This is a genomic window from Mesorhizobium sp. M1C.F.Ca.ET.210.01.1.1 (assembly GCF_004791585.1).
In the GTDB taxonomy this organism is placed as follows: Bacteria; Pseudomonadota; Alphaproteobacteria; order Rhizobiales; family Rhizobiaceae; genus Mesorhizobium.
In genome coordinates, this window is the sequence record NZ_SRUU01000040.1 from 1 (window position 1) to 43,983 (window position 43,983).

At 64.1% G+C, this 43,983-nt stretch carries 45 protein-coding genes and 2 pseudogenes; 13 read left to right on the forward strand and 34 right to left on the reverse strand.

What is annotated here, in order from left to right; all coding sequences use genetic code 11:
- Positions 1–118, forward strand: a pseudogene (locus EN853_RS29375) (IS630 family transposase); the annotation flags it as partial.
- Between the two features lie 50 nt (positions 119–168).
- Here the strand turns inward: EN853_RS29375 and EN853_RS29380 are convergent.
- The 3 genes from EN853_RS29380 to EN853_RS29390 form a co-directional block, all read right to left on the reverse strand.
- Complete coding sequence (locus tag EN853_RS29380; RefSeq protein WP_167524647.1) at positions 169–516, reverse strand: hypothetical protein; 348 nt, start codon at positions 514–516, stop codon at positions 169–171.
- 158 nt (positions 517–674) lie between these two features.
- The gene (locus tag EN853_RS29385) at positions 675–2,024 is read right to left on the reverse strand and encodes a sigma-54 dependent transcriptional regulator (protein WP_127862579.1); all 1,350 of its coding nucleotides are present in this window, start codon (positions 2,022–2,024) and stop codon (positions 675–677) included.
- The gene (locus EN853_RS29390) at positions 2,021–3,886 is read right to left on the reverse strand and encodes an ATP-binding protein (protein WP_127862578.1); all 1,866 of its coding nucleotides are present in this window, start codon (positions 3,884–3,886) and stop codon (positions 2,021–2,023) included. The genes EN853_RS29385 and EN853_RS29390 overlap by 4 nt, the downstream gene beginning before the upstream one ends.
- 235 nt (positions 3,887–4,121) lie before the next feature.
- Between EN853_RS29390 and EN853_RS29395 the strand changes: the two genes are divergently transcribed.
- Both EN853_RS29395 and EN853_RS29400 read left to right on the forward strand, forming a co-directional pair.
- Positions 4,122–5,459 (forward strand): dicarboxylate/amino acid:cation symporter, encoded by a 1,338-nt coding sequence (locus EN853_RS29395; RefSeq protein WP_127862577.1) that lies wholly within the window; start codon positions 4,122–4,124, stop codon positions 5,457–5,459.
- A gap of 178 nt (positions 5,460–5,637) precedes the next feature.
- On the forward strand, positions 5,638–6,219 hold the full coding sequence (locus tag EN853_RS29400) for a histidine phosphatase family protein (protein WP_127862576.1): 582 nt from the start codon (positions 5,638–5,640) through the stop codon (positions 6,217–6,219).
- A gap of 11 nt (positions 6,220–6,230) precedes the next feature.
- Here EN853_RS29400 and EN853_RS29405 read toward each other — a convergent pair whose 3' ends face one another.
- The 11 genes from EN853_RS29405 to EN853_RS29465 form a co-directional block, all read right to left on the reverse strand.
- On the reverse strand, positions 6,231–6,983 hold the full coding sequence (locus tag EN853_RS29405) for a pseudouridine synthase (RefSeq protein WP_127862575.1): 753 nt from the start codon (positions 6,981–6,983) through the stop codon (positions 6,231–6,233).
- A gap of 438 nt (positions 6,984–7,421) precedes the next feature.
- Positions 7,422–7,892: a hypothetical protein gene (locus tag EN853_RS29415; RefSeq protein WP_245517227.1), complete on the reverse strand. Its 471-nt coding sequence runs from the start codon at positions 7,890–7,892 to the stop codon at positions 7,422–7,424.
- Between the two features lie 128 nt (positions 7,893–8,020).
- Entirely contained in the window at positions 8,021–8,461 is a 441-nt protein-coding gene (locus tag EN853_RS29420; protein ID WP_127862574.1) for a hypothetical protein, read from the reverse strand.
- Between the two features lie 511 nt (positions 8,462–8,972).
- Positions 8,973–10,052 (reverse strand): ABC transporter ATP-binding protein, encoded by a 1,080-nt coding sequence (locus tag EN853_RS29430; protein WP_127862572.1) that lies wholly within the window; start codon positions 10,050–10,052, stop codon positions 8,973–8,975.
- Positions 10,049–10,849 carry an ABC transporter permease gene (locus tag EN853_RS29435; RefSeq protein ID WP_127862571.1) on the reverse strand — a complete coding sequence of 267 codons (801 nt, stop codon included), beginning with the start codon at positions 10,847–10,849 and terminating at the stop codon, positions 10,049–10,051. Before EN853_RS29435 ends, EN853_RS29430 begins: the two co-directional genes overlap by 4 nt.
- Position 10,850: 1 nt before the next feature.
- Positions 10,851–11,699 carry an ABC transporter permease gene (locus tag EN853_RS29440; RefSeq protein ID WP_127862570.1) on the reverse strand — a complete coding sequence of 283 codons (849 nt, stop codon included), beginning with the start codon at positions 11,697–11,699 and terminating at the stop codon, positions 10,851–10,853.
- 64 nt (positions 11,700–11,763) lie between these two features.
- Positions 11,764–12,768, reverse strand: coding sequence for an ABC transporter substrate-binding protein (locus tag EN853_RS29445; protein WP_127862569.1), 1,005 nt, complete (start codon positions 12,766–12,768; stop codon positions 11,764–11,766).
- A 66-nt stretch (positions 12,769–12,834) separates the two neighbouring features.
- Positions 12,835–14,307: an aldehyde dehydrogenase gene (locus tag EN853_RS29450; RefSeq protein ID WP_127862568.1), complete on the reverse strand. Its 1,473-nt coding sequence runs from the start codon at positions 14,305–14,307 to the stop codon at positions 12,835–12,837.
- A gap of 10 nt (positions 14,308–14,317) precedes the next feature.
- Positions 14,318–15,355: an LLM class flavin-dependent oxidoreductase gene (locus EN853_RS29455; protein ID WP_127862567.1), complete on the reverse strand. Its 1,038-nt coding sequence runs from the start codon at positions 15,353–15,355 to the stop codon at positions 14,318–14,320.
- The gene (locus tag EN853_RS29460; RefSeq protein ID WP_127862566.1) at positions 15,352–17,157 is read right to left on the reverse strand and encodes an alpha/beta fold hydrolase; all 1,806 of its coding nucleotides are present in this window, start codon (positions 17,155–17,157) and stop codon (positions 15,352–15,354) included. The genes EN853_RS29455 and EN853_RS29460 overlap by 4 nt, the downstream gene beginning before the upstream one ends.
- A complete protein-coding gene (locus EN853_RS29465) occupies positions 17,150–17,737 on the reverse strand; it encodes an amino acid synthesis family protein (RefSeq protein WP_127862565.1) in 588 nt (195 codons plus the stop codon). Before EN853_RS29465 ends, EN853_RS29460 begins: the two co-directional genes overlap by 8 nt.
- A gap of 127 nt (positions 17,738–17,864) precedes the next feature.
- On the opposite strand from EN853_RS29465, the gene EN853_RS29470 reads away from it, so the two are divergent.
- The 3 genes from EN853_RS29470 to EN853_RS29480 all read left to right on the forward strand — a co-directional run bounded on the left by EN853_RS29470 (position 17,865) and on the right by EN853_RS29480 (position 20,129).
- Complete coding sequence (locus tag EN853_RS29470) at positions 17,865–18,542, forward strand: GntR family transcriptional regulator (RefSeq protein WP_127862564.1); 678 nt, start codon at positions 17,865–17,867, stop codon at positions 18,540–18,542.
- Between the two features lie 217 nt (positions 18,543–18,759).
- The gene (locus tag EN853_RS35160) at positions 18,760–18,888 is read left to right on the forward strand and encodes a hypothetical protein (protein ID WP_281039876.1); all 129 of its coding nucleotides are present in this window, start codon (positions 18,760–18,762) and stop codon (positions 18,886–18,888) included.
- Positions 18,885–20,129, forward strand: a complete 1,245-nt coding sequence (locus tag EN853_RS29480; protein WP_127862563.1) for an MFS transporter — start codon at positions 18,885–18,887, stop codon at positions 20,127–20,129. The genes EN853_RS35160 and EN853_RS29480 overlap by 4 nt, the downstream gene beginning before the upstream one ends.
- A 140-nt stretch (positions 20,130–20,269) precedes the next feature.
- Here the strand turns inward: EN853_RS29480 and EN853_RS29485 are convergent, their stop codons facing one another.
- The 3 genes from EN853_RS29485 to EN853_RS29495 all read right to left on the reverse strand — a co-directional run bounded on the left by EN853_RS29485 (position 20,270) and on the right by EN853_RS29495 (position 23,921).
- A complete protein-coding gene (locus tag EN853_RS29485; RefSeq protein WP_167524649.1) occupies positions 20,270–22,351 on the reverse strand; it encodes a mechanosensitive ion channel family protein in 2,082 nt (693 codons plus the stop codon).
- Positions 22,352–22,373: 22 nt separating this feature from the next.
- The gene (locus tag EN853_RS29490) at positions 22,374–22,643 is read right to left on the reverse strand and encodes a hypothetical protein (protein ID WP_127862582.1); all 270 of its coding nucleotides are present in this window, start codon (positions 22,641–22,643) and stop codon (positions 22,374–22,376) included.
- A 303-nt stretch (positions 22,644–22,946) separates the two neighbouring features.
- Complete coding sequence (locus EN853_RS29495) at positions 22,947–23,921, reverse strand: helix-turn-helix domain-containing protein (RefSeq protein ID WP_127862562.1); 975 nt, start codon at positions 23,919–23,921, stop codon at positions 22,947–22,949.
- Between the two features lie 229 nt (positions 23,922–24,150).
- On the opposite strand from EN853_RS29495, the gene EN853_RS29500 reads away from it, so the two are divergent.
- The 4 genes from EN853_RS29500 to EN853_RS29515 all read left to right on the forward strand — a co-directional run bounded on the left by EN853_RS29500 (position 24,151) and on the right by EN853_RS29515 (position 28,607).
- The gene (locus EN853_RS29500) at positions 24,151–24,936 is read left to right on the forward strand and encodes a hypothetical protein (RefSeq protein ID WP_127862561.1); all 786 of its coding nucleotides are present in this window, start codon (positions 24,151–24,153) and stop codon (positions 24,934–24,936) included.
- 203 nt (positions 24,937–25,139) lie between these two features.
- Positions 25,140–25,328: a hypothetical protein gene (locus tag EN853_RS29505; RefSeq protein WP_127862560.1), complete on the forward strand. Its 189-nt coding sequence runs from the start codon at positions 25,140–25,142 to the stop codon at positions 25,326–25,328.
- A 508-nt stretch (positions 25,329–25,836) separates the two neighbouring features.
- Positions 25,837–27,342: an arylsulfatase gene (locus EN853_RS29510; RefSeq protein ID WP_127862559.1), complete on the forward strand. Its 1,506-nt coding sequence runs from the start codon at positions 25,837–25,839 to the stop codon at positions 27,340–27,342.
- 356 nt (positions 27,343–27,698) lie between these two features.
- A complete protein-coding gene (locus EN853_RS29515; RefSeq protein WP_127862581.1) occupies positions 27,699–28,607 on the forward strand; it encodes a formylglycine-generating enzyme family protein in 909 nt (302 codons plus the stop codon).
- A 444-nt stretch (positions 28,608–29,051) separates the two neighbouring features.
- Here EN853_RS29515 and EN853_RS29520 read toward each other — a convergent pair whose 3' ends face one another.
- From EN853_RS29520 to EN853_RS29560, 9 genes are all read right to left on the reverse strand, one after another.
- Positions 29,052–30,035, reverse strand: coding sequence for a beta-ketoacyl-ACP synthase III (locus EN853_RS29520; protein WP_127862558.1), 984 nt, complete (start codon positions 30,033–30,035; stop codon positions 29,052–29,054).
- On the reverse strand, positions 30,032–31,297 hold the full coding sequence (locus EN853_RS29525) for an adenosylmethionine--8-amino-7-oxononanoate transaminase (protein WP_127862557.1): 1,266 nt from the start codon (positions 31,295–31,297) through the stop codon (positions 30,032–30,034). The genes EN853_RS29520 and EN853_RS29525 overlap by 4 nt, the downstream gene beginning before the upstream one ends.
- On the reverse strand, positions 31,294–31,932 hold the full coding sequence (gene bioD, locus EN853_RS29530; protein ID WP_127862556.1) for a dethiobiotin synthase: 639 nt from the start codon (positions 31,930–31,932) through the stop codon (positions 31,294–31,296). Before bioD ends, EN853_RS29525 begins: the two co-directional genes overlap by 4 nt.
- On the reverse strand, positions 31,929–33,083 hold the full coding sequence (locus tag EN853_RS29535; RefSeq protein WP_127862555.1) for an 8-amino-7-oxononanoate synthase: 1,155 nt from the start codon (positions 33,081–33,083) through the stop codon (positions 31,929–31,931). The genes bioD and EN853_RS29535 overlap by 4 nt, the downstream gene beginning before the upstream one ends.
- Positions 33,080–34,078: a biotin synthase BioB gene (gene bioB, locus EN853_RS29540; protein ID WP_127862554.1), complete on the reverse strand. Its 999-nt coding sequence runs from the start codon at positions 34,076–34,078 to the stop codon at positions 33,080–33,082. Before bioB ends, EN853_RS29535 begins: the two co-directional genes overlap by 4 nt.
- Positions 34,079–34,220: 142 nt before the next feature.
- Positions 34,221–35,069: a carboxylating nicotinate-nucleotide diphosphorylase gene (nadC, locus tag EN853_RS29545; protein ID WP_127862553.1), complete on the reverse strand. Its 849-nt coding sequence runs from the start codon at positions 35,067–35,069 to the stop codon at positions 34,221–34,223.
- 2 nt (positions 35,070–35,071) lie between these two features.
- Positions 35,072–36,622: an L-aspartate oxidase gene (locus tag EN853_RS29550; protein WP_127862552.1), complete on the reverse strand. Its 1,551-nt coding sequence runs from the start codon at positions 36,620–36,622 to the stop codon at positions 35,072–35,074.
- Positions 36,619–37,593, reverse strand: coding sequence for a quinolinate synthase NadA (nadA, locus tag EN853_RS29555; protein WP_127862551.1), 975 nt, complete (start codon positions 37,591–37,593; stop codon positions 36,619–36,621). Before nadA ends, EN853_RS29550 begins: the two co-directional genes overlap by 4 nt.
- 66 nt (positions 37,594–37,659) lie before the next feature.
- A complete protein-coding gene (locus EN853_RS29560) occupies positions 37,660–38,628 on the reverse strand; it encodes a hypothetical protein (protein ID WP_127862550.1) in 969 nt (322 codons plus the stop codon).
- Positions 38,629–39,121: 493 nt separating this feature from the next.
- On the opposite strand from EN853_RS29560, the gene EN853_RS29565 reads away from it, so the two are divergent.
- Complete coding sequence (locus EN853_RS29565; protein ID WP_127862549.1) at positions 39,122–39,433, forward strand: hypothetical protein; 312 nt, start codon at positions 39,122–39,124, stop codon at positions 39,431–39,433.
- 134 nt (positions 39,434–39,567) lie between these two features.
- On the opposite strand, the gene EN853_RS29570 is transcribed toward EN853_RS29565, so the two are convergent.
- Positions 39,568–39,777, reverse strand: coding sequence for a hypothetical protein (locus EN853_RS29570; RefSeq protein ID WP_127862548.1), 210 nt, complete (start codon positions 39,775–39,777; stop codon positions 39,568–39,570).
- Positions 39,778–40,034: 257 nt separating this feature from the next.
- Positions 40,035–40,370 (reverse strand): hypothetical protein, encoded by a 336-nt coding sequence (locus EN853_RS29575; protein ID WP_127862547.1) that lies wholly within the window; start codon positions 40,368–40,370, stop codon positions 40,035–40,037.
- Between the two features lie 221 nt (positions 40,371–40,591).
- Here EN853_RS29575 and EN853_RS29580 point away from each other — a divergent pair, with 221 nt between their 5' ends.
- Positions 40,592–40,873: a hypothetical protein gene (locus tag EN853_RS29580; RefSeq protein ID WP_127862546.1), complete on the forward strand. Its 282-nt coding sequence runs from the start codon at positions 40,592–40,594 to the stop codon at positions 40,871–40,873.
- Between the two features lie 40 nt (positions 40,874–40,913).
- On the opposite strand, the gene EN853_RS29585 is transcribed toward EN853_RS29580, so the two are convergent.
- The 6 genes from EN853_RS29585 to EN853_RS29605 form a co-directional block, all read right to left on the reverse strand.
- Positions 40,914–41,186 (reverse strand): hypothetical protein, encoded by a 273-nt coding sequence (locus tag EN853_RS29585; protein ID WP_127862580.1) that lies wholly within the window; start codon positions 41,184–41,186, stop codon positions 40,914–40,916.
- A gap of 395 nt (positions 41,187–41,581) precedes the next feature.
- The gene (locus EN853_RS35165; RefSeq protein ID WP_281061516.1) at positions 41,582–41,713 is read right to left on the reverse strand and encodes a hypothetical protein; all 132 of its coding nucleotides are present in this window, start codon (positions 41,711–41,713) and stop codon (positions 41,582–41,584) included.
- A gap of 156 nt (positions 41,714–41,869) precedes the next feature.
- The gene (locus EN853_RS34200; RefSeq protein WP_189343921.1) at positions 41,870–42,049 is read right to left on the reverse strand and encodes a hypothetical protein; all 180 of its coding nucleotides are present in this window, start codon (positions 42,047–42,049) and stop codon (positions 41,870–41,872) included.
- A 131-nt stretch (positions 42,050–42,180) separates the two neighbouring features.
- On the reverse strand, positions 42,181–42,462 hold the full coding sequence (locus EN853_RS29595) for a hypothetical protein (RefSeq protein WP_127862545.1): 282 nt from the start codon (positions 42,460–42,462) through the stop codon (positions 42,181–42,183).
- 124 nt (positions 42,463–42,586) lie between these two features.
- Entirely contained in the window at positions 42,587–42,997 is a 411-nt protein-coding gene (locus EN853_RS29600) for a recombinase family protein (protein ID WP_245517228.1), read from the reverse strand.
- On the reverse strand, positions 42,987–43,184 hold the full coding sequence (locus EN853_RS29605; protein WP_127862544.1) for a hypothetical protein: 198 nt from the start codon (positions 43,182–43,184) through the stop codon (positions 42,987–42,989). The genes EN853_RS29600 and EN853_RS29605 overlap by 11 nt, the downstream gene beginning before the upstream one ends.
- Before the next feature lie 337 nt (positions 43,185–43,521).
- On the opposite strand from EN853_RS29605, the pseudogene EN853_RS29610 reads away from it, so the two are divergent.
- Positions 43,522–43,914, forward strand: a pseudogene (locus tag EN853_RS29610) (hypothetical protein); the annotation flags it as partial.
- Positions 43,915–43,983: the final 69 nt, after the last annotated feature.

Genomic DNA, 43,983 nt, shown 5'->3' on the forward strand with positions numbered 1-43,983 from the left:
CCAGAAGCGAACCATCGACGACACCTGGCGACACATCGGACACCTCGTCGCCACCATAGAACCCGACGAATGCTCAAACTACTTCAACAACGCCGGATACGCTTCCGTCAAAACCTGAAGCGCTCTAAAGCAATTCCAGGAAAGGTGCGAGCGGCTTTCCGTCCGGAATTACGCGACCAGAGTGATGGTGGACGCGATCAGCAGCACGGCGGCGATGCCGACGAACAGGGCATAGATGCGCGGCCGGTCGAGCAGCAGCGCATTGCCCGAAATCCAGGCGGCAGTGGCGCCGCCGAGCGCGAACAGGAAGCCGTTGCGGTGGCCGAAGGTCATCGAGGCGGCCATCAGGCCGCCGATGATCAGCGCCCCGAACACGATGATGACGGCAACGGCGTATTTCTCGAAATCGTTGCCGGCGCCCATTGCCGGCCCCATCGCATTCAGATTCGGCAGGTCGTCCGGATCGAAGGGGTTGGCCGAGCCGTATTCGTCTTGACCGAGGGATTCGCGCATCATTCGTTCTCCGCTGAGCGGCAACAAACCATCAACGCTTGCCAAGTGCAACCGGCAACGCCGTCGCGCCGATGCGTTCGCCGCCCGGCTGGTGCCGACGTGCCACGGTTTCCCGGTCGGTCACAACGGTTTGGGGGCGCATGGGGTTCCACAGGCTTGATCTATCTGGAAAAATCGCTGCGCACGATGCCGTGCCGCTGCAGCTTGTCGTAGAAGGTCTTGCGCGGGATGCCGAGCGCTTCGATGGTGCGGCGGACGTCGCCGTCGTTGCGACCAAGTGTCTCGCGGATGATATCGGCCTCGTAGCGTTCCAACCGTTCCGGCAAGGGCATGGAGGCATCCGAATCGGCCAGCTGAGGGGACGGGCTGCCGCCAGTCTCCTCCAATCCGAGCACGAAGCGCTCGGCGAAATGGGCGAGCTCGCGGACATTGCCGGGCCAGTCGTGTTCCCTCAGATGGCGCTGGACCGCGGCCGGCGCCGCGGGCACCGGGCGATGGAAGCGGGATGCGGCGCGCTCTGCGAAATAACCGAAAAGCAACGGCACGTCGTCGCGGCGTTCGCGCAGCGGCGGGATAGAGAGCGTCACCACGTTGAGCCGATAGTAGAGGTCCTCGCGGAAGGCGCCGCGCTGGCTCGCGTCGCCAAGATCGACCTTGGCGGCGGCGACGACGCGCAGGTCGACCGGCCGAACCTCGTTGGTGCCGAGCGGCGTCACCTCGCGCATCTCCAGAACGCGCAGCATCTGCACCTGCGTCGCGGCCGGCATGCTTTCGATCTCGTCGAGAAACAGTGTGCCGCCGCTTGAATGCTCGATGCGGCCGACGCGCCTCTTCTGCGCGCCGGTGAAGGCGCCGGCCTCATGGCCGAACAATTCGCTTTCGATGACCGTCTCCGGCAGCGTGCCGCAATTGAGCGCGACGAAATTGCCCGTGGCGCGGCGGCTCCAGCGGTGCAGCAGGCTCGCCACCACCTCCTTGCCGGAACCGGTCTCGCCGGTCACCAGCACGTCGACATCGGTGTCGGCGATCTGTCTCAGCGTGCGGCGCAGCCGCTCCATGGCCGGCGTCTGGCCGATCAGCGGCAGGCCCTCCTGCGCCTGCTCGGCCGCTTCGCGCAGGGCGCGGTTCTCCATCACCAGGCGGCGCTTCTCCGCCGCGCGCCACACACTTTGCGCCAGCCGGTCGGCGGCGAAGGGCTTGGTGATGAAATCATAGGCGCCATCCTTGATCGCCTTGACGGCCATCGCGATGTCGCCATGCCCGGTGACGAGGATGACGGGGATGTCCGGGTCGAGGTCGACCACGCGATCGAAGAGCTGCAGCCCGTCCATCTCGGGCATGCGGATGTCCGACACCACGACGCCGGCAAAGCCGGCATCGAGGCCGGCAAGCGCCTCGCTTGCCGAGGAAAAGGCAGAGACGGAAAAGCCGGCGAGCTCCAGCGTCTGTTTTGTCGCCCTTAGCAGGTCGCCGTCGTCATCGATGAGGATGACGGCATTGCCGTTCGTCATGTCGGGCCTGCCGTCGAGAGATGGATGGTGAAGCGGCTGCCGCTCTCGCTGCTCGCCACCTCGATGCGGCCGCCATAGTCGGCGACGATGTCCTTGGAGATGACAAGCCCAAGCCCGAGCCCCCTTTCCTTCGACGTGTTGAATGGCGTGAACAGCGATTTCAGGATCGCCGGCGGGATGCCCGGCCCGTTGTCGGACACGATCAAGGCAACACCGCCGGCGGTTTCGCAGGCGGACACCTCGACCCGCGCATCGTCGCGGCCTTCCAGCGCTTCGAGCGCGTTCTGGAACAGGTTGATCAGCACCTGTTCCAGTCGCAGCCGGTTGCCCATGACCTTGAGCGACGGCCGCGGCAGCGTGATCGCCAGCGCCTCCAGCCGGCCGGCAAAGCGGCTCCTGAGCAGCACGACCGCGCCCTCGATGACGCCGCGCAGTTCGACCGGCTCGGCCGCCGTGCGGCCCTTGCGGGCGAAAGCTTTCAGCTCTTCGGTGATGGAGCCGATGCGCTCCGTCAGCGCGGCAATGGCGCCGAGGTTTTCCTCGGCCGGCGCCGTCTGCTTGCGCTCCAGGAAGACGCGTGCGTTGTCGGCATAGGCGCGGATGGTCGCCACCGGCTGGTTGATCTCATGCGCGACGCCGGCGGCGACCTGGCCGAGGGTCGCAAGGCGGTTCGCCTGCACCAGTTCCTGCTGCATCACCTGCAGCCGGGCCTCGGTGCTGCGGTGATCGGCGATCTCGGCCTGCAGCCGGTCGCGCGCGAGGCTGAGGTCCTGGGTCCGCTCGACGACGCGGCGTTCCAGCTCGGCGCGCGCCGCCTGCTCGGCGGCGATCCGCATCTGGGCGGACTGCCGGCGCCACAAAAGATAGGCGGCCAGAGCGAGGAGCGGAACGAGGACGCCGAGCGCCAGAAGCCGCATCTCGCGCTGCGCGGCGGCAATCGGCGCTTCCGCCGGCACGAGATAGTCGAGCCGCCAGGGCGTCGAAGGCACGGCCGTCGACAGCCGTAGATATTCCGCGTCGCTGCCGCCTGGAGTGATGGCGTGGACAAGCGCGACATCGGCGCTGAGCGCTTGTGGCTTGGTGATCGGCAAGGGCACCAGCGGCGCTTCGCCGAACTGCTGGCTGGCGCGGATGCCGGCCAGCACCGGAGCGGCCAGCGGCGCCGTCGTCATGAAGCGCCAGGAAGGCACGCTGGTGATCAGCACCACGCCATGGTCGTCGCTGACATAGGCCGGGCGGTTGGCCTCGTGCCAGTCGGCCTCGAGCTGGTCGAACTCCATCTTGACCACGACCACGCCGAGCGGTCCCGAGGCGCCGTCGACGCGGCGCGAAATGTAAAGGCCGGGGCGCTTGCTGACACTGCCGAGCGCGAAATACTCGGCCGTGCCGGACTGCATGGCGCCGGAGAAATAGGCGCGGAAGCTGTAGTCGCTGCCGACGAAGCTCACCGGCTCGCGCCAGTTGCTGGAGGCGATGGCGAAGCCGTCGGTGCCGGTGACGTAGAGCACCGAGGCCTTGGTGCCCGACACCAGCCCTTCCAGCTTGCGGTTGAGAACATCGATCGCGGCAGGGCTGCGCTGCGTCAGGGCGTCGTTTACCTGCTGATCCTCGGACAGGAGCAGCGGCAGCGCGCGCGGATTCTCCAGCACCGCGCGCAGCAGAGCGACTTTGAGGTTGGCGTCGGTGCGGCCTTGCGCGGCCAGCGCCTCGACCTCGGTCGAGCGGGCATAGAGCCCGGCGCCATAGAGCGCCGCCGCGACGATCGCGAGCGCCACCGCCGCAAACAGCAGCCACGCGCGCCGCGCCCGCCCGGCAAGCAGCTCGGGCGTCGGGGACAAGGCAGCAGCGGGGCGTTGCAGCATGCCGCATTTGTGCATGATTTCGCACAAAGCACAAATCAACCTATGCGGATCGTCGCACGGCGCGTTCAACAATACGGGTCGAGGGGCCGAAAAAATCCAGCAGAATCAATGAGCGGAGCTTCCAAGCGGAATCTGGCACGCGTGTTGCAAATGCATCCGCAGCAGCCGCGGGGCTGCGGAGGTCAACTGCCCCAGGGAGGTCGAGCGTCTCGATCGGGGCTGAACGGAGGACATCATGCAGACAGCAATCGCTGCCGCGGATCCGCGCGGCAAGGTTCCGTTTTACCGGCATCTCTACGTGCAGGTTCTGGTGGCGATCGCCGCCGGCATCCTGCTCGGTCATTTCTATCCCGACTTGGGCGCCTCGCTGAAACCGCTCGGCGATGCCTTCATCAAGCTGGTGAAGATGGTCATCGCTCCGGTGATCTTCCTCACCGTTGCGACTGGCATCGCCGGCGTTTCCGACCTGCACAAGGTCGGCCGCGTCGCCGGCAAGGCGATGATCTATTTCCTCGTCTTCTCGACGTTGGCGCTCGTTGTCGGCCTCGTCGTCTCCAACGTGGTCCAGCCGGGCGCCGGCATGCACATCAATCCGGCGACGCTCGACGCCACCAAGGTGTCGACCTTCACCGAGAAGGCGCATGACACCACCATCGTCGGCTTCCTGATGAACATCATCCCCGACACCATCACTGGCGCCTTCGCCCAGGGCGATATCCTGCAGGTGCTTTTCTTCTCGGTGCTGTTCGGCGTGGCGCTGGCGCTCGTCGGTGAGCGCGGCCGCCCGGTCGTCGACTTCCTGCAGGCGCTGACCGCGCCGATCTTCCGCCTCGTCGCCATCCTGATGAAGGCCGCCCCCATCGGCGCTTTCGGCGCCATGGCCTTCACCGTCGGCAAATACGGCATCGGCGCGATCGCCAACCTCGCCATCCTGATCGGCACGTTCTACCTGACGTCGCTGCTTTTCGTGCTGGTCGTGCTGGGCGCGGTCGCATGGTACAACGGCTTCTCCATCCTGGCGCTGATCCGCTACATCAAGGAAGAGCTGCTGTTGGTGCTCGGCACCTCGTCGTCGGAAGCAGCACTTCCCGGCCTGATGGCCAAGATGGAGCGCGCCGGCTGCAACCGTTCGGTGGTCGGCCTGGTCATTCCGACCGGCTATTCCTTCAACCTCGACGGCACCAACATCTACATGACGCTCGCCGCGCTTTTCATCGCCCAGGCGACCGACACGCCGCTCACCTTCGGCGACCAGATCCTGCTCCTGCTCGTCGCCATGCTGAGCTCCAAGGGCGCCGCCGGCATCACCGGCGCCGGCTTCATCACTTTGGCCGCCACGCTCTCGGTCGTGCCCTCGGTCCCGGTCGCCGGCATGGCGCTGATCCTCGGCGTCGACCGCTTCATGTCGGAATGCCGGGCACTGACCAACTTCGTCGGCAACGCTGTGGCGACCATCGTCGTGGCGCGCTGGGAAGGTGAGCTCGACCAGAAGCAGTTCGCAGCCGCCATGGCCGGCCAGTTGCCGGAAGAGGCAGACCTGTCGCTGTCGGAAGGTCTCCAACCAGCGGAGTGATCAAACAATTCCGGGAAACCGCCCAGCGGTTTTGGCCCGGAATTGAGCGAACAAAAAGAAGGCATCCTCCCAAGCTATGCAGGCCGCGGCTCGCCCGTGGCCTGTTCTTTTTGCCGGCCGCCGCATAGGCTGCGCGCGCCGGATTCCCGGCTGAACAGTCAACCGTGAGGGGCGGTCCATGAGCAGCGCGTTTCCCGAAATCTACCTCGTCCGCCATGGCGAGACGGAGTGGAGCGCGTCGGGCAAGCACACCGGCCGCACCGACATTCCGCTGACCGCGAAGGGGGAAGAAGCCGCGCGCGGCGTGGCGGAACGTCTCCAGGGCCTGACCTTCCAGGCTGTCTGGTCGAGCCCGTCCCAGCGCGCCGTCGACACCTGCCGGCTTGCCGGCTTCGGCGAGCGCGCCGTGAAGAAGGCCGACCTGCAGGAATGGGACTATGGCGCCTATGAAGGCGTGACGACCAAGGAGATCCTTGCCGGGCGCCCGGACTGGCAGCTTTTTCGCGACGGGTGTCCGAATGGCGAGACGGCAGCCGATGTCGGCGCCAGGGCAGATGCTGCCATAGCCGAGCTGCGCACCGTTGCCGGCAATATGCTGATCTTTTCAAGCGCGCATTTCCTGCGCGTATTTGCAGCGCGCTGGGTCGGACTGCCGCCGGCAGGCGGAGCGTATCTCGTGCTGGATACGGCGAGCCTCAGCATTCTCGGCTACGAGCACGACCTGACGGAGCCGGTCATTCGCCGCTGGAACCAGAAGTAGTCTGGCTCTCGCTATCGCTCGGTAAGATTGGCCAGCTCTTCGGCCGTGAGATGCCGCGCCTTGCCCTTGGCGAGATCGCCGAGCTGGAGCGAGCCGATCGCTACCCGCACCAGCCTTAGCACCTCGATGTCGAAAGCGCCGAGCAGGCGGCGGATCTGGCGGTTGCGCCCTTCGTCGAGCACGATCTCCAGCCATGCCGTGCGTCCGCCGCTGCGCAAGGGCTTGATCGAGCTTGCCGTCAGCAATTCACCATCGACGGCAACACCCTGGCGAAATTGCTCCAGCATCGCCTCGTCGGGAACGGAAGCGATCTGCACATGATAGGTCTTGGCGACATGCGAGGCCGGGTCGAGCAGGCCATTCGCCCAGCGCGTGTCGTTGGTCATCAAGAGCAGGCCTTCGCTCGCCTTGTCGAGGCGGCCGACCGGCGACACGAAGGGCAGGTCGAGATCGGCAAGGCAGTCGTAGACGGTGCCGCGGCCCTCTGGATCGTCACGCGTGGTGACCAATCCACGCGGCTTGTTGAGCATCAGATAGACCTTGCGCTCGGCGACGATGTGCTCGCCGTCGACGGTGATGCGTTCGCGGCCAAGATCGACACGCAGTGATGGATCGCGCGCAACCTTGCCCGCCACACGCACGCGCCCTTCGGCCACCAGCAGCTCGGCCTGCTTGCGCGAGCATAGCCCGAGCTTTGACAGCGCCCTGGCAAGGCTGACCTTCGCTGCGACGGGTCGTCGAACATTGTCGGGTGGGCGTGCCAAGGATTCCGCTTTCGAACTCAACTGCGAACGGATGCCACGTCGGGCGGCATCGCCGCAACCGTTCGATCACTGGCAGGGATCTTGGCCGCTCTTGCCGAGGAGAGTTCTCAGGCGAGCCTTCAAACTCCGTAGCGACACGCTTCGCCTGAGGTAGAGTTTGCGGATGCGCCGCCGCACGCGACGGACTGCTTGCCTGAGCGCGTCGTCCGCGTTTCGCGTTCCATGCCCGATGCGTATCGGCGGGCCGAGCTAGAGCCTGGACATCCGCGCCGAGAGCCTGAAGACGGCTGGCCGGTGCTCTGCATGACCGACGGCGGGGCCGTGATCGGCACCGCGGTCGATGCCGTTCGCGCGCAGGCCTTTTGTCTTTCGGGCACCAATGGCGGCTGGGGTTCATCGCGCCATGGCTAAAGCCGGGGCCGATCGGTCGCCGCGAAGTCACTGGTCCGGCGGCGCGCTCAACCGCCGGTAAGAGATGCCGTCGAAGGTTGCCGTCAGGAAGCTCTTGACCGACATCCTGCGCTTGCGCCCGTCGCTGCAGGCATAGACCGGCCAGCCGGCTTCGCTGCATTCGCTGGCCGTGCAGATATGGGTAAGGCAGTTGCCGGCGGTCAGCCGGAAGCCGCCCTTTCCGGCGAAGCCCTGCAGCAGGCTGCCGTCCGCCGAGCGCCACGTACGCTGGCGGAATTCCGGCCGCAAGGCGAGGGGTTCGATGGGGACGGCGAGGTTGCCTGTGCCAGTACGCGCCATCAACTGAAGACGGTAGCGGGCCATTCCGGTCGCATAGGCGGTCACGAGATCGGATTCACCCAAATAGGCAGCCGCCAGCTCGGAACGATCCAGGAGACGGGCCAGCCGCTCGCCAGCTCCTGTTGGCCCGACCAGGGCAGCAAGGGCGACAAAGGCCAAACAAGCGCGCACCATTTCGATTTCCAGCAGCCATGTATCTCAGGCCTGCCAGCGCCCCCGGCCGCCTTCCATACCATCCCGCCAATCGGTGCGCGGTGCAAGCTGCTGCTGGAGGTAACCGGAACGGATCACCCGGCGGGAGCCGGCGGCAGCTCGAACAGGGTGGCTCCGTTCTCCCGACCTTGATCGACATAGCCGATAACCCGGAACCATCTTGCGACGTCCGGTCCATGCAGCCAGCTGCGTGAATGTACGGGAAGGTTGCCGGCGAGCGCCTGGATATGGCGGATATGACGTTTGCAGAAGCGCACGGTTGCCGCACTGAAGAAATCCTCCTGTGCGGCAAACAGCGTGTCGGCGGCGTCGCCATGCTCATGCCAGGCGATGATGGCGACGGTCTTGTCGCCCTGGACCAGCGCATGCGCCCGGCCTTCCTTCAGGTTCATCATCAGATTGTCGTAGGCGGCCTTGCTGTCCTTGCCGGACGCCAGGTACTCGTCCGACATTCGCTTGGACAGGCCGTGGAAAACATCCTCGAGGTCCCCGACGGTCGCTGCGCGTGCTCTCATTTCTCCTCCTGACAGCCCGGCAGGTAGTTTGCCCTATCGATGGAGGATCACCAAGCAAATGAAATCCGCCATCGGCCCGATGCGCGCAAATGCATTTTCATCGCCGAGTGCCGCCTGCGATTTGAAGGGCGGGCCGAGATAGCGCGGATGGACCTGGGCGAAGAGATTGCGGCTATTACTCGCTCGAGCGAAGGAGAGGTGGAGGCCTTCGCCGAAAAGATGCGGCGGCGAAACCGCGGCCGAGCAAGGCCAACCGATCGATGCCGCGGAGCGTGGCGCACCGCCGTCGCCCCAATTCGGATCGCGCGGAAATTCCTGACCCTTCGCGATCGATCACGACCTCGCCGCCGGTATACGGCTCAAGCGGCCTTCATCGCACTACAGATTTCTTCGACCAGCATGGCGGCCGAAACCGAACCGGGGTCCGGATGACCGAGCGAGCGTTCGCCGAGACGCGCGGTTTTCTGCATGGCGCAAAGCGATCACTGGTCGGGATGACCAGACCCGGATTTCAGGCGGGAAACAGGAATGCCTGAGCGGGATCGAAGAAGATCCGCCGGCTCGCAGCGGCATCGGCGCCCGCCGGTTCGGCTGCATCCGAGGACGGCCTGACGTCGATCTCGTCGCCCGACCCGGTGCGGGCCACGACGCGCCGGCGGTCGCCGAAGAAGGCCGTATCGACGATCTCGACGGCGAGGGACGCGTTCCCCGACACGGGGGTCAGGCGGAACGCTTCCGGCCGCACCATCAATCTGGCCGTCTGGCCGCGGCTGAGCGCATGTGTCGCTTTCACGCCCTTGACGATCGAGCCGTCGGCCAGCCGCACCGTGGCCGCGCCGCTCTCGGTCTCCAGATGCTCCGCCGGCAGGAAGTTGGAATTGCCGATGAAGCCGGCGACGAACTCGCTCGCGGGCCTGAGATAGAGGTCCTCGCCGGTGCCGATCTGCTCGATGCGCCCTTCCTTGAACAGAGCGATCCGGTCGGAAAGATGCAGCGCCTCCTCCTGGTCGTGCGTGACGTAGAGGATGGTCACGCCCGTCTCGCGGTGGATGCGACGGATCTCGGCCTGGATTTCCTGGCGCAGCTTCTTGTCGAGCGCCGACAGCGGCTCGTCCATCAGAAGGATCGGCGGATCGTAGGCGAGCGCGCGGGCAAGCGCGACGCGCTGCTGCTGGCCGCCCGACAGCGCGCCCGGATAACGGTCGGCGAATTTTTCGAGGCGCACCAGCGCCAGCATGTCGGCGACCTTGCGCTTCACCTCGCCGTCCGGCCGGCGGCGCACACGCAGCGGAAACGCGACGTTCTCGGCGACGCTCAGATGCGGGAACAGCGTATAGCGCTGGAAGACCATGCCGATGTTGCGTTTGTGCGAAGGCACGGCAAGCAGCGACTTGTCTTCGAGCAGCACGTCGCCCGAGGTCGGGTCTTGGAAACCGGCGATGGCGTAGAGCGTCGTCGACTTGCCGGAGCCGGACGGCCCGAGAAAGGTGAGGAATTCGCCCTTGGGCACGTCGATGGTGACGTCGTGGACGGCGACGAAAGCACCGAACGTCTTTCTCACCGCGCGAATGGAAAGGAATGGCCGGGTCATCTGGAAGATCTTCTGCGAAGGAGTGCGGTCACGATCATCAGGCACAGTGTAAGGCCGACGAGCAGGCTGGAGGCGGCGGCGACGACCGGGCTGAGGTCGGCGCGCAGGCTGCCCCAGATTTTCACCGGCAAGGTCTGCAGGGTCGGGCTCGCCATGAAGATTGCTACCACCACCTCGTCCCAGGAGGCGAGGAAGGAAAAGATCGCCGCCGAGAAGATGCCGATGCGGATCGAGGGCAGGGTGATCCTGAGCCTTGCCTGCAGCGGGCTGGCGCCGCAGACGATCGCCGCATCCTCGATGGATTTGTCAAAGCCTTCGAGCGCGGTGGCGATCGGGATGATGGCGAAGGGCAGCGCCAGGATGGTGTGGGCGATGACGAAGCCGATCGTGGTGCCGGCGAGCCCGATGCGCAGGAAGAAGGCATAGACGGCGATGGCGAAGACCACGACCGGCAATACCATCGGCGTGAGCAGCAGCCCGCGCAGCAACTGCCGCCCGGGAAATTCGCCCCTGACCAGGCTGAAGGATGCAAGCAGGCCGACCAGCACCGAGAGGATGGCGGCCATCGCGGCGATCTTCGCGCTGGTCAATGCCGCGTTGATCCAGGCCGGGTCGGCCAGCAGTTCCTGATACCATTTGAGCGTCCAGCCGGTCGGCGGGAAGGCCAGCCACCGCGACGAGCCGAATGACAGCAGGATGATGAAGACCACCGGCAGCAAAAGGAAGGCGGCGACCAGCGCGGTGAAGGCTGCGAGCACCGCGCGCAGCCAGCCGAGCCGGTCGTAGTCGAGGAGCATCTCAAAGCCCTCCCGCGAGGCGCCTGGCGCCGACCATGCGCAACTGGAGCGCATAGAGAGCCATGGTGACGATGAGCAGGACGAAGGCGGCGGCGCTTCCCAGCCCCCAGTTGAGCAGCGACTGCACCGTCTGGGCGATCATTTCGGCCAGCATCATGTTGGAGGTGCCGCCGAGCAGCGCGGGCGTCACGAAATAGCCGAGCGACATGACGAAGACCATCAGCCCGCCGGCGGCGATGCCGGGAAGCGACAGCGGCAGCAGGATGCGGCCGAACGCCTGGAACGGGCTTGCGCCGCAAAGGGCTGCCGCGCGCAGCGTCATCGGGTCGATCGCGCGCAGCGCGCCGATCAGCGGCAGGATCATGAAGGGCAGCATGATGTAGACCATGCCGATGGTGACGCCGGCCAGGTTGTTGATGAGCGGCAGCGGCTCATGGATGATGCCGAGGCCCATCAGCGTCCTGTTGATCACCCCGGTGCGCTGCAGCAGCACCATCCAGGCATAGGTGCGGGTGAGAAGGTTGGTCCACATCGACAGGATGATGATGCCGAAGACGATCGAGCCGAGCGCCGGCGGCATGATGGCCAGCATCCAGGCGACCGGAAAGGCCACGACGATGGTGACGGCAGTGACGACGGCGGCGACCAGGAAGGTGTTGAGGAACACCCGCACATAAGTGCCGCTGCCGAACAGCGCGGCGTAGTTCTGCAGGCCGGGCTCGGGATCGGTGACGCTGCGCAGCAACAGCGCCACCACCGGGACGACGAAGAACAGGCCGACCAGGGTGAGGGCCGGCAAAGCGCCGCCGCTGCCGGCCATCGAGCCGCGTCTGAGGGGAGTTCCTTGCATCAAGCGGGGTCCCGTTGTACCGACAGGGCGCGGCTTTCCGCGCCCCGCCGGTATCAAGTGGCGGCTACTTGGTCTGCCAGGCGTACCAGCGCGTGGCGATCTCGTCGCGATGCTCGGCCCAGTAGTTCATGTCGAGATTGATCTGGCCGTCGACATGCGCGTCGGGCAGGCCTTTCACCACGTCGGCGGGCATCTCGGCCTTGGCCTTGGTGTTGATCGGCGCGTAGCCGCTCGCCTCGGCGAATTTCGCCTGGCCGGTCGGGCTGGTGGCGGCAGCGAGGAACTTCATCGCGCCGTCCTTGTTCTTGGCGCCCTTCGGAACCACGAGAACGTCGGCGGCGGTGAGGTTCTGGTTCCACGAGACGCCGACATCGGCGCCGTCCTTCTCCAGCGCGAAGACACGGCCGTTCCACAGCTGGCCGAAGGCGGCTTCGCCCGACGCAATGAGCTGCTGCGACTCCGCGCCGCCGCCCCACCAGACGATGTCCGACTTGATCGTGTCGAGCTTCTTGAAGGCGCGGTCGAGGTCGAGCGGATAGAGCTTGTCGGCGGGCACGCCGTCGGCGAGCAGCGCGATCTCGATCACGCCCGGAGCCGACCATTTATAGAAGGTGCGTTTGCCGGGAAACTTCTTGGTGTCGAACATATCGGCCCAGCTCGTCGGCTCGCCCGAGACGGCGCCCTTGTTCCAGGCGAGAACGAAGGAATAGTAGAAGCTGCCGACGGCATGTTCGTTGCTGAAGCGCGGATCGAGACCGCCCTTTGGCACGGCGGCGAAGTCGATCGGTTCGAGCAGCCCGTCCTTGGCGGCCTTGATGGCGAAATCCATCTCGACGTCGACGACATCCCAGGTGACGTTCTTGGCATCGACCATGGCCTTGAGCTTGCCGTAGTCGGTCGGGCCGTCCTGCAGCACCTTGATGCCGGAGCTCGCCGTGAACGGCTCCGCCCAGGACTTGGTCTGCGCTTCCTGCGTGGTGCCGCCCCAGCTGGTGAACACCATTTCGTCGGCCTTGGCGGCTGTCGCCGCCAGCAACCCGGCGAGGACGCCGACTAAGATCAGTTTCATGTCATTCTCCTCTGATTTCTCTGTTCCGTTTCTTGTTCTTGTCAGTGCACCCTGGTCATGCCGTTCTCAGCGCATGACGAAGGGATCGGGGATCGGCTCGTCCGAGGTCTTGATCCAGACGGATTTCGAGCGCGTGTAGTCTCTGATGGCATCGAGCCCACCCTCGCGGCCGAGGCCCGACAGGCCGTAGCCGCCGAAGGGCACGAGCGGCGACACGGCGCGATAGGTGTTGACCCAAACGACGCCGGCATGGATGTCGCGCGCCATGCGGTGCGCCTTGCCGAGATTTGAGGTGAAGACGCCGGAGGCAAGGCCGAAGGGCGTGTCGTTGGCGAGGGTCAGCGCTTCGGCCTCGGTGCCGAAGGAAAGCACGCTGAGCACCGGCCCGAACAGTTCCTCGCGCACGCAGGGCAGGTTGCTGGCGCCGGCGTCGATGATGGTCGGGGCATAGTAGAAGCCGGTGCCGGTACCGGGACGCATGCCGCCAGTGACCAGTACGCCGCCGGCAGCGATACTTTCGGCAACGATGGTTTCGATGCGGTCGCGCTGGCGCAGCGTGGCTAAAGGCCCCATCTCGGTCGCCGGGTCCTGCGGATCGCCGATGCGGATCGCTTCGGCCTTGCGCTTCAGCCGGCCGAGGAACTCATCCTTGACCGAACGCTCGATGAGCAGCCTTGATCCGGCGACGCAGCTCTGTCCGGTCGCGGCAAAGATGCCGGCGACGACCGCATTGGCGGCGCTGTCGAGGTCGGCGTCGGCGAAGACGACGACCGGGCTTTTGCCGCCGAGCTCGAGCGTCGTGTAGGCGAGGTTTTCCGCCGTGTTCCTGACGATGGCGCGCGCCGTCGACGGGCCGCCGGTGAAGGCGACACGGGCGACCAGCGGGTGGCTGGTCATGCGCCGTCCGCACTCCTGGCCGAAGCCGGTAAGGATGTTGACAGCGCCGGGTGGGAAACCGGCTTGGCTAACCAACTCGGCAAAGGCAAGCAGCGGCGCCGGTCCGTCCTCGGAGGCCTTCAATACGACCGTGCAGCCTGCCGCAAGCGCCGGGCCGAGCTTGACGGCCGAGAGGAAGAGCTGCGAGTTCCATGGTACGATCGCCGCAACCACGCCGATCGGCTCGCGGCGGATGGTGACGTCGAGATCCGCCTTGTCGATCGGCACATGCGCGCCTTCATGCTTGTCGGCGAGCCCGCCATAGTAGCGGTAATAGTCGCCGACATAGGCGATCTGGGCGCGAGTCTCGCGGATGATCTTGCCGGTGTCGCGCGTCTCCAGTTCGGCCAGCCGGCCGGCATTGGCGGCCACGAGGTCGCCGAGCCTGACCAGCAGTTTTCCGCGCGCGGTCGCCGTCATCGACGCCCAAGGTCCGGAGCGTAGCGCGCGATGCGCGGCCGCGACGGCGCGGTCGACGTCGACTTCGCTCGCCGCCGGCATCGTCGCCCACGGCGCGCCGGTCGACGGATCGACGCTGTCGAAAGTAGCGGACGGCTCGTCGAAGCGGCCGTCGATGAAGTTCCTGAAGAGAGCGTCGGTCATGGGCTCGCGATCAGAGGAAGGCCGGCATCACCCGGTCGATGAACAGTTGCAGCGATTTCTTCTTGCGCTCGTGCGAAAGGCCGCTGTCGATCCAGATCGAATACTGATCGTAGCCGAGCGCCTCATAGGCTTTCAGCCGCGCGATCACTTCGTCCGCTTCGCCGATCACCAGGTTCTGACGCATATTGTCCGGCGCATATTGCGGCATGGCCGCGATCTCGTCGGCGGTCAGCGGTTCCAATATGCCTTGATGCACCGGCTTCTTGTTCTGGAACCAGGCGCCGAACTGGCAATAGAAGCTCGACAGGTCTTGGCAGAGGCGGTTCGTATCGCCCGTGTCTTCGGCCACGAAGGTGTGCATCAAGAGCATGATCTCCGGTCGTGCAACATCCGGATGGGCGGCGCAGGCGGTGTTGAAGCGCTGCATCAGGCTTGCCACTTCTTCGTCGCCGGACGCCAGCGGCGTCACCTGCACCTTGCATCTGTTGGCGACGGCAAAGTCGTGCGAGTTCGGGTCGCGCGCCGCCACCCAGATCGGCGGGTACGGCTTCTGCAACGGCTTCGGCGAGGAGGTGGTGGAAGGGAACTGCCAGAATTCGCCGGAGAACTCGAAATCGCCGTCCCAGAGGCCGCGGATTGCCGGGATGATCTCGCGCATGCGCTGGCCGGCCCCCCAGGCGTCGAGCCCGGGAAAGACGCGCTGGTATTCATAACTGTAGGCGCCACGCGCTATGCCGATGTCCAGCCTGCCGCCGGTGATGACGTCGGCCATCGCCGCCTCGCCGGCAAGCTTGATCGGGTGCCAGAAGGGCGCGATCACGGTTCCGGTGCCGAGACGAATGCGGCTGGTCTTGGCCGCCAAATAGGCGATGTTGATGAACGGATTGGGCGAGATGGTGAATTCCATCCCGTGATGCTCGCCGATCCAGGCGGTCTCGAAGCCTGCCTCTTCCGCCAGGAGGACCAGCTCTTCCAGCTCGCTCAGCAGCTCCGAATGCGGCTTGGCGAGGTCGAAGCGTTCCATATGCACGAAGAGCGAGAACTTCATCCCTGGTCACCTGTGTTGAGCGAAGCGGCATCGGAGCGGGCCAGCGGCCTCACTTCGCCTTCGACCTCGTTGCCGACATAGACGCCGAACGCATCCTCAGTGCATTCGCGCACATAGCGCGCCAGCATCGAACGGATCGCCGGATCGGCAATCTTCAACCCGTCGATCGCGTCGATGTCGATGAGGCGGATGCCACGATCGCTGGAGGCCGGCACGTCGAAGGTGCCGCGATAATAGACATGCGTGCGCGAGGCGTTGCCCGCATCGTCCCAGACGGCGAAAAGAAAGCCGAGCTGGGCCTCGATGGACTTTGCGGCCAGAAGCCCGTTGAGGCTGTTGCCGTCGCTTGCCGAGCCCAGTCCCCGGCCGCGCGGCAATTCGAGGAAGCCGTCCGTCGTTTCCAGGAACAGGATGCGGCCGCCATTTTCGAGAATGGCGCCGACATCGGTGCCGGGCTGGGCGGCGGCCAGCGCCTCTTGGCTGAGGCCAGGCGTGATGTAGGCGCCGCGGCAATAGCCGAGCGGCTGCGCGGAATTGTGCTGGAAGTCGCGGACGCGGCCGATGAGGATCGAATGATCGCCGGCCTCGACCAGGCGCTCCATATCGCAGTCGAAGCAGGCGACCGAGCCATCCAGAATGGGGCTGCCGGTTCGTCCCGGCTGCCAGTCGACCGAGGCGAATTTGTCCGGCGCCTTCGAGGCGAAGATGCCGGAGGCCGATTTCTGGCTCTCGTTGAGCACGTTGATGGCGAAGCTCTTCGATGTCGCGAACACCGGATGTCCCAGCGCCTTGTGGGCGATGCACACCAGCACCAGCGGCGGATCGAGCGACACCGAGGTGAAGGAGTTGGCGGTGAAGCCGCGCGGCTCGCCCTCCGGCCCGATCGTGGTGACGATGGTGACGCCGGTCAGGAAGGAGCCGAGCGCGCGGCGGAACTCGCCGCTGTCGAACCCGGCGTCCGCTGCCGCTCCATTGGTCTGCCCGGCCGTTTCGCCCTCCGCGAGGAAGTCGGCGATGTGGCGCGTGGTCAGATCGGGCGCCGCCACCGCCATCATGTGCCGCTCGCCTGCAAGCACGGTGCAGCGGCCCTGCGGCGCCAGCCGTGCCATCGCGGCCGACATTGCCGGCGAGGAATTCCTGTCATCCGAGCCGGTGATGAACAGGGCGGGCATGGCCAGCGTTTGCAGACGATCGGCGTGATCGCCATCGGCGCGGGCGAACAGGCGATAGGTGCGGGCGTAGCCCTCGGGGTCGACCTTGCTCAACGCGGCTGCTGTCTTTGCGGCGGCTGCCATGAGTCCGGCCGGAACCGGATCGCCGAACCAGCGCGCGATGGTCTGCGCGGCGCCCGCCGCGTCGCCGCGGCCGGTGAGGGCGGCGGCGCGCTCGCGGACGGCTTCGGCCAGTTCGGGCGGCCGGCGGAAGACGGCGTTCAGCGACACGATGCGGCTGACGCGCTCCGGAGCTTGCAGAGCGAGTTCCTGCGCGACCAGCGCCCCCATCGAATGGCCCACGACAGACACCTTGGCGAGGCCGAGATGGTCGAGCAGCCGGATCGCCTGCCTGGCGTAGTCGGCGAGTTCCGCAGCTTCCGGCGGCAGCGGCGAGCGGCCGTGGCCGAGCATGTCGATGGCGATGACGTCGAAGCGGTCGGCCATGCGCTCGATCTGCGGCTGCCAGATCGCCGCGTTCATGCCGACGCCGTGAATGAACAGCACAGGCGCGCCCGATCCGGCACGGACGAAGCTGGTGCCGTCGGGCGCGGCACCTTCAATCCACTCGGGTGCGACGGCGTCAGCCATGCAGATCCCCGAGCTCCTTGAGGTCCTGGTAGCGGTCGCCGATGCGGTGATGCGGTCGTCCGCCGATCGAAGCGCCGAGCGCCACGATCAGTTCGTCCGGCGCCGGCGCATCGCCGATCTGGAAATGCACTGTCAGGTAATGCGAACGCCGCCCCTCGTCGTTCTTGTCCATCAGCGGGATCATGATCGGCGTGTTCGGCCCGCCACGCAAATTGGTGAAGGCGAGATAGGTCTTGGCGCCGACGGCGCGGCGATAATGGTTGCCGAAATGCAGCGTGTGGATCAGCGCCGAGGCGTGCTCGATCTCGCCCGAGGTGCCGCATATGGCGGCCTTGCCGTAGCCTTCGATCGCCTCGCCCGAACCGGCGGCGGCGATGATCTCGCGCGTCAGCATTTCTCCCAGCACTGGCGCACAGGCGCGGATTTCGGGCGAGAGGTCCTCGGTGAAGCCGCGTCCCGCCCAAGGGTTCGTCAGCACCGCGGCGACGCCGATCAGGCGCAGCGGGCGGGGGGCCGCCTTGCCGCCTTCGATCAGCGTGTTCTCCGTGTAGGTGACGATCTTGCGAATGGCTGGCTGCATGAAATCCTCTGTCGGGCGACGCTGCGAATTCCTATGTCGTCTTATGGTATACCATACTATGGAGCGCCGAGTACCTTGTCAACTCGCTATGGAATCTGTTTTCGTGGCGGACCCAGGGAGGCAGCACATGCAGGACGATTCGCTTCGCATCGATCGCAGCGCCAAGACATTGAGAACATTGGCGTTGGAGCGCATGCGCGAAGCCATCATGGACTTCCATTTCCAGCCCGGTGAAAGGCTGGTCGAGCGGCCGCTTTGCGACCAGCTCGGCGTCAGCCGTTCGGTTGTGCGCGAGGTTTTGCGGCAACTGGAGGCGGAAGGTCTGGTGCAGATGATCCCCGGACATGGGCCGGCCGTGGCCAAGCCGGATCTCGGCCGGACCGACGAAATCTACGAGCTCCGGGCCTTGCTCGAGGGGATCGCGGCGCGCGCCTGCGCGCTATCGGCGACCGACGCGCAGCTGGCCGTCCTTGAAGGGGCGCTTGAAAATCTGTTCGCGGCCTGGGCGTCCGGCAAGCCGCCGGCGGTAATGCGGGCGACGACCGGGTTCTACGAAGCGCTGTTCGAGGCCGCGGACAAGCGCGTCGCCTGGGAGATCGTCAGCGGGCTGAACGTGCGTATCAACCAACTGCGTTCGATGACGATCGCCTCGGCAAACCGTCGTGAGCCGGCGATCGCCGAGATGAACGCGATCATGGACGCGATCCGGGCGCGCAGGCCGGAGGAAGCGGAAGCCGCGGCGCGGCGACACGTCGAATCCGCCTGGAAGATCGCGCGGGACAAACTGCGCCTTGACCCTCGCTAGCCATCCGACACTGCCAAAAAATCGGATCTCGCCACCGGGTAGTGGGTCAGCCGCGCGTTACGTCGGCAATGGCCGCTGGTGTTACTGACAAGCTTTGGGAAATTGATGATATTGTCGCGCTGATCGAGGCTAAAGAGGCAGAGAAGCCTCTGGTTCGCGGCCCCTGCGAAAAGTCCTGATCAAGGCGGTTGGCGTTGATGAGGAGATCACGGGGCGGGTGGAGGTCAAGGAAGTGCGCCCCGACAAGCCGATCTGCAAGATCGAGACCAGCCTGCGCAATGGCCAGGGCGAGCTTTGTCTCACCGGCACCGCGACGGTGTTCACCGTGCCGTTGCAGGGTGCATGAGCGCGGTGGATGGCCAGCGGGCCGGCATGGCCGCCGACGGCGAACGCTGGCGCGTGCTGTCGCTGCTTTGCCTGGCGGTCGTTCTGTCGCTGACCACCTGGTTCTCGGCGACCGCCATCCTGCCCGAATTGAAGCAGGAGCTTGCGCTCGGCCCCGGCGGTGAGGCCTGGCTGACCAACGGCGTTCAGGTCGGCTTCGTGACAGGCGCGCTGGCGGCGAGCCTGGTCAACCTTCCAGACCTGGTGCGGCTCAGCCGCCTGATGGCAGCCGCGGCGCTGGCCGCCGCGCTTGCCAATGCAAGCCTGCTGCTCCACCCCGGGCCGGGCGGCGTCATCGCCGCGCGCATCGTCACCGGCATGGCGCTTGCCGGCGTCTATCCGCCGGCGCTGAAGCTGGTCGCCACCTGGTTCACGCGCGACAGGGGGCTGGCGCTTGGCGCGATCATCGGCGCGCTGACGATCGGCTCGGCGCTGCCGCATCTCTTCCGCGCCGTTTCGACTTCGTTCGACTGGCGGCCGGTGGTTGCCGCCGCCAGCGTGGCGACGGCGATCGGCGCGCTGCTGTTCCTGCTTTTCGCCAGGGAAGGTCCCTATCCCTTCGGCAAGGCCGTGTTCGAGCCGTCGCGCATCGGCCGGGTGTTTCGCGAGCGCCCGCTGCTCTTGGCCAATCTCGGTTACCTTGGCCATATGTGGGAGCTCTACGCCATGTGGGCCTGGCTGCTTGCCTATACGCGCGCGGCCTTCGAGGCGCAGGCGATCGGATCGGCCGCGGCCGCCTCGCTTTCGACCTTCTTCTTCGTCGCCTCGGGCATCCTCGGCTGCCTGATGGGTGGCTATCTGTCGGACCGCATCGGCCGCACCGCGACGACCGCCGGCATGATGATCGTCTCGGGAAGCTGCGCGCTGCTGATGGGTTTCCTGTTTGCCGGTCCGCTCTGGCTCTTCATGCTGGTCGCCGTCGTCTGGGGCATTTCGGTGATCGGCGATTCGGCGCAGTTCTCCGCCGCCGTTACGGAACTCGGCGACCGCCGCTTCGTCGGCACCGCGCTGTCGCTGCAGCTTGGGCTGGGTTTCGCGCTGACGGTGCTCGCCATCTGGCTGACGCCGCGCTTTGCCGACTTCATCGGTGGCTGGCGCTGGGCATTTCTGTTGCTGGTCCCAGGCCCGCTTCTCGGAGCGGCCGCCATGCTATGGTTGCGAAACTTGCCTGAGAGCGTGAAAATGGCGGGCGGTCTCCGTTAGGGAGGCGCTGCCGATCACCATGACGCGCATCAGCCTGCCGGGGCATCGGATGCCGGGCCTCGAAAACAGCCTGTCGGAAAACCAGTCGATCCTCGGCACCATCCGCGCGGTTTTCGGCCTGACGTTGAAGCGAGCCGAAGTCAGGTGCCGGAGTTTGCCGCCAGCTCGGCAGCCTGCTTCATCTTGAGGAGTTGCTGCGCGGCGGCCGCGTTGTCGCCGCCGCCCTCCACATGCACGGTGGGAACGGCGATCTTGATGCCGTTCTCGTCGAACGCCTTCTTGATCATCATGAACGCTCGCCGCTTGATGCCGAACTGAGTTCCCGGCTTGGTCATCAGCTTCATCCTGAGGTCGATCCCGGAGTCGCCGAAGCTGTCGACACCTTGCATCTTCAGCGGCTCAATCGTGTCGGCTGCGAACTCGGGATCCGCGGCCAGCTCCTGGCCGATCTTCTTGATGAGCCTGCGAGCAAGGTCTACGTCAGAATCGTAGGTGATACTGAGAGCCATCTTGTCCATCACCCAGTCACGGCTCATGTTCTGGACGGCGCCGAGCTCGCCGAACGGCACGGTGAAGATCGGGCCGCGGTGATGCCGCAGCCTGACCGACCGCAGGCTGAACGATTCGACAGTGCCCTTATAGCTGCCGCTCTGGATATACTCGCCGACACGGAAGGCATCGTCGACCATGTAGAAAACGCCGCTCAGGATGTCCTTGACCAGTGTCTGCGAACCGAAACCGACGGCTACGCCGAAAATGCCCGCGCCGGCGATCAGGGGTGCGATCTGCACGCCGAGTCCGGACAGGATCGTCAGCACGCTGACGGCCGCGATGAAGACAGCCAGCACGTTGCGGAATATCGGCAGCAGGGTACGCAGCCGGTCGCTGCGGGCAAGGTCGTCGGCATCGGACCCGTCCTTTGGCGCAAGCTCCATCCGATAAGCGATCAACGCTTTCGCCAGCTGCCAAAGCAGATCCGCAACCAGGAGGACGATGATGCTGTTGAGCAGGCCTGAAATCACGATCGCGCCGGCTTCACTGCCGGCAAGGGCTGCGGCCCTGATGCGCCAGAGATAGGCGAGCCAGGCGACCGCAGCGCCGATCACCGCTGCCCTGGCACCCCTGACGATGATCACGTTCAGCATGGTGCCGAGGGCACCGCTGCGCTGCGCTCTGCCGGCGATAGCCTGTGCGACGTTGCCAACCCCACTCACCGCCGCCGGCAACAGCAACGCATAGAGGCCGAGCCACAGCACGCCGAGCAGTCCTGCCACCCAGGCCAGCCAAAGCGCGATCAGATAAAGCGTCAGCAGCGATTGCCTGGCAGCGGATGCTGTCCTGGCCGGCCGTCGCCAGACGATCTCGATGCCGATGGCCAACATGCCCAGGCCGCAAAACAGGGCAGCCACCCGCGCCACGTCGATGGAGAAACCGATGCTGGGCATGAGGCTGACCAGGGCCCAGCCGAACAGCAGAAAGCCGGCGATGAGGCTCACGCGCCGAAGCCAGAACCGCTGTGCGATCTCAGCTGCGACGGGGATTGCCGTCGGCGTCCCAGCCGACGGTCTGTTTCCCGCGCCGGCAAGTCCAAACAGCAATCTGACGATTGCGCGGACGACACGCAGGGCGATGAAGGCGAGCAACAAGGTCAGCACGATGCGGCGCAGCAAAGGCGGCCATTCGAAGGCAAGGAACGAACCGATGCCGGCCAAGGCAAACGTCAGCAAGGCCGCGACCTCGGACAGAGCCGCCTGTCCAGGGTCGACTGTTCCGTCGGAACCGTCCCGCGCCAAAGCACGGTGGACCAGCAACTCGGCGCCGGAGCCGACGGCAATCAGAACCGACAGGATCAGGATCACCAGGCCGGGCCTGCCTGAATTCACGTCGCGCGAGATGGCGCCGGCGGCGTTAGCGAGCTCCTGCGGGATGCGGGGAATGGCGCCGGCGAGCGCGCCGAAACGTGCGTGGACGGCTGCCTCCCAGCTCGAGATCGTGTCGGCTAGCGATGCGGCAGGCGGCTCCTCGGCGGCCGGCGGTATCTTTCCTTCCAGCCATACCTTCACCTCCGGGTCGGATAGCAGGTCGAGGAACTGCCGTGCCTTTTCGGGCGGCACGCCGACGGGAGGTTGCTGGGCCCAGGAGGTCCCAGGCAGCACCCAAAGGAAAATCGCAACGACAGCCGACAGCACAATGCCAATTCGAGTGGGCAGTGCGTTGCTCATCGAGCGCTCCGGCTACTTCCACTCAATGCACGTGCACAACCACGTAGCGTCCGCCATAGGGCTGATAATAGGTGCTGCCGCAGTGCCACAGCACAACGCCGTTAATTGAGCTCTTCACACACCCCGCGGGGAGCCTGGCAACGTAAATAGTCGAACGGCGGATCGTGCGGCGTGTCGTACGCCTCGCGACCCCTGCGACACTGCCGGGCGTGAGCGGACGGCCAACTTTCGCCTGCGCGTCGCCGATGACGGGGGCGAACGGTACAATGGCGTCGATGACGCCCGCAAACATCAAGCCGACGACGATCCCGGTAGCGCCGGTCAGTCTCAAGTTAGGTCTTATCATTTTTGCATCCTCCCAAAAGCTCACCACTCAGTTTCGCGGCCGATATGACCACGCGCCCGACGCAAGCCTGTGCCAAACCCGAGATCGGGCCTCGCCCACTCACTGATCCCCGCATGCCAGGGGCGGTTTTTGTTAGCATTTTAGAATATACTAATTATAAGGCGCTACTTCTATCCGGATTGCGCAAATTTCATCGAAACTGCTTGCAACGATAACGCGGCGCAAATCTCGGCATGCGTTACGCCCTGGTCATGATCTCCCGGCACGCTGAAGTGTTTCCTTCGGAGACTCGCCGAAGAACAGGCGATAGTTCGTCGCGAAGCGGCCCAGATGATTTACCCCCACATCCATAGCAATCGTTGTAACGCTCAAGCCGTTTGCACGTGCAGTGGTAAGGAGTCGTCTGGCTTCGTTGAGGCGGAGCGCTCTGATGAACTCTAGCGGGGTCGCAGCGAATGTGGTGCGAAAGGCGTACTCCAACTGCCGGCGGCTGGCACCGATTTCCTTGCACAGTCGAACAATGGGTATGTCTTCCCGGATATGCGAGCGGATGAAATCCTCGGCCGCCGACGCTTGTCTAAAATGCCGACTCGCGGAACCTGCTGTCCCGGTCCCACGACTATCTGTGCCCGCAAACGCGTCAGCCAACAGCCCCAGATATTCCACGAATGCACCTGGAGGCTGCTCAAGCAGAATTGGATCGCATGCAGCTGTCCCGAGGTGGTCTGCCATCGACTTCATCTGGCTTCTTATTCTTTGCGCTTCGTCGGCGGCGAGCCGAACTGCCGCGGGGCGATCGTTGATATGTTCGAGAACCATGCCCGCGGCAATCGACTGGATTTCCATCCAGGTCGCGGTCGGAACAATGGCGACTGCGTAAGTGAGACCGGGCCGGACGGTCGCCGTCACGCTCGTGCCGGCAGGGATTGCCAGGACCAAGTCGTCTTCGAGCGGAATGCCGCATATTGTCGACCCGCAGGCCCGCTCGATAGCCACCAACGCCACCGAGCCTGGATCGAAACCGCCTCTGGCGCGGAAGGCGCAATTGAATTCTGGCAGGTCGAGCGCCCACTTGCCGGGGGACTGGATTTGCCGGATGCGCGAGGGGAGCCAGCCTGCGGAAAGCCTGTCGACCGTCACGGGCAGACCAGAGGCGGCGCTGGTAAGGTCGTCAGGGCCAAGTAGCACATCCCTGTACGAAGGCGATGAAGGCCACGTGGTCAAGCAAGGCGTCCTTTGCGCAAAGTGGATAGCAGGACGGTTATATTAGGTATAGCTTAAGCGCAAATTGCGCGAGGTCAATTGGCGCGCAAATACCGCCGACGAACGGCTTAGTGGGGGTATCGCGTGCGCCCAGATTGACAGAGCGCGCTGGGTGAGGGTTCATCCAGTATCGAGGCCGAGTCTCAGTTCTGTGCAGTCGGGGCTGCAAAGACGACAAGTGGGGACGATGATGAAGAAGTTTCGTTTGGCCGCCTTGGCAACGACAGGCGTGTTGGTACTTGGTTGGGCCAATGCCTTCGCAGCGGATTTCACCAAGCCGCAGGATGAAGGTTGGACCTTTACTGTCGCCCCATATCTATGGGCGTCGGGCATCAAGGGCGAAAGCGGCCTCTTCGGATTCCCGCCTCAGGATGTCGATGTGAGCTTCAGTGACGTGCTGAACCACCTCAAATTCGGGTTTATGGGGCTCGCGGAAGCTCGCAACGGGCCGTTCACGATCAGCACGGACATAGTGTACGCCGAGCTCGACGCCAACATAGGCACCCCGAAGGGAATCCTCGCGTCCAATATTGATGCGACGGTGAGCACGTTCATGGGGACGGCGCTCGGTGGTTACAGTGTTTACTATCAGGATGGAGCGAATTTCGATCTTGTGGCCGGCGCCCGCCTCTGGTCGGTCGACAACCGTTTCGACTTCCATGGCGGTCTGCTGGACGGCACGTCAGCGAGTGACGGCGATACATGGGTGGATCCAGTGATCGGCGCCAAATTCAAGGCCGATCTCGGTAATCGGATCTACCTGGCGGGCTGGGGCCTTGTCGGTGGTTTCGGCGCAGGTTCCAAATCCATGTGGGATGTGATGGGCGGCGCCGGCTATCAGTTCAACGACAAGATGTCGATGTTCGTCGGCTATCGGGCCGTGCACGACAACTATAGCCACGACGGCTTCGTGAACAAACTCACTCAGCAGGGTCCTATGCTGGGTTTCACCTATCAATTCTCGGCCGCCCGATAGGGGATTGACCTGAGATGCTCGGCGCCTGTGCTTAGTGCTGGGCTGCTTCCGTTTCTATGGCTGAATTGACGTACTGACTTGCTGTGCACGTCGGTTACCGGTCGGCGATGGCGCTACGGCGCAGGGCAGTCCTGTCTCGCAGAGCCGTAGCAGCTCACCTGTTCCAATTTCTGGCGCCGCCCAACTTCATCCAGGCCAGTGCCATGTTCTCGGTGGTGTTTTTCGTCAAGTTCGACGAATTGGATATCCAGCCGTGGAAGATCGTAATTCTGGTCCCCGTGCTGTTTTCGATGTCCTGCCATACCTCGCATTTGGAGTGGATTGGCAAGGCGCTAACGGTGGGCCAAGGCGGGCAAGCAAGCGAGATCGTGCGTTCGGGGAAGAGCGCCTGAGCTACCACATAAAAAGCTGCTCTTATCGTCGGCCGTGGCCGGGCATACCTCCAAGGCCGCATTGGCAGGCTCTAACGACACGTCGCCATGCGAAGCGACGCAGACCAGAGGCCAAAAAATACATCCTTTGCGCAAAGTGGATAGCAGGAGGGTTGTATTAGGTATAGCTTAAGCTCGAATTGCGCGAGACCAAATAGCGCAGGAATATCGCCGATGTACGGCGAACGGGGAGCATGACCAGGCAGGACCATTTGGAGGCATGCGCACAGGGGCATCGAGCGCCCGGCGGCGATCGTGCCTTGTGGAGCCGGCGGCTTCCTGGAGAAGCCATGGCGGTGCTGACACGCTTTTTTCGGAATCCAAGAGATATCGCGGCAAGCCGGCGGCCGATGTCGATGTCGAGAACGTTCGCTGCCCCTTGGGTTCCAAGGAAATGATCCGCGCCAGAACGCTAGACGCGCCATTGTTTTGAGTAGGACGGTATGAATTAGCAGAGCAGGGGCACAACATGAGCAACGATCGTGACTTCCCGGCCGAAGCCGGTACCACCAACAAAATCACGCGGCGCGACGCATTGATGGCCGGCACGGCCGCAGCCCTTACACGATTTGCCGCGCCCGTTGGCCTTTCGGGGGCGCTCGCTGGCCTTGCCAGCGTTCAGGCTGCGGCAGCTCAGCCTTCGCGGCCTAACATTGTCTTCATCGTTACGGACGATCAGGGGTGGAAAGACGTCGGTTACCATGGCTCAGACATCAAGACACCCAACATCGACAAGCTCGCCGCGGAGGGGGCGAAGCTCGAAGAATATTACGTGCAGCCGATGTGTACGCCAACGCGTTGCGCCCTCATGACCGGCCGCTATCCGCTACGCTATGGTATGCAAGTTGGCGTCGTCCCTGCTGCGGGGACCTATGGCCTTCCGCTTGACGAAACCCTTCTTCCGCAAGTCCTCAAGGACGCCGGTTATCAAACGGCGATGAGTGGCAAATGGCACCTTGGCCATGCCAAGACGGATTACTGGCCGAAACAACGTGGATTCGATTCATTCTATGGGGCCACAGTCGGCGAGATCGACCATTTCAAACATGCTTCGCATGGTATCGCGGACTGGTACAGGAACAACAAGCCGATCAAGGAGCAGGGTTTCGACAACATCCTGTTCGGTCAGGAGGCTGTCCGGGTCATCAACACCCACGATCAGAAAAAGCCACTCTTTCTATACCTCGCATTCACCGCGCCCCACACGCCCTTCCAGGCTCCGAAGGAGTATCTCGACCACTATAAGAACATCGCCGACGAGAACCGGAGAACCTATGCCGCCATGATCTCGGTGATCGATGACGGGGTAGGAAATGTCGTGGCCGCCCTCGAGAAGAAGGGGATTCGCGACAACACCCTTATCGTATTCATGAGCGACAACGGCGGCGTCATCAACTCGATGTTTACGGGTGACTCGAAGGTGGAAGGCAAACTTCCCGCCAACAATGGTCCCTATCGTGACGGCAAAGGTACCCTCTATGAGGGAGGCACTCGCTCGGTTGCCTTCATGAACTGGCCCGGCAAGATCAAGCCTGGTGTCTTCAACGGCCTTATGCACGTCGTCGACATGTTGCCAACGCTGGCTGGGCTGGCTGGTGCCAAGCTCGACAAGAACAAGCCGCTGGACGGCATGGATATGTGGCCGGCCATCAGCGATGGAAAACCTTCGCCGCGCACGGAGATCGTCTACAACGTTGATCCGATGTCCGGCGCGGTACGTGAGGGCGATTGGAAACTCGTATGGTCAGCAACGTTGCCGCAAAAGATCGAGCTTTTTGATCTGGCCAAGGACAAATCGGAAGCCACCAATCTGGCTGACAAGGACCCTGACAAGGTCAAGGAGTTGCAGGCAAGAATTACCGAGCTTGCGAGCCAGATGCAGCCTCCGCTGTTGCTGAAAGAAGCGGTGCGGTTGACGTACTTCACACCTCTGGTGACACCGAGCCCGCAAGAAATGTTCGCTGCGGGGGACTGAAAGGCGGATGAAATCTTTCGTCCAAGCGAGGTCACCCTTTGACGGCGCCGCCGCAACTGCTCATGAAAGCAGTGCGGCCTCGCCACCGATGGCGGCCGATCCGTCAACGCTGCTCAGCCCGGGGGACTGAGGGCTACGACAATCAACACGACTGGGAACCGGCTCCAGTTGCGCATTCACGAGCGGTTCCAGTCTCAACAAAGGCTGGACGGTCGTCGACATGAAGAACGACTGGAACCGAATTTGCGGCTTCGTCAAATGACAGGATGACACGCGCAATGAACCAGCATACGGCGAAGCGGCTTGCCTCACCCGATCGACAGCGCGGGCCTGGGGGCGAGGCTCCGCACCCCGATATGGTCTGGATTCCCGGTGGCGAGTTCCTGATGGGCTCGGACCGGCACTATCCTGAAGAAGCCCCAGCGCATCGCGCTCGCGTCGACGGCTTCTGGATGGACCGCTGCACCGTGACCAATCGCCAGTTCGAGCGCTTCGTCGCCGAAACCGGATATGTGACGCTGGCGCAGAAGCCGGCGAACGCAGTCGACTATCCCGGCGCAAAGCCGGAGATGCTCGTGCCTTCCTCGGCCATGTTCAAACCGCCGCCTGCGCCGGTCGGCACCCATAACCACTACGCCTGGTGGATATACGTTGCCGGCGCAAACTGGCGCCATCCCCGGGGACCGGCTAGCTCGACCGCGAAACTCAAGGACCATCCTGTCGTGCACATCGCCTACGAGGATGCGGAAGCCTATGCGAGCTGGGCCGGGAAGGCGCTGCCAACCGAGGCCGAGTGGGAGTTCGCCGCGCGCGGCGGGCTGGACGGCGCCGAATTCGTATGGGGCGACGAACTGACCCCGGGAGGCCAGCATATGGCCAATACCTACCAAGGCGAGTTCCCGTTCCGCAACGATTGCGAGGACGGCTACGAATGGACCGCGCCGGTCGGCTCGTTCCCGGCAAACGGCTATGGACTCTATGACATGGCCGGCAATGTCTGGCAGTGGACTGTCGACTGGTATCAGGAGCATCGCCGGATCGAGAGCCCCTGTTGCACGATGGACAATCCCCGCGGCGGCGAGCGCGAGGCGAGCGTCGACCCGCTGACGCCCGACATCAGGATTCCGCGCAAGGTCACCAAGGGCGGGTCCTTCCTATGCGCCCCCAGCTACTGCCGGCGCTACCGCCCGGCCGCTCGCATGGCGCAGTCGGTGGACACATCGACCTGTCACCTCGGCTTCCGCTGCATCACGCGCCCAGCCTGATGAAGGCTGCACCTGCGCTCGGCAAGTGCCATTGCGCGGAGAAAGTCCGAGACCGCGGGTCCGGGCAAATGCGCGGGCAGGTTAGAGCAATTCCAGGAAAAGTGTGGAACGGTTTTCCGTCCGGAATTGCGTAAAAACAAAGAGATAAGCGATTCGGCGTTTCCGTGAAACTCTGAACCGCTCTAGCGGAACGATACCGGCCCTGTTTCAGGCCCGCGGATACCGCCGAAGATACCAAGGCCTCGGCCCGTTGGACGAAGTTTGCCGAACCGCGATGAAATTCGCTGAAGCACGACTTCCGTGCCGAAGAGGGGATGCTGCCAGAGGCGGAATCCAAGTAGACGAAATCTGGTTTTATTTTCAGGTAGTTGAGGATTGCGCAGCGGTAATGGCGACCAACAAAATATTTCTATGGCTTGGTTCGGTTCCTGAATATCACGCCAGCTAAACGCCAACCACCAGCGCCCCGCCCGTCAAGCCGGCGCCGGCCGCTGCGAGCAGCAATTTCTCGCCCGCTCGAATGGGATTAGCGCTATGAGCAACCGACAATGACAGAGGTATCGTCGCGGCCGACGAGTTGCCGTAGTCGGCGATGGTCTTGACGATCCGCTTATCCTCGATGCCGAGCGACTTGCCGACGGCGTTGAAGATGCGGGCATTTGCCTGGTGCGGCACGAAGCGCGCGACGTCCGGCGCCGAAAGGCCGGCCGAGGCCAGCGCCTCGAGGGAACAGCGGCTCATCATCTCCACGGCCTTGGCGAAGACGTCACGGCCGTTCGCGATCGTCATGCGGGTTTCTGCGGCGTCGATTTCGTCGGAGAACGGACGGTTGCTGCCACCCGCCGGGATGTGGATCAGGTCGTAGGCGGAGCCGTCCGCGGCAAAAGAGGAGCCGAGGATGCCGTGGCCGGGATCGCTTGAGGGGGCGAGCACCACGGCGCCCCCGGCATCGGCGAACAGTACGGCGCTCGCCCGCTCGGCCGGGTTGATCCGGCGGCTCAAAATGTTGGCGGCGATGACGATGGCCGGCTTGTTGTGCAGGCGAACGAAGCCGTCGGCGAAGGTCAAGGCATATATGAATCCCGCGCACGCGCCCGCCAGGTCGACCCCGCCGGCCTTTTCGAGGCCGAGCCTGTGCGCCACTAGCGGCGCGCTCGGCGGCAGCAGGTGGTCAGGCGTCGAAGTCGCCAGCAAAAGCAGACCGATCTCCTTGCGATCGATCCCGGCTGCCTCCAGAGCCATGGCGCCCGCCTTGGCCGCCAGACCCGAAAGCGTGTCGCCGGGCTCAGCCCAGAAACGCGAGCAGATGCCGGTGCGCCCCTCGATCCAGCCTGCGTCCAGCCCGAGGCTCGTCTCGATCTCGGCATTGGCGACCCGGCGCGCCGGCACGTGATGGCCAAGGCCAATGATGCGCGCGGTGCGGTTCATCTCCTGTCGCCTGCAAGCTCGGCCGCCTCGTCTATTGCCGCGTAGAGGCGGTCGAGCTCATCCGAAGTCACGCAGTAGGGCGGCAGCAGGTAGATGACGTTGCCGAGAGGCCGCACCAGCAATCCTCGTTCGAGGAAGAAGGCGCGCAGCCTTGGGCCGACCTCAGCGAGATAGCCTGCATTGCCGACGCTGAGATCGAGCGCGGCAATGGTGCCGGTCGTGCGCACATTCTCGAAACGCGCGTCACCCTTGAACCGCGCAATCTTCTCCGCCTGCATCCGCGACAACGCGACAACGCGCTCCGCCACAGGCTCGTCGTTCCAGATGCCGACATTCGCAAGTGCCGCCGCGCAGGCGATCGGGTTCGCCGTGTAGGAGCTCGAATGGAAAAAGGTCCTGGCTCGGTCCTTTGAGTAATGCGCACGAAAGATCGCATCGGTGGCAAGTGTCGCCGCAAGCGGCAATGAGCCGCCTGTCAGTCCCTTGGAGGTGCACAAAATGTCGGGCGCGATCGCTGCCTGCTCACAGGCGAAGATGGACCCGGTGCGGCCCCAGCCGGTCATGACCTCGTCGGCGATGAAAAGCGTTTCGGTGCGCTCGGCAATGCGCTTGAGTTCGGCGAGAACTGAAGCCGGATACATGAGCATGCCTCCGGCGCCGAGCACCAGCGGCTCGACGATCAGCGCGGCAACACCGCGGTCGCGCGCCAGCCGTTCGAAGGCGTCGAGCGTTTCCTGCTCCCGGCCCGCGGCGGGAAATGGGATGGTGTCGACCTCAAACAGCAGCGGCTCGTATGCGGCATTGAAGACGCCGCGCGCGCCGACGCTCATCGTGCCGATGGTGTCGCCGTGATAGCCGTGCTCCATGACGACGATGCGCGAGCGCGGCGCGCCGTTGTTGCGATGAAAGCCGAGCGCCATTTTCAGTGCCACCTCGACGCTGGTCGAGCCGCTATCGGAAAAGAAGACCCAGTCGAGGCCGGCCGGCGTCATGTCGATCAGCGCCGATGCCAATTGCTCAGCTGGCTCGTGGCTGAGGCCGGCGAAGATCACCTGGTCGAGCGCCTCGCTCGCCTCCCGGATCGCCGCCATGATTTTCGGGTGGCGGTGGCCGTGGGTGATCACCCACCAGGAGGAGATCGCATCGAGTATGCGCTTGCCCTCGCGTGTCTCGACATAGGCGCCTTCAGTGCGCGCGATCGTCGGCGGCATCGGCTCGGTGGCATGCTGGGTGAAGGGATGCCAGACCGCGGAGCCACTCATGACCGGCCCTCCGTGAAGTCGGTCGCGTTGAACGAAGCCCGCATGGCCGCGAAGAGCGCCGCCGGCGTCAGCGGGTCGACCCGCGGCAGGCGACCGAGAATGCGCACCTTGCCCATCTCGGCGATCGTCTTTTGCGTATCGGCCATCTCGTCGCCGATGAATGCGATACCGAGCAGCGGCATGGAGCGGGCACGCAGAGCCTCGAGCGAAAGCAGGGTGTGGTTGATGGTACCGAGCGCCGTGCGCGCGCAAAGAATGACCGGCAACTGCCATTCCCGGAAAATATCGATGAACCTCGTCTGCCGATTGAGCGGCACCATCAGCCCGCCGGCACCTTCGATGATGAGCGGGCCCGGCAACTCTGGAAGCGAGAGTTTTGCCGCCTCGATGGCAACGCCGTCAATTTCGGCCGACCGATGTGGCGATAGAGGCATCTTCAGACGATACACTTCCGGCACGACGCGCCCGGCGGGCAAGCCGGAGAGACGGGCAACGACTTCGCTGTCAGTCTCCTCGTCGAGACCCGATTGAACCGGCTTCCAATAGAAGCCGTCGAGCAGGCCCGCGAGGCCAGCCGAAAAAACAGTCTTGCCGACACCGGTGTCGGTGCCGGTCACGACGATCCGTGCCGTCATTGCCAGCGCTCCAGTTCCTCGGCAAGAGCATCGAACAGCGCCGAAACGTCGGCCGCGCCGACATTCAACGTCAACGAAATGCGCAGCCTCGCCGTGCCCTCCGGCACAGTTGGGGGGCGGATGCCGCGCACGTCGAAGCCGCGTGACTGCAAAGCCTCGGCCAGCGCCATGGCGCGCGCGTTGTCGCCGACGATGATCGGCAGGATCTGCGAACCGCTCGCAGGCAAGCCGAGCTCCTCGGTCCTCTTGCCCGCAAGCGTGACCAACTGGGCCAAACGCTCGCGACGATCAGGCTCCTGGGCGACGATGTCGAGGGCCGCCGCCGCTGCCACCGCCATCAGCGGCGAGGGCGCGGTGGCGTAGATGAAGGGACGGCAGCGGTTGACGAGATAGTCGCACAGCACCGCGGGAGCGGTGACCAGCGCGCCGGACGCGCCCAGCGCCTTGCCGCAAGTGTGCAGCACCACGACGTTGTCGCGGCCTTCGAAGTCGTGCGCGAGCCCGCGCCCGTCCGCGCCGTAGACGCCCGTGGCGTGCGCCTCGTCGACAAACAGGAATGCATCGTGGCGGTCCGCGACCGCGATCAGCTCGCCGAGCGGCGCCCGGTCGCCATCCATGCTGTAGAGGCTCTCGACCACGATCCAGGGTCGGCCGGCGCCGCCTCGCGCGCGCCAGGTCCGGATTGCATCGTCCACGGCACTCGCATCGTTGTGCGCGGCTTCCGCCACATCGGCGCGACCGGCCCGCGCCCCCTCATGGGCGCTGGCATGGATGAGTTCGTCCAGCACCACCAGGTCACCCTTCTGGGGCAAGGTCGTGAGCACCGCGAAATTGGCGACATAGCCACCGCCGAAGAAAAGGGCGCGCTCCGTGCCGAAGAAGCCGGCTGCCTTGGCTTCGAGCGCCTCGTGTTGCGGGTCATTGCCGCGCAGCAGCCGTGAGCCGGTCGCCCCGACGGGGGTGCCGGCGGCTAGCGCAGCCGCAACCGCTTCAGCCAGGCGGCTTGAGCGCGCGAGGCCGAGATAGTCGTTGGAGGCGAAGTCGGCGCCCGCGCGGGCGCTAAGGCTCCGTAACCGGTCCTTGCGAGCCAGCCCGCGCAAGCTGGCCTCATAGCGGTCGAGCAGCGCTCGGCCGTTCGCCCGCCGGTTCACTGGGCGTCGCGCTCCATCGGCTTGATGCCCAGCCGGCGGAACAATGCGCTGTCCTTGTCCTCTCCGGGGTTCTCTGCGGTCAGCAAGGTGTCGCCGACGAAGATGGAGTTGGCGCCGGCGAAGAAGCACAGCGCCTGCATCTCGTCGCTCATGGCCGTGCGGCCGGCGGAGAGTCGCACATGCGATTTCGGCATCATGATGCGGGCAAGCGCGATCGTGCGCACGAATTCGATCGGCTCGATGGGCTCGGCCTCGCCGAGCGGCGTGCCCTCGATGGGGATCAGCATGTTGATCGGCACGCTGTCGGGCGGCTCCGGCAAGTTGGCGAGCGTGACCAGCATGTCGATGCGGTCTGCCTTCTCCTCGCCCATGCCGACAATGCCGCCGCAGCAGACCTTGATGCCGCTGTCGCGGACGTTGGCAAGCGTGTCCAGCCGGTCTGCGAAGGTCCGGGTCGAGATAACCTCGCTATAGTAGCGCTCGGAGGTGTCGATGTTGTGGTTGTAGTAGTCGAGGCCGGCCTGCTTGAGCCGCAGTGCCTGGCCGAGGTCGAGCATGCCGAGCGTCATGCAGGTTTCCATGCCGAGCGCCTTCACGCCCTCGACCATGGCCACCACGGCGTCCATGTCGCGTTCCTTGGGGCTGCGCCAGGCGGCCCCCATGCAGTAGCGCGTGGCGCCTGCGTCGCGCGCCTTCCGGGCTTCGGCGATGACGCGTTGCACCTCCATCAGCTTCGAGGCCTTGAGGCCCGATTGATGATGCGAGGACTGGCTGCAATAGCCGCAATCCTCGGGGCAGCCGCCCGTCTTGATTGACAGCAGGCGCGAAAGCTGCACCCGGTTGGGATCGAAATTCTCGCGGTGGATCGTCTGGGCCCGGAAGAGCAGGTCGTTGAACGGCAGATCGTGGACTGCCTGTGCCGCTTCCCGGCTCCACTGGCTGGACGCTCCTCGAGTCGAGCCCAAGGCGGCATTCAACTGTAGTTCGACGTTCATGCCATCTCCATCGTTTGGATGTTCATTCGCGACCGAATTCCGGTGAACGGAGCTTCTATTGGCCAAACTGGACATTTATTGCCGGCTCATGAGCGCCGGTTTCTGTTCAAAGGTCACGCGCGTTGATCAAAGACACGCTTCGCTACCGGCAATCCAGCCCAATATCAAGGATCGGCGCGCTATGCGTGATCCATCCGACGGAAATCAGGTCGACGCCGGTTGCCGCGATCGCGCGCGCCGCCTGTGCGGTCACCCGGCCGGATGCCTCGGTGATGGCGCGGCCGCCGACCATCGCCACCGCCTGGCTCAGCTGCTCGACGGACATGTTGTCGAGCAGGACCGCGTCGGCCCCGGCCGCAAGGGCGATGTCGAGTTGCTCGAGCGTATCGACCTCGACCTCGATCTTCACCATGTGGCCGGCACGGGTGCGTGCCCGCTCGATGGCGGTGCGAACATCGCCGGCGATCGCGATGTGATTGTCCTTGATCAGCACGGCGTCGTCGAGGCCGAAGCGGTGATTGGCGCCGCCGCCGGCACGCACGGCATATTTCTCCAGCGCACGCAGGCCAGGGGTCGTCTTGCGCGTGCATACGATCTTGGCCTTATGGTCCCGCACGGCATCGACCACCGCCGCGGTCTGCGTGGCGATGCCGCTCAGATGGCAGAGCAAGTTGAGGGCCGTCCGTTCGGCCGTCAACAGCGCACGGGCGGGTCCGCGCACCGTCGCGATCACATCGCCGGCCGGGATGGCGGCACCATCCGGATGGATGATTGCGACGTCGACCCTGGGGTCGATCAGCTCGAAGGCGAGGGTGGCGACATCGATGCCGGCGATCACGCCCGGCTGCCTTGTCGCGAGCACCATCGTCGCGGTGGCGTCAGCGGGAACGATCGCGTCGGTGGTGAGATCGCCGGCGCGTCCAAGATCCTCGAGCAGGGCGGCGCGCACGAGCGGCTCCACCATCACGCGCGGCAGCGGCGTCAGCGTCATGGTCAAGCCCTTCTGCCATATGGCGCGGCGGTGTCGGATCGAGTGTCGGGAAGGAACGCCGCTGCGAGCGTCTCGTCGAGCGTCAACCGTAACGATTTAGGCTGAGCGCTGCGGCGGGGGAAATCGCTGCGGAAATGCGAGCCTCGGCTTTCCTCGCGGCGAAGGGCGGCGTTCGTGATCATCAGAGCGACCAGCGCGGGATCGGACGCCGCATCGCCTGCGGTGGCAATCGGCCCTAACGCTCTCGCCGCATTACGCAGAGCCTCGCCGTCGCGCTCGATGCCGAGCGCGTGCGAGACGATTGGTCGGACGCACGAGGCGTCTGGTCGCGGTGGCACGATAATGGGCCTCGGCCGTCTGGGCATGCTCGGGGAGCTGGCGGCGACGCTTGTCGCGACCCAGGCGGCGGACACCACGGCTTCGATGAGCGAGTTGCTGGCGAGGCGGTTGGCGCCGTGCAGGCCGGTCCGGGCGACTTCGCCACAGGCCCACAGGCCGCGCAGCGAGCTGCGTCCGCTGGCATCCACCGCCACGCCGCCCATGTGATAGTGGGCGGCGGGTCGCACCGGGATCGGCTGGGCGGCAGGATCGATGCCGGCCTCGCGGCAGAGCGATGCGATCGCCGGGAAGCGTTCTGCGAACTTGGATCCGAGACACCGCCGCGCGTCGAGGAACACGCGATGCCCGGCTCGAAGCTCGCGCCACACACCCCGCGCCACGACATCGCGCGGCGCGAGCTCGCCGCCCTGCGTGTCGCCAAGAAAGCGCCGACCACGCTCGTCGACGAGCACCGCGCCTTCGCCACGCACCGCCTCGCTGACCAACGGCATCGGGTGCCGAGCGCAGTCGAACGCGGTCGGATGGAACTGGACGAATTCGAGATCGGCGAGTTCCGCACCCGCACGCGCTGCCAGCGCGAGGCCTTGGCCGAACGAGCCGACCGGGTTCGTCGTATGGTTGAACAACCCTCCTATGCCGCCGGTCGCGAGCACCACGCTGCCCGTGGGAAGCGAGACCGCGTCGCCGTCTCCAACCACAAGCACGCCGGTGATTTCGCCGTCCTCGACGAACAGTCGCCGCACTTCGGCGCCTTCGAGGATCGCTATCGAAGGTGTGCGCCGCACGGCGGCTGCGAGCGCGCGGACCAGCTCACGGCCGGTGGCGTCGCCGCCGGCATGCACGATGCGCCGGCGCGAATGCGCCGCTTCGAGCCCGAGCAGGAACGAGCCTTGCGACGCACGGTCAAAGGCAACGCCCAACCGCTCGAGGAATTCGATCGCCTGAGAAGCCGCTTCGACAACTCGCCTTGCGGCTTTTTCATCGCAAAGTCTGTCGCCGGCCGCGAGCGTGTCGGCAAGGTGCAGATCGGGATTGTCGTCGGCGCCGAGGCTTGCCGCCAGGCCGCCCTGGGCGAGCGCGCTGGAAGTTTCATCGCCCAGAGGGGCCTTGGAGATGAGGACGACCGGCTCCGGGGCGAGATGGAGCGCCGTCGCCAGGCCGGCAATGCCGCCACCGAGGATGACCGGCCGTCCGTGGAGGTGGTGCATGGTCATATGACGAGCATCCGCTCCACGGCCCGGCGCGCCCGCTCGGCGACATGTGGATCGATGGTGACGACGTGGCGGTTCTGCTCGAGCGCGGTGCGGATGTTGGCGAGCGTGATGCGCTTCATGTGCGGGCAGAGATTGCAGGGGCGCACGAAATCGACGTCGGGATGCTCGACGGCAACGTTGTCGCTCATAGAGCATTCCGTCATCAGCACGACGCGCGCCGGCCTGTGGCGTGCGACATAGTCGGACATCGCCGCGGTCGAGCCCGCGAAATCCGCCGCCGCGACAACCTCCGGCGGGCACTCGGGATGGGCAAGCACAGTGACGCCGGGATGCGCCAGGCGCAGCTCGCCTATGTCGGCGGGGCTGAAGCGCTCATGGACTTCGCAATGCCCCTTCCAGGCGATGATCTCGACCGCAGTCTGCGCCGCGATGTTTTTCGCCAGATATTCGTCGGGCAGCACGATGACACGTGGCGCACCGAGGGATTCCACTATCGCCAGCGCATTGCCTGAGGTGCAGCAGATGTCGGACTCCGCTTTTACGGCGGCGGAGGTGTTGACATAGGTCACGACCGGCACGCCGGGATAGCGTTGCCGCATCAGGCGAACGTCAGAAGGGGTGATGGAGTCGGCCAGCGAACAGCCGGCGCCGAGATCTGGAATGAGCACCGTCTTGCCGGGATTGAGCAGCTTGGCCGTCTCGGCCATGAAGTGCACGCCGGCGAGCACCATGACGTCCGCATCGACCCTCATCGCCTTGCGGGCCAGCGCCAGGCTGTCGCCGACGATGTCGGCCACGCAATGGAAGATCTCCGGCGTCTGGTAGTTGTGCGCCAGGATGACGGCGTTGCGCTCGCGCTTTAGCGCGAGGATCGCTTCGATGTCGTCGGTGAAGGCCGGCCATTCGATCGGCGGGATCACCCGGCGGACACGATCGTAGAGAGATGCGGCGGTCGAAAACGGGGCTGGCATCGGCGCTCCAATTATTCTCTGAATGAGTATAATTTGGATATATACTTACTTTGAGAATAAGGGCTGTCAAGAGCGGGATAGTGGCAATTTAGTCCCTGCGACTACCCGCTCGTCCAGGACGGCGTGGCGGAAGCGGAAGAGTTTCGCCGGCCGGCCGACCGTGTCTGCGGTTGTCTCTCCCGTCTCCTCGACCAGTTCCTGCTGCTCGATGAGGCGGCGGAAGTTCGGCTTGTGGAGCAACCTTCCGGACAGCGCCTCGACGGTGCGTTGCAGTTGAAGCAAGGTAAAGACCGGCGGCATCAGCTCGAACACGACGGGCCGGTATTTGATCTTGGAGCGCAGCCGCGCGATTCCGGTGGCCAGAATGCGCCGATGATCGGCTGTCATCGAGGTCCCAAGTATGGGGAGGGAGGCGCTTTGCAACGACCCGCGCGTCGCCTCTTCGACTAGGGCTGCTTCATAGAGAAGCTCGTATCGTTGCAGAACGAGTTCCTCGTTCCAGCCGTGGTCCTCAAAGCCAAAGGCGACCGCAGCCCTATGCCGACGTTCACGCCGCAATGAGGGGTGGCTGGCTTCGTCCGCCCAGGCCAGCAGGCGCGGCTGCAGTATTTCGACAACCATCGGTGGGGCGCCGGGGCGGTGGTCTTCCCAGGGGAAATAATCGTACCAGCTTCGCCACGCGCGTTTACCCCCCGCGGCATGCTCCGCACGCGTAAGGGCAAGATAGCTGATCGAGATCACCCGCTGCTGGCGCTGCTCGCCGATTCGGTCGCGGTCGGCGAACGTATAAAGCTGCTCGATATAGCCGAGCTGATGGTCAGTCTGCTGTTCCACCCAGGTCCTGAGGCCGAATTGAAGGGAACGATGACCAAGCTCGAACGGACCAGAGGGCAGGGCGTTGGCTGGCCCCACGGTGAGAACACTCGGCTGCTGATCCGCCACCGCCACGACCACTGCGATCAGATCCACGGTAGCGTCATGGGCTCTGTCTGATGATCGTTCTATTCTGTCGTCTGCGGAAGGTTGGTCCTGCATGTTCGCCCAAGGGTTATCCGTCTTGAGCGACGGATTGGATCGCCGCGAAATTGGACCGCAGGTCGCGGGCCGTCAACGGCTGACCTGACCGCGGCATCGGCAGGTGTCGGTTGTCACAAACGGGGCTGCGGAGCAGGGTGGGCATGGCACAGCAAGAGCAATCGCGATGAAATTCGCTGAAGCACGACTTCCGTGCCGAAAAGAACAAGTACAGTTGCTAGCCGAGGCGAGAGCGCAGAGGCTTCGAGAGGGGAAGTCGGGCAAAGAGGGAAGCGGTGCCCAGACGCGGCTTAGGGGACCAAAATCGATCCGTAGGATGGAGCCTGATTTCTCTCTGGTTTTCCAGCCATTTAGCCAAAACCGACGTTGCGGTCCCATTCCGCTGTGGACCTCTTGGCGGCGCAATGTGTATCGCGCGGCCATGATAAGCGAGAGGCGGGCTGGCTGCAGCCCAAACAATCCACCGTACGTTGCGCCGCTGCGGAGGCGGCGCATGAGCCCAGACTACCGCGCTGCCGCCACCTGGATCGAGCAGGCTATCGGCTGCCTGGCCGAGGCGGTCGAGTGCATGCCCGATGATCACTTCCTCGCTGAGCATGCCGCAGCGCACGAGGCGTCGCGGTCGCCGTCGGTCGACCCCGCCGCCAGCGTTCTGGAGCGCGAATGGTGGCGCCGAGATCGCCTCACATATTACTACAAGGACGGAACCGCGGCTTCGGTTTTGCGTCTGGCGCCTAAGAGGAACGTCGGCGAGCGACATTCGGATGGGTTTGACGGTAGTAGTGGATTGACGCACGCCTGGTGACCACCGCCGCCTACATTTTGGCGAGCTTCGACTTAATGTCCAAGGACTCCTCCGAGAGGGCTACTCCAGCAGTGGCATAGCTGCCGGCCACGCTCGCATTTAGATTTGCTAATTCGGGCAGAGGCGACGGTTCCTCAATAGTGAGCAACTGGACTGAGTTTCGTCATCCGTTCCCTGGCCTCGTCGACCCGTCGTTGTTCAGATCTGATCCGGCCGCAAAGGGCGAGGCTGATACAGACGCCTGGGTTGTCGTCCAGCAATTCGTTGGCACGGTTAAGAGAGCGTTCGGCACGCTTCACGCGTAGGCGGGCCCTCGCCAATTCAAAGTCGAAAATTTCGGCCATCTCGCCGCATCCTTGGTATTTGCGGTCCCTTCAAAACGTCAACTGGCGCCGACATCGTTGGTTCCGACACGGCTCGCAACCGGCTGTCATATCGTGTCAGGGAGGGCAGGCTGATGGGCGCGTCCGCCACCCTCACCGCATTGGCCTTCGGCATCGTCCTGACCACCGCTCTGGGGATCTGGCCGGACGAAGCGATCCAGCGAACCGAACAGCATCGCCGAACTCGATCGGCTGATAGCCAATGCGTAGAGCCACCGCTAATTGGTTATACAAGCCATGCGACTCCAGTGCTTTTGAAGGTAAGCAGCTATCTCTTCCGTCTCATCGGGCGAACCCATTTCCGGCAGGCCAGCCATGTCGACGATTTTCACGGAAGGCATAGATCCCACTAGCGCCAGCAGTTGCTGGTTGCACTGGAATGCTATCATTCTTGCGATCACGTCGGCGCGGCCGCAGACCGTCGGCAACAACAGCCTGTCCATGGTAGCGGCAAGGCAGGCTTCATAAGCCTCTTTCGGCGTCTCAGCGTGCGCTGAGCCGACCGACATTGCAGCGATGACTGCAGATGCCATTCGTAGAGGACGAGCGCTCATTTTCCCCACCATCGAGTGCCGTTTGCCTAAAGCGAGACGACATTCCTTAGAGAATTTATAGCGGGATTTCAGAGGCGAGATGTAGGACGGCGGCCAGCGGAAACGCGCGCGGTGAGGGCGCATTGTCAGCGTGCTCGCTGCAACCAGAGTGCTTGGAACCCGAGATTAGCAAGGCACGTTCCTTTCGACGGGTCACATGTGGCCTGAAAGGAGGAATTAAAATGAACATCAAGATGCTCACAATGGGCGCGATGGCGCTTGCAATGATGACTGGTTCGGCTCTCGCCGCTGGTAACACGTCCGCGCTCGACGATCCGGCCAAGATGTCACCGTTCTTCACCGATGCCGGCTTGAAAACGATGAAGTCGGAAAAGGATTTTGCGGCCGCATGGAAGGCCATGAAACCCGATGAACAGAAGGCGGTGTTGAAAGACTGCGGCGATGCCACTCTTAATAAGTCGCATGCAGATTTCTGCGCGATGGCCAAGAAGATGGGCGGCTGAAACCAGCTTGCGGCCGAAACTGACCGTCGAAGGCGGACTCTCAGGTCCGCCTCGCGCCCGTAGGGCCAAGGTAGCTTGAAGTCATGTTCACCGTCACAGGAACACCCAGGTTCACCGTCACCCAATCCCCGTCGATATGGGTGACTTCGCCGACGACCTCGATCGGCTGGCCTTTCTTCACCGAAGACGTCTTGTCGACGATCGAGTGTGGGAAGCCATAGCTTGGGATCGAGACGCTTACCCGATCCTCTGTGACGCGCCGGCGCACTGTTGCGGTGATCGCGACCCCGCCTATGTTGATGCCCTTCGCCATGCCTTGAGGATAGGCGGGCTGCAGCTTAATCAAGCGATTGCTAATGTTCTGGTGGAACCAAAGCGGCCTGTGGCTCTTACTACACCGAGCGGTCATGTCCCGCTCCTTGGGCCTGTATAGCCCGTCGCCACACATCCTCCCGGCGACGGGCTTTTCAATGGGCTGCTAGAAGCCGCCGTAGCAAAATGGCCCGACTGCTTGGCTAACGAGGGGGGGAATGCTTGTGCAGCCGGGCCAAGATAGGCTGGGGTGGACAAGGAGAGGGGTAGTTCTCCGTCCCAGCCCACTCGTAGCATGATCCCCAGCTATTGCCTTGGTCAAGCGATCTCTAATATGACCCAATGAGATTGTCATCCAGCCGCTACCTCCTGCGCGGGGCCGACCGGGCTTTTATCTTAGGCCTCGGCGGTCTCCAACCTGGACCGGATCCTGCCGATGGCGTTTACGATGGCCTCAGCCGCCTCACGGCCGAGCGCGAATGCCGCGGCGCCGGCCGAGACGATCGGAACCTCCAGTTCACCAACCATGCGACGACGCCGGAGAAGAAGAGGCGAGATCCATGAGTCTCAACCTTGCGACACTAGCCGCCGTTGTCGAACTTGAGGGTTGAGCCAAATCCGAAAAGCCCAGCCAAACCGCCGCCCGTGGCACACTCCGTGGTCAGATTTGGTTTCGTCAAAGCTTCAGCAATGCCCTGAAGGGACATGGCTCTCGATCGATCTCAGATCATTGTCGACCTGGTTGATGTTGTCGATGTGTTTCAGGAAGTCTTCAACGGACCAGTCCATGTCGAGGTACTCGAACTTGCTGCTAGCCAGCGCGCCGGCCGCGGCAACTGTCACGAAGATCAGGCGTCGCGGCACACTCGCCCATCGCAGTGCGCGCAAGCGCTTAGCGCCGCTCCGTTTGCGCCACTGGTCAGACCGATTGTCGTGCCGAGACCTATCCAAGCACTTTCCCCCGCTCGGGAGATGCTCCTAAATGTGAGCGAAGTCTATGCTTGGAGCAGAGCGCCACCGTATTGCCCCCACAACCGGTCGCAGTCCCATTTCCTTAGGCTTGGCGTTCCTGGCAACCCATAGAGAATCATCGCCCCACGCACGTCATATCCGAGCACCGACGCATTGGCGACAAACTGGATGGCGCGTCCTAAGCTGATCGCGCCGATCCGGGCTTCAATTTTGCTGGTGAGGTCGATCACTCCGAAGATTTCCGCGTCCGCGCCTCGGCCGGCCAGAACAGCCGTCGAGAGCGCATCGTTCAGGACAAGGAGCATCGCGTAAGTCCCCGTAGTAGCAGCGCTATCTAACTTACAGGCGCGAGATTTGTTCCGCGTCCTTAAAACGATTTCTCATCAGCTATCCAGTTCAAGAGGGAATTTGGCTCGTCAGCTTCATGCACTATGATCTGGGATACATCGATTTGGAGCAGAGACGCGGCGCATAGACCGTCTCCTGGTCGATCAGCACGGTATCGACGACACGACACATCTCGATGAGCTGCTGCCAGTCGCGCCTGTTGCGGGCAAACCGTGACACCTCCCGCGCCGCAACCGCCCCGACCTTGCCGAGACAGACCTCGGCGACCATCCGATCAAAGCCGGCGCGCGCGACGCCGCCGGCGGCAGAACGGCCGAGATCGTCATCGATCGTCTCGACGCGAGACCAGCCAAGGGCCGTCAGGCGATCGCGCATCGCATATTGAAGCATGCTGCTCTCACGATTGTGCAGGACCTGATGGGCTGACGACTGCCGCACATACAGGATCGCTTTGCGCTCCAGATGGTGCGGCCCAATCTTCTCATGCATCATGATCGGCGCCCTCCCGTTGTCCGGCAGCCTCGCCGTCGACGTGCCCGAGGATCAGGCTGACCATCAGCTTCGTCACTGATCGGCGCGTCTCGGCCGGCAGCGCCTGCCATTGCGGCGTCTGCACCGTGTTGGCGTCGTTCGGCTTCGAGAACAGATCGAACTGGTATGTCGTGGGCTGGCGCGGCATGGACATCTCCCCGATTCGCGTGAGAGCCCAATGCTGCGCCCATCTCCGGCGATTGCGATGGGGCGCGCGTGTCGTGGACCAGTTTCGCCAGGGTGCCCAGCGCGGCAAGGTCGACGTGCGGAGCAGTCGTGATGCGCCAACTCTTACTGAGGATCCGATCGAACATCCACCCAGGAACCTCCAGCCAGCGATCCGATACCCGGCCAGAAAGACTGCAGCGGAAAACCACTGCGTCGCTCTTGTCGATCAATTCATGAATATGGACTTGGCGGCCCGCCCAAGGATGCCAGGGATAAGCAGCTCGCGCTCCGGGCCGTCCCGTGGGTGTTCCGTCGCCGAGTTGTTCAACTCAGAGCGCCCGCACCAGGCGCTCGGCATGGACTGCCCGGCCGAGCGTTACACGCCCTCACCGCGCCCCTATACCGGTCTGCCCGATCTCGACTATCCCTTTCACGATAAGGCTGTCACCGTCACCACCTGCGGCCGCATCTGCTACAATCGCAAGAAGATCAACCTCAGCCTCGTCTTGGCCGGCCAGACCGTCGGCATCAAACAGGTCGAAGACCATATCTGGCTGGCCAGCTTCATGGACTATGATCTGGGCTATTTTGATGATGAGACATGCAGGCTCGAACCACTCCACAACCCCTTCGGGCCAAAAGTGTTACCCATTGGACTGCACCCCTTCCGTGAGACAGTAATCAGTAACAGTTCTCCCTGCTGTGGATAGCGTTTGATGTCGTTTGGCGTAGTTGCATGAGATCGGTTTCGTATTCGTCCGGCGAGAGATAGTCGAGGG

What these genes read in the sequence shown, in the direction of transcription:
- EN853_RS29380 (WP_167524647.1), bottom strand. Translation starts at nt 516, where the DNA reads ATGATGCGCGAATCCCTCGGTCAAGACGAATACGGCTCGGCCAACCCC.
- EN853_RS29385 (WP_127862579.1), bottom strand. Translation starts at nt 2,024, where the DNA reads ATGACGAACGGCAATGCCGTCATCCTCATCGATGACGACGGCGACCTG.
- EN853_RS29390 (WP_127862578.1), bottom strand. Translation starts at nt 3,886, where the DNA reads ATGCTGCAACGCCCCGCTGCTGCCTTGTCCCCGACGCCCGAGCTGCTT.
- EN853_RS29395 (WP_127862577.1), top strand. Translation starts at nt 4,122, where the DNA reads ATGCAGACAGCAATCGCTGCCGCGGATCCGCGCGGCAAGGTTCCGTTT.
- EN853_RS29400 (WP_127862576.1), top strand. Translation starts at nt 5,638, where the DNA reads ATGAGCAGCGCGTTTCCCGAAATCTACCTCGTCCGCCATGGCGAGACG.
- EN853_RS29420 (WP_127862574.1), bottom strand. Translation starts at nt 8,461, where the DNA reads ATGAGAGCACGCGCAGCGACCGTCGGGGACCTCGAGGATGTTTTCCAC.
- EN853_RS29430 (WP_127862572.1), bottom strand. Translation starts at nt 10,052, where the DNA reads ATGACCCGGCCATTCCTTTCCATTCGCGCGGTGAGAAAGACGTTCGGT.
- EN853_RS29435 (WP_127862571.1), bottom strand. Translation starts at nt 10,849, where the DNA reads ATGCTCCTCGACTACGACCGGCTCGGCTGGCTGCGCGCGGTGCTCGCA.
- EN853_RS29440 (WP_127862570.1), bottom strand. Translation starts at nt 11,699, where the DNA reads ATGCAAGGAACTCCCCTCAGACGCGGCTCGATGGCCGGCAGCGGCGGC.
- EN853_RS29445 (WP_127862569.1), bottom strand. Translation starts at nt 12,768, where the DNA reads ATGAAACTGATCTTAGTCGGCGTCCTCGCCGGGTTGCTGGCGGCGACA.
- EN853_RS29450 (WP_127862568.1), bottom strand. Translation starts at nt 14,307, where the DNA reads ATGACCGACGCTCTCTTCAGGAACTTCATCGACGGCCGCTTCGACGAG.
- EN853_RS29455 (WP_127862567.1), bottom strand. Translation starts at nt 15,355, where the DNA reads ATGAAGTTCTCGCTCTTCGTGCATATGGAACGCTTCGACCTCGCCAAG.
- EN853_RS29460 (WP_127862566.1), bottom strand. Translation starts at nt 17,157, where the DNA reads ATGGCTGACGCCGTCGCACCCGAGTGGATTGAAGGTGCCGCGCCCGAC.
- EN853_RS29465 (WP_127862565.1), bottom strand. Translation starts at nt 17,737, where the DNA reads ATGCAGCCAGCCATTCGCAAGATCGTCACCTACACGGAGAACACGCTG.
- EN853_RS29470 (WP_127862564.1), top strand. Translation starts at nt 17,865, where the DNA reads ATGCAGGACGATTCGCTTCGCATCGATCGCAGCGCCAAGACATTGAGA.
- EN853_RS29480 (WP_127862563.1), top strand. Translation starts at nt 18,885, where the DNA reads ATGAGCGCGGTGGATGGCCAGCGGGCCGGCATGGCCGCCGACGGCGAA.
- EN853_RS29485 (WP_167524649.1), bottom strand. Translation starts at nt 22,351, where the DNA reads ATGAGCAACGCACTGCCCACTCGAATTGGCATTGTGCTGTCGGCTGTC.
- EN853_RS29490 (WP_127862582.1), bottom strand. Translation starts at nt 22,643, where the DNA reads ATGTTTGCGGGCGTCATCGACGCCATTGTACCGTTCGCCCCCGTCATC.
- EN853_RS29500 (WP_127862561.1), top strand. Translation starts at nt 24,151, where the DNA reads ATGAAGAAGTTTCGTTTGGCCGCCTTGGCAACGACAGGCGTGTTGGTA.
- EN853_RS29505 (WP_127862560.1), top strand. Translation starts at nt 25,140, where the DNA reads ATGTTCTCGGTGGTGTTTTTCGTCAAGTTCGACGAATTGGATATCCAG.
- EN853_RS29510 (WP_127862559.1), top strand. Translation starts at nt 25,837, where the DNA reads ATGAGCAACGATCGTGACTTCCCGGCCGAAGCCGGTACCACCAACAAA.
- EN853_RS29515 (WP_127862581.1), top strand. Translation starts at nt 27,699, where the DNA reads ATGGTCTGGATTCCCGGTGGCGAGTTCCTGATGGGCTCGGACCGGCAC.
- EN853_RS29520 (WP_127862558.1), bottom strand. Translation starts at nt 30,035, where the DNA reads ATGAACCGCACCGCGCGCATCATTGGCCTTGGCCATCACGTGCCGGCG.
- EN853_RS29525 (WP_127862557.1), bottom strand. Translation starts at nt 31,297, where the DNA reads ATGAGTGGCTCCGCGGTCTGGCATCCCTTCACCCAGCATGCCACCGAG.
- bioD (WP_127862556.1), bottom strand. Translation starts at nt 31,932, where the DNA reads ATGACGGCACGGATCGTCGTGACCGGCACCGACACCGGTGTCGGCAAG.
- bioB (WP_127862554.1), bottom strand. Translation starts at nt 34,078, where the DNA reads ATGAACGTCGAACTACAGTTGAATGCCGCCTTGGGCTCGACTCGAGGA.
- nadC (WP_127862553.1), bottom strand. Translation starts at nt 35,069, where the DNA reads ATGACGCTGACGCCGCTGCCGCGCGTGATGGTGGAGCCGCTCGTGCGC.
- EN853_RS29550 (WP_127862552.1), bottom strand. Translation starts at nt 36,622, where the DNA reads ATGACCATGCACCACCTCCACGGACGGCCGGTCATCCTCGGTGGCGGC.
- nadA (WP_127862551.1), bottom strand. Translation starts at nt 37,593, where the DNA reads ATGCCAGCCCCGTTTTCGACCGCCGCATCTCTCTACGATCGTGTCCGC.
- EN853_RS29560 (WP_127862550.1), bottom strand. Translation starts at nt 38,628, where the DNA reads ATGCAGGACCAACCTTCCGCAGACGACAGAATAGAACGATCATCAGAC.
- EN853_RS29565 (WP_127862549.1), top strand. Translation starts at nt 39,122, where the DNA reads ATGAGCCCAGACTACCGCGCTGCCGCCACCTGGATCGAGCAGGCTATC.
- EN853_RS29570 (WP_127862548.1), bottom strand. Translation starts at nt 39,777, where the DNA reads ATGGCCGAAATTTTCGACTTTGAATTGGCGAGGGCCCGCCTACGCGTG.
- EN853_RS29575 (WP_127862547.1), bottom strand. Translation starts at nt 40,370, where the DNA reads ATGAGCGCTCGTCCTCTACGAATGGCATCTGCAGTCATCGCTGCAATG.
- EN853_RS29580 (WP_127862546.1), top strand. Translation starts at nt 40,592, where the DNA reads ATGAACATCAAGATGCTCACAATGGGCGCGATGGCGCTTGCAATGATG.
- EN853_RS29585 (WP_127862580.1), bottom strand. Translation starts at nt 41,186, where the DNA reads ATGGCGAAGGGCATCAACATAGGCGGGGTCGCGATCACCGCAACAGTG.
- EN853_RS35165 (WP_281061516.1), bottom strand. Translation starts at nt 41,713, where the DNA reads ATGGTTGGTGAACTGGAGGTTCCGATCGTCTCGGCCGGCGCCGCGGCA.
- EN853_RS29595 (WP_127862545.1), bottom strand. Translation starts at nt 42,462, where the DNA reads ATGCTCCTTGTCCTGAACGATGCGCTCTCGACGGCTGTTCTGGCCGGC.
- EN853_RS29600 (WP_245517228.1), bottom strand. Translation starts at nt 42,997, where the DNA reads ATGATGCATGAGAAGATTGGGCCGCACCATCTGGAGCGCAAAGCGATC.
- EN853_RS29605 (WP_127862544.1), bottom strand. Translation starts at nt 43,184, where the DNA reads ATGCCGCGCCAGCCCACGACATACCAGTTCGATCTGTTCTCGAAGCCG.